Genomic DNA, 55,875 nt, shown 5'->3' with positions numbered 1-55,875 from the left:
TCTTGCTGCTGCTGCCACGATGAGAATAGTGGCGGCGCTGCTTGCCGGACTTGTCCGTTTCCGCTTGCTTGGTCGCGCCATCCGTCTTCGAATTGGCGGCCGAGCTTGGCGCCGCCTGCGCAGCGCCCCCGAACAGCACGAATACCGCGGCCAGAAGAAGCAATGCCGCACGCCTGCTGGCTTTCAACATGTTGACGATCTCCCCGATTGCGCCATCCCGGGAGCGAACAGAGACCCCGGTGCATGACGACAGCGGGGCAAAAAAGGGGAATCTTCGGGCAAGACCGGGCAAAAGCGGGGCAAACCAGGGGCCGCGCCCGCAGCCACCGGATGCGAGTCGGACCGATCGATGTTATGAGCCTCCCGGGCTTTATGGCCGGACCGGAGTCTTCGGGCTGCGTTTTGATCACAACTTCGTGATCGCTGCGGCGCCGGCGTAACAAATTGAAAGAGCGGCCGAATTGCCGTGTAGGAGCGCGCGTGCGCGGACGTGAGGATGAGTGGACCGGCCTGATGCGGTCGGCCATGGCAGGCGATGATGCGGCCTATCATCGCCTGTTGAAGGCGGTCACGCCGGTGCTGCGCGCTGCCGCGAGGCGCGGCCTGGCGCGGGCCGGGCAGCCTCCCGATCAGGCCGAGGATATCGTGCAGGAGATACTGTTGGCGGTGCATCTGAAGCGGCACACATGGGACAGCGAAGCGCCCTTCGCGCCCTGGCTGTTTGCGATCGCCCGCAACAAGCTGATCGACGCGCTGAGGCGGCGGGGCCGGCGGGTGTTCGTCAACATCGACGACTTCGCCGAGACGCTGCCGGGTGAGGCGCCGCAGGAGACGGCTTCCGCGGCCGAGGTCGCCAGCCAGCTCGACGCCTTGCCGCAGCGCCAGCGCGACGTGCTGCAGTCGATCGCGGTCGAGGCCGCCTCGATCAAGGACACGGCGGCGAGATTTTCGATGAGCGAGGGCGCGGTGCGGGTCGCGCTGCATCGCGGACTTGCGGCGCTCACCGCCAAACTGCGGGACCATTGAACATGGATACCGATCAACTCATTCGCACGCTCGCGGCCGACAACGCCCACCGCGCCCCGCGCGTCGGCGCCATGCTGACCATGGCACTGCTGGTGGCCGCCCCCTTGTCGATCCTGATCTTCGCGACCTTCCTCGGCGTGCGGCCCGACGTGATGAGCGCCATGGGCAATCCGTTCTTCGACATGAAGTTTGCGGTCACCCTGTCGCTCGCGATCCCCGCGATCATCGTCAGCCTGCATCTGTCGCGGCCCGAGGCGCTTTTGCGCGGCTGGGGCTGGTTGCTGCTGCTTCCCGTCGGCTTGCTTGCGGTCGCGATCGGCGGCGAGATGATGATGGCTCCGGCGATGCCGATGACGATGCGGATGGTCGGCAGGAACTCCAGGGTGTGCCTGTTTGCGATCCCGGCGATGTCGCTGCCGCTGCTTGCGGGCGCGCTGTTCGGCCTGCGCCACGGCGCGCCGTCGCGCCCCGCGCTCGCCGGCGCGCTCGCCGGCCTGGTGTCGGCCGGGCTCGCCGCGACGCTCTATGCCTCGCACTGCACCGACGACTCGCCCTTGTTCGTCGCGACCTGGTACACGCTCGCGACCGCGCTAGTGACGGCGATCGGTGCGCTGTTGGGGTCGAAGGTCCTAAGATACTGACTGCGTCAACCACGCCGCTTCCTGCAGGACGTGACCGTGTTCAACGCCTGCACGAGCCGCGCAGCTTCCGGCGTCAAGCCCTCCTGCGATAGAGGATGAACCGGGTGGATTCTTCCGAGCGCTCGAACTGCTCCAGCAGAAGCCCCTCCACCATCTCCTTCAACCAGTCATATTGGTAGGTCGCGCCGCGGTCCAAAAAGAAATGGTCGGCCCCAGCAAAGCTCCTGCTCACCTGTTCGCGGCTGAACGTGTCCCGGAAAGGCATGAAGTAGCCTTTCGGGGCCCTCCCGAGAGCCGGGAGGACAAGCCAATCCTGGTCCGACAGCAGCAGCATGCGGCCACCGGGTGGCACGAATTTGTTGACCAGGTCGATGTCACTGGCGTCGAGTGCGACCTCGTGTGGCCCTGAAGTCTTTCTCCATTTGAAGCTGGCGATGCTCGGGAACTTCAAATACGACCGCAGCCCTATCATCGCGTCCTGGCGCCGGTCCTGGGCGTTCAGAAGCACGGCAACGGAGACTGCGGCGATCGCCGCCAACGACGTTGCCGGGACAAGCTGCGACGTCGTTCGGCCGAGTGCGGCACGGAATGCCGATCGGCCCCACCATGCGCCAACGGCAAGATAAGCAAAGGCGTTCTGCTGCCACACCGCATCCAGCGATCGGTTCACCCACTTCGTCATGAAGACCAGCGCGACGAGAGACAGAACCAGCAGATAAGCGCGCTCTATGGTGCGCGAGCCGGTCCACGCACCGGCGACGCTGACTGCCGTGCCGATGGCGATCGCGGGCATGACGATCTGGTAGAGCGTCCCGAATCCAGGGTTCCAGACCAGAATCACCGCCACCCAATTCGAGAGGCTGTGCAGGCTGAGCGGGGCGAGGAAGACGTACAGAAAGTCCGCCGAAAGGACGGCCGGGCCGAATGCGGCAACGAACAACGCCAGCAAAAACACGAGCGTCATGCAGGTCAAGGCCGCGACTTCCCAAAACCGACGCCCTTCCAGCACCCGTACCAACAAGGCGGCGCAGGCCACCGCCCAGGTATAAATTCCGGTCTCTGTGTTCCAAAAGATCGAGACAGCGCAGACGACAGACAGCGCCATCAACAGCCGGAAGGACGGTTGCACCATGAGGTGCGCCAGGATGCCGACCGCAATGAACACGAACGCGTAGCGGATCGCGAGAGCGGACGGCCCGCCAAAGGCGTCGCCGTCGGCGTATTGACACAGCGCGAGAAACACGGCCGTCAAGACAAACGGCATTGCCCTGCTCTGGAAAAAGTCCCGCAGCACCCAGTAGCTTGACAGGTGGAAGATCACGAGGCTTGCGGCAATGAGCCTGATGTAAAGCTCATACAGAGCGTTGACGTCCGCCGTCAGGAACCTGCTCAATAGGTAAGGCGGTCCGTATCCGTAGAACGCCAGGAAGTCGCGGCCCGGCACCATGCCATTTGCAAAGTGATAGAGCGCCGGTCCCGTCAGGTACGATACCGGATGATTGCCGGCCATGGCCCGTGTGGCCAGGCCCCGCACGTCCGCAGGCAGGATCAGGGCCAGCAGTGCTGCGATCAGCACCGCATCGACCCATCCAAATTCGGAGAGCTTGATCGGCCTGACGTCGGGATCGCCCTTGATGTGTACGAAGGTCGGGATGCGCTTCACGAACGGGATGACGGCGGCGGCGACAAGGGCGGCCAGCGCAACCTGTTGCAGTCTTGGCTCGAATGTAGCCCGCAGGAACGGATGCAGCTCCGTGACAATGATCGCCGACGAGAGGTAGAACAGAACGAGCGAGCGGCCTTCAAAAAACGTTCGGAGCCTGAGAGCTGCAAAAGCTGCGATAGCGCCGACCCCATAGAACAGGGCATAGAAGATCTTCTCGGCGCGTTTGATGGCGTCGCTGTTCGAGGCGTGAACGACCGGAAAATCCTGTGCCAGGTTTGCGCCCAGGTCCGGCTTGGCGGCATGCAGAACCAGATAGGCCGAGAGGCCAGCTGCTACGGCGCCAACGCACGCTCCCCACACTGCAAAGCTCTGAAAACGCCAAAGCTCAAGTTCTGATCGTGTTATGGGTTTGACTAGACGCAACAACACCCCCAAGGACGAATTCCAAGGCGAAGGTAAGGCAAAAATGTGCCGGCTTCCATAGGCGGGGGGCCAGAATTGCATGTCCCTGGGACGAAACCCGGAGATGGAGCGGAAAAAGCGGAGCCGTTTCTTTCCTTGTCACGACCGAGGGATCCGCATTCTTGGAGTTCATGCGCGAACGACGGCGGCGCCGAAGCGCGCCAACGCTTCACCTCGTCGCGCTTGAGACCTAGCTCGCGGCCTGCTGCATGCGATGGAAGCGCAGCACCTGCTGCGCGGTCGACGAGCGCAGGGCCTCGTAGGTATCGCGCAGCATCAGCATGTCCGTCTGCGAGCCGCCGGACAGTTTTTCGCGCATGGCGATGATGGCGCGCACGCTGGGCCACGACATGCCCGCGACCTTGGCGAGGAGCATCACGCCCTCGGTGCGGCTCTCGATCATCATGTTCTCGGCGGTCTCGACCGGGACGCCGGCGAGCGCGGCGAGCCCTGCGTTGGTCTCGTCGAACTTGCCCTGCTCGGCGAAAGCCGCGACCTGGAGTTCATTGAGACGGCCGTCGTCATGCAGCGACTTCACCAGCGCCCGCGCGGTCTCGGTCTGCCTTGTCATGGCGGCGGCGCGAACCCGCTGGGCGGCTTCCTGGATCACGCTCGCGACTTCGTCGGCCAGCTCCGGATGGGCGGCTTCGAGCTTCTTGCGCACGCTGAGCGAGGCCTTTGCGACCAGCTTCAGGAAGTGATGGCGCGGCAGGTCGGGCCGCAGGCCGATGCAGCCGGCGAGGTCGTCGTCGCGCTCGGCGCGCGTGACGAGGTCGGTCAAGCTTGTCTCGGAGAGCTGCGCACCCGGGTTCGCGACGGTCGATTGCACCACCTCCTCGTTGCCGCGCGTCACCAGCACGTCGGTGAGTGCCTCGGAAAGCACCCTGCGCAGCGAGATCGCCTTGAGATGCGCCTGGCCTCTGCTGCGCGCGATCTCCATCAGGGTCGCCTCGTCCAGCCGTTCCGACTTCGACAGCACGGGGCCGGCGACCTCGATGACCTCGTCGAGCGCGAGCGTGCGGATGATTTTGGGCGGCGCGGCCGCGATCGGCGCCAGCCGCTCGGCGAGCAGCACCCTGGCCGACGTTTCGATCTGGTCGATCAGGCACTGGAATACGTCGTCGAACAGCCCGACATGGTCGTCGGAATAGTCCACCGCGTTGTTGACGAAGAGGTCGGTGACACGTCGCAGCGTCTCGACGCGGCGCGCGACGGTGCCGTGCGAGAGCGCCGCCTGCAATTCGTCGAGCAGGTTTTCAGATGGCTTGGCGGATCTGGATCTCATAGCCCTGTCCTGGAGCGTTCGGTCCGGCGGCGGTTTCTGTGCAGCCGGGAAAAATGAATTGGTCAGTTCGTTGCAATGCGGTTGCGCCCTTGCGCCTTGGCGGAATAGAGCGCGCTGTCGGCGCGCACGAGAAATGTGTCGGCAGTATCGTTGTCGCGCAGCGTCACGACGCCGGCTGAAATTGTCACGCGCATGCCGGGGGAAAATGCGCTCCAGTCGAGATCGGCGACGATGCCGCGCAGCCGCTCGAGCATGCGCGCGGCGGCGTCGCCCTCTGCTCCCGGCAGCAGCAGCAGGAATTCCTCGCCGCCATAGCGGCCGAAGCGATCCGCCGGGCGGATGTTGGCGAAAATCGTGATCGCGAAGGTGCGCAGCACCTCGTCGCCCACCGGGTGGCCGTGGGCGTCGTTGATGCGCTTGAACCAGTCGAGGTCGATCAGCGCGATCGCGCAAGGCGTGGCGGCCAGCCGCGACTTTTCGATCTCTGCGTCCAGCAGCCGCATGATGCAGCGGCGGTTGTAGGAGCCGGTGAGCTCGTCGAGCTCGGCGAGCTCCTCGATGCGCTGATAGGCGGCCTTCAGCTCGATGCTGCGCCGGTACAGGATCTTGCGCAGCGTGGCGCCGAACAGGCCGAGGAAGGCGCACTGGCCGATCACCAGGACGAAGCAGAGCATCGAGGCGGCGCGTTCCAGCCGGGTCGTGACCGGAAGTCCGATCGGCAGGTCCGAGACCAGAAAGACGAGTGCGAGTCCGCAGGTGGCGAGACCCCAGGTCACCATCGCCTGGCTCGACGTCATGCGCAGCGTGCCGAACGCGAAGATCAGGAACAGCACGGCGATGAAGGCGATCCCGATCGTCGGCACCGACACCAGGAACACGAACTGCAGCGCCATGTGCGCCGAGATCTGGAACACGGTGAGATAGTGATCGTTGTGGCGGTCGCCGACGCCGGCTTCGGACAGCACGGTGAATGCGCCGATGATCAGGAGGCCGCCGAGCCAGAACAGCGAGGGAACGGCCATCGCGACCGCGCCGTCATGGGCGTACAGCAGCAGAACCGACGCGCCGAGCGAGTAGCTTACGACCTGGCCGGCATACATCTGGCGGCGCTGCCGCATGCGGCGGGCGCGCACCTCCGGCATCGTCGCGTCGGAGGTCAACGCGAGCTCCGCGGCTTCTGCGGCATTCCGGTCCGGAAGGGACGTCGCGGCCGTGGTCATGGTCTCGCCATTGGTGGATGTCGGTCCAAAAATCTACGTGGCAAGCCTTTAGGTTTGGTATCCTTGCCCTGCGAATCCGGGCTTGCTGCACCGGCAAACGGCCTTGATCCGACAGGGAAATTAGCGAGCGATTAGGGATCGCCGGCGATCGGGCCGCAGGGCCTGTCAGGATACGCTGCACAAGGCTGTGTTATGGACCGAGGCTTGGTAAGATCGCGCGAACTTGCGGGAACTTCCGCGGGAGAACGTTTCAGTATTATGTTACCAATATGGATGAGGGCGATCCGGCGCCCCGGATGGCTACAGGAAAGTGTACCGATGTGGGGTAGATCACACAGGCCCCCGTACGACTGCGGTAGGTTGAAGATTCTTGTGCCCGCCGTCGAACCCTCCACCGTTCCGACCCGACCAACCTTGCGAGACGGCCTTTGAGCGTGACACAGGCGGCTTCGGACGAGGTCCTGATCGCCCGGATCGCTCAAGGCGACCGGCTTGCCATGCAGGTGCTGTACGGGCGGCACCATGTCAGGGTGTATCGTTTCGGCCTGAGGCTCGTTCGGGACGAGCAGACGGCCGAAGACCTCATCAGCGAGGTGTTCCTCGACGTCTGGCGTCAGGCCGGCAAGTTCGAGGGCAGATCCGCCGTTTCAACCTGGCTACTGGCAATCACCCGATTCAAGGCCCTGTCTGCGCTCCGGCGCAGGAAGGATTTCGAGTTGGACGACGAAGCCGCCAACGCGATCGAGGATACGTCCGACGATCCGGAAACGGTGGTGCAGAAGAAGGATACCAGTGAAGCGTTGCGGGAGTGTTTGACGGGCCTCTCGCCGGACCATCGGGAAATCGTCGATCTCGTCTACTACCACGAGAAGTCCGTGGAAGAAGTGGCCGAGATCGTCGGGATACCCGAGAACACTGTGAAGACGCGCCTCTTCTATGCGCGCAAGAAATTGGCCGAACTGCTGAAGGCAGCCGGCATTGAGCGAGGCTGGCCATGATGGCTTTGAGCAAGAAGATGCTGGAGCAAGAGCCCAGTGAGATCGAAATGCTGCTGCCGTGGCACGCCGCCGGCACGCTGAACGCGCGCGACGCCCGCCGCGTCGAGGAGGCGCTCGCCCGCGATCCGGCGCTTGCCAGGCAGTATGCGGCGATCCGCGGCGAGTACGAAGAGACCATCCATCTGAACGAGAGCTTAGGGGCTCCGTCGGCGCGCGCGATGCAAAAGCTGTTCACCGCGATCGATGGCGAGCCCGCGCGGGCGACCGGTTCGCTGCCGCTGTCGGCGCGCATCTCGACATTCCTCGCGAGCCTGTCGCCGCGTGCGCTGGCCTGGTCGGCGAGCCTCGGCGCGATCGCGCTCTTGCTCCAGGCCGGTGTCATCGGCGCCGTGCTGATGAAGAACCAGACCGCCACCTTCCAGACTGCGTCGCTCTCCACCAGCGCCCCGATCACGCGCGAGCTGGGAGCAGCCGCCGCGCCGGCGCGGGCGCTGGTGCGCTTCACGCCCGAGGCGCGGGTGGCCGACATCACCTCGCTGCTCGACAGCTACCAGGCCTCGATCATCGACGGAGCCAAGGGCGGCATGTTCCGCCTCCAGTTCGACAAGGCGATGAGCCAGGACGAACTCGCCTCGCTGCTCGGCAAGATGCAGCGCGAAAAGTTCGTCAACCTCGCCGTCGCGTCGCCGTAAGGCGCCTCTGGGATCATGACGCGCAAGTCCGAGAGTAAGTTGCGGGCCGGGGCCTATGCTTCGTCGGTCGGAGCTGCGCTCCTGCTCGCCGCCTGTCTCGGCATCGAGGTCGCCCACGCGCAGGCGATCATGCGCACGCCCACGATCAGCGTCCCATCCCGCACCCCGACCATCTCTCCGAGCGTCGCCGCGCGCGTCAGCCCGGGCGTTGCCGCAAGGGTGGTGGCCGTCGACAGCGGTCCGCCCAGAATTGCCGCCACGACGCCTCGGATCTCGGCACGGATAAGGCCGACGCCGGTGCTGCCTTTTGCGCGCTATTCGCCGAACCTCTATCCGGCCTGCACCGCGCCCTATCGCGACGCCGACGGCGAATGCCTTGCGCAGCCGAACGCCGGCGGCGACGGCGCCGGCAAATCGGGCAAGAAGAGCGCCGGCAAGGGGCGCGGCAACGGCACGCCGGCCGCCGTGAACCTGCGCATTTTCGCCAACGAGTTCGTCGCCGAGATCGACAGCGCGCTGTCGTTGACCGAGGCCGACGAGCTGGCGCGCCGGCACGGCCTGACGCGCGTCGCCTCCGAGAGCTTCCCGCTGATCGGTGCCACGATCGGCCTGTTCCGCATCACCGACGGCCGGCCCTCCGAGACCGTGCGGCGCGAATTCGCCGCCGACGGCAGCGTGCGCTCGCTCCAGCCGAATTTCCGCTACGTGCTCCAGGACCAGAAATCGTCCGCGCCGACCGAGGGCGATCCGGCGCAATATGCGCTGGCAAAGCTGCGCCTGCCGCAGGCCCACACGCTGGCGCACGGCGCCAATGTCACGGTCGCGGTGATCGATTCCGGGATCGACGCCCGGCATCCCGAGCTCGCCAATTCCATCGCCGACAATTTCGATGCGCTGGTCAGCACCGAGGGCCCGCACATCCACGGCACCGGCATCGCGGGCGCCATCGTGGCGCATGCGCGGCTGATGGGCAGCGCACCGGAGGCGCGCATCATCGCCATTCGCGCCTTCGGCGGCACCACGGGCGGCGCCGAGAGTTCCTCCTACGTCATCCTGCGCTCGCTGAACTACGCCGCCGAGCACGGCGCGCAGATCGTCAATATGAGCTTTGCCGGACCGAAGGACGCGGTGATCGAGCGCGCGATCGCGGCGACCGCCGCGCGCGGCCTGGTGCTGATCGCGGCGGCCGGCAATGCCGGGGCGAAATCGCCGCCGCTCTATCCCGCCGCCAATCCCAACGTGATCGCGGTCAGCGCCACCGACCAGCAGGACAAGCTGTTCACCGCGTCCAACCGCGGCAATTACATCGCGCTGGCCGCGCCCGGCGTCGACATCTTCCTGCCGGCGCCCGACGGCAAATACCAGATGACGTCGGGAACCTCGTTCTCGGCGGCCTATGTCTCCGGCGTCGCGGCACTGCTGCTGGAGCGCAACTACGCGCTGAAGCCGGAAGCGCTGCGCATGACGCTCGCCAAGACCGCGCGCGACCTCGGCTCACCCGGCCGTGATGATCTCTTCGGCGACGGCGAGGCCGACGCTTTTGCCGCGGTCATGGCTGTTCCGGCCGACAGCGCGACGCCGGTTGCCGCGGCGTCCGGTACAACTAAACGTGAAGATGCCGAGAAGCGTCGCGACGAGCCAGGCATCCGCGCAATCGAACAACCCTCGCTGTCGAGCGCRGCCGATAAATCTGCGGTTTCTCAGGCAGATAGGCCGCCGACGCGATAGCGGCTGCGACAACTTTGCGCGCGGCGCGAAGCTCAAAAAATCGAACGCCGCGTTGAACGTTCAGCCCGCTGCCACGACCAAATTATGTGGGAGCGGTCATCCCTCCCCATCAGTCATATTAGGCGCGAGCGCCCATCCACCCCAAGCGCCCATATGGCTCGACCCGTCCGGTTGTCCCCCCGGACGGGTCTTTTCTTTTCGGGCATCCGATTCCTTGAAGCGCCGCGCGAGATCAGCTTCTGGTTGAGAGATCGCGGCTGCGCCGATCGCCACGCCCGGCCGGCGCACCGCAAGCGCGCCATGCTTGCGCGAAGCTTGACTCGAAAACCCGCTGAATCTCCGCGCGACTACGGTGTTTGACGACGAGTGCCGGGTCGTTGCTGGACAAGTCAAAACTTTTCCACAAAATATTCATGTCGCGTCTAAATTGATTCGTGTGCGTTGCGTCCCGCGTCCGTATTTTCTCCTGACGGGCTGGTTCATGACACATCGCCAAGAATCCTTTAGCGCGCCTTTTGGCGCCGCGGCTTGCAGCCGCGACATTGCGACACGCTGGTGCGCTCTCGCCGAGCAACGGCTGGAACATCTCTCCGAAATGTTCGAGACCGGACGCTGGCGCCGCTATCACTCAGAACTCGCGTTCCTCGAAAACATCCAGGAAGCCAAGCGCGCCGTTCAGACCTGGCGGGCCATCGCGACCGGCGAGGACGTTGCCGCGGCCGCCGCGAGCGTGACGGCCGCGTTCGGCTGGTCGCCGGCCACCTTGTCGCGCACGGCTCCCCGGGGGCATGCGCAGACCGTGCAGCCCAAGATGTTGCAGCCAAAGGCCGTGCATATCGCGCCCGAGACCGCCGTGCCGGTCGCGCTCGACCCCAAGCCAAATATGCTCGCCGAAGTCACCGAAGCCCCGCTCGCGCCGCTGGCCCCGACCGCACCGCTTGCGAGGCCTGCTGCGGTGGCATTGTTCACTGCGCCTGCTGCTGTCGCACCGCTCAAGGCTCCCGCTGCGCGGGCGCCGCTAACCGCCCCTGCCGTGAGGTCCCCGGTCGCCGCGCCCGCTGCAATGGCACCGTCCACCGCGCCTGCTGTAAGGCCACCGCTGACCACGCCTGCCGCGATGGCAGCGCTCCTGCCTCAGTTCGCCCCGCCGGCCGCCGAAATCGTCGCAGCCCCCGACCGCGTCGTCGAATTCACCTTCAGCCTCGACGGCCTCCAGGCCAAGTACCCGCTGCTGCGGAATAAGTTCTAGCTTCAGAGGTTCTGGCGCCGGCCAAACATTCCGCCGTCGTCCTGGCGAAGGCCAGGACCCATACCGCGGAGTTTCTCGATAGGACGATGCGGCCAGTACCACCCACATAACCCCATCCTGTGGTTATGCGACGAGCGAAAGCGCTCGCGCGGGGGGCCTGGATCTGCGCTTCGCTTGTCCAGGACACTGAGTGTGTCCTACCGCCGCACCGCATTCCCGCCGACCACCACCTGCGCAAAGCGCTGGGCGCCGTCCGCCGACAGGTCGGCCGTCACCGCGCGCGCGTGATCGAGGCCGACCACGGCGCCGCGCGGGGTTTCCGAGATCATGTTGTTGTTGACCAGTGCAGTGCCGGCGCCCGGCACCACGGAGACGCCGATGCCGGCCAGTGCCTTGCGGATCACGTTGCCCGTGATCGCGACGTCGCGCAGATATTTGCCCCAGCCGGCGACGATGCCGTAGGACGGCGCGTTCTCGATCACGTTGCCGGTCACGGAGCTGTCAGCCTCGATGTAGATGCCGACGCCGGCATCGTCGTCGGGCGCGGTGCCGATCGGCCGCTTCGGGATCAGATTGCGGATGATGTTGCCCTGGACCACGGCGATGCGGCCGCCCTCGTTGAAATTGCAGACGGAGACGCCGACCGCGGCGCCGTCCACAATGTTGTTGGCGATCACGGCGGCCTCGAACGCGAACTCGGAATAGAGCGCGACCTCGCGCACATCGCTGACGCTGTTGCCGGTGATGTGGATGTTCGAGGCCGAGTTGCCGCGCACCGCGGAATAGTCGCAATTCCTGATGCGATTGCCACGCACGATCACATTGCCGGCGCGGAACGCGTTGATGGCATTGCCGTACTGCCCGGAGCCGCCGGGGCCGGCCTTGATGTCCTCGATGCGGTTGTCGGCAACCAGCGTGCCGTCGTCGCCGATCGCGGTGCGCAGGATCTCGATGCCGTTGTCGTTGGTGCCGATGATGTTGTTGCGCGCGACGCTGAGCCCCCTCGCATCGAACGAGACCACCGCCGTCACCGCGATATTGGTGAAGATGTTGCCGGAGATGTCGCCGGAGACCTGCTCGAGCCAGATGCCGCTGCCGCCCGAGCTCGTGATCTCGCAATCGGTGATGCGGACGTTGCGTCCGCCGAGGACGTGGATCAGCCCGCGCCGCGTCGGCAGCGGAATGCCGCCGCCGTCGAAGGTGATGCCGGTGAGGCCGATCGCGTCGGAGCCGTCGCTCTGGATCGCCGAGGCTCCGCCGGTGAAGACCAGTTTCGTCGCGCCGCGCACGCCGATCAGCTGCGCGCCATTCGGCAATCGCAGCAGCCCGGTGCGGTAGATGCCGGGCGGGAGCGCCAGCGGCATCTGCGCCCGCGCGGCCTCGTCGATGGCGCGCTGGAGCGCACGGGTCTGGTCCTCGCTGCTGCCGGGCCGCACGCCGTATTGCGTGGCGTCGCGGCCGAGCAGCGATGTCAGCGGCGCAGCGCGCGCGGCGTCGACAGGCATGGCCAGCGCACCGGCAACGCCTGCGGCCGAGGCTCCGATGAGATGACGGCGATTGAGGGTCATGACGCGTCCTCCGGCGGACGCGGGGCGTGTCCGCGATGGTTAGGTAGCGCAGGGCCGCCGGTGGCGTGGGGATTGTTCGCGGTAGGGTTAAATGTTTACCGCAAGGACGGGGCCGTAGGGTGGGTTAGCCTTGCGGCTGCGCGAAGCGCAGTCCGCCAGACGTAACCCACCATGTCACCGCGAGCACGGAACTCGTTCAAGCCAATGAGGTGGATTACGCTACGCTAATCCACCCTACGAGACCGGCGTGTTCCGCGCCTTCCGCGCCAACTGCACCATCTCCATCAGCATCGCTTCCCCCGCATCCACCAGTTCCTCCAGCGTGATCCGCGGCGCACCCTTGCGCCGCATCGCGCCGCCACGGGCGAGCAGGGGAATATGGATGAACGCCGCCAGCTGCGGCCCGCCCGCCTTCACGTTCTCGATCGCGCGCCAGCTCAGATAGTTGCAGAGATAGGCGCCGGCATCGCGCGAGGGGCGGGCGTCGATGCCGGTGAGGCGCGCGGCGCGCAACAGCCTTGCGGTATGCGGGCCGAACAGCATCGCGTCCGCATTGGCGGCGATGCCGCGCTTGCTCGAGCGGGTATTGGCGGCGTCGGGCCAGAGCATGGTGACGGCGTTGCGCGCGCGGGTCTCGATTCGCAGATAGGGCGTGCGTGCGGCGAGGCCGAACATCAACAGCGCATCCGGGGTTTGTGCGGCCAGCACCTCCGGCAATTGCCGGTCGACCGCGGCATAGGTGACGGGGAAAATGTGGGTCGCGAGTTCGACATCGTCGAGCGACGGGCGGCGCAGCCGCGCCAGTCGCGCGACCAGCGGCTGTGTCGGATTATAGGGCGCGCCGGGAAACGGGCCGAAACCGGTGAGGAGAATGCGGAGTTTTCCGCTCATTGCAGCAACTCCATGATGTGCTCGGCGGCGAGCGCCGGCGTGACGCGGCCATCGGCCACCTCGGCCTCGATCTTCTTCACCTTGGCGCGCACGGCAGCCTCGGTGCGCAGCCGGGCCAGCATGCGCTGCTCCAGCATCGACCACATCCATTTCACCTGCTGCTCGCGCCGGCGCGCGGCGAAATCGCCGGACGCGTTCATGGCCTTGCGGTGATCGAGGATCTTTTGCCAGAGCTTTGCGATACCGTCGCCGGTCAGCGCCGAATAGGTCTCGACCGGCGGATGCCAATGCTCGGAGCGGGGGGTGAGGATATGCAGCGCGCCGCGATAGTCGGCGGCGGTGATGTTGGCGCGCTTGAGATTGTCGCCGTCGGCCTTGTTGATCGCGATCATGTCGGCGAGCTCGACCAGCCCCTTCTTGATGCCCTGGAGTTCGTCGCCGCCGCCCGGCAGCATCAAGGCCAGGAAGAAGTCGGTCATGTCGCAGACTGCGGTCTCGGACTGGCCGATGCCGACGGTCTCGACCAGCACGACGTCGAAGCCGGCCGCCTCGCACAGCAGCATCGCCTCGCGCGTCTTGGCGGCGACGCCGCCGAGCGTGCCCGAGGACGGCGAGGGGCGGATGAAGGCGTCGTCGGAGGCCGAGAGCCGCGCCATCCGGGTCTTGTCGCCGAGGATCGAGCCGCCGCTGCGCGCCGAGGACGGGTCGACCGCGAGCACCGCGATCTTGTGGCCCTGTTCGATGAGATAGGTCCCGAGCGCATCGATGGTGGTGGATTTTCCGACGCCGGGCGATCCGGTGATGCCGACGCGCACCGCCTTGCCGGTGTCGGGCAGCAGCATCTGCACCAGCTCGCGCGCCAGCGCCTGGTGGTCGCCGCGCCGGCTCTCCACCAGCGTGATGGCCCGGGCGAGGGCCGCGCGACTGCCGGCGCGCAAGTCGCGGGCGAGGGATTTGATGTCCAGCGAGGCCTTCTTCTCAGTCATGCCCTGCTTTACAACGCCCCGGCGGGGCAGGCGAGGGCCGCCCGCCCGCTATCACCGGGATGTTGCTGCCACCGCCTGCACCGGTTTCACCTTGCGCCAGACCCACACCATCACCGGCCACAGCAATGCGCCGATCGCCATGGCTGCGAGGATGGCGGCGACGGGACGTTCGAAGAACGGCAGGATGCTGCCGTCGGACTTGATCAGCGAGGTGACGAAGGCCTGCTCGACCATGGTGCCCATGACGATACCGAGCACCATCGCGGCCACGGGATAGCCGTTCGCCTCCATGACATAGCCGATCACGCCGAACGCGGCGACGGTGACCACGCCGAACATGTTGTTGCCGATCGCGAACGAGCCGACCGCGCAGCACAGCATGATGATCGGCATGATGGCGGAGCGCGGCGCCAGCAGGATGTAGGCGGCGATCCGGATCATGGCGATGCCGAGCGGGATCATCAGAATGTTCGCGATGATGAACATCAGGTAGATCGCGTACATGCTCGACGCTTTCTCGGTGAACAGCGTCGGGCCGGGATTGAGCCCCTTCATGTAGAGCACGCCGATCGCGATCGCGGCGATGGTGTCGCCGGGGATGCCGAACAGCAACGAGGGCACCCAGCCCGACGCGATGCTGGCATTGTTGCTGGCGCCGGCCTCGACCAGGCCCTCGACATGGCCGGTGCCGAATTTCTCCGGCTCCTTGGAGAAGCGCTTCGACATCGCATAGGAGACCCAGGCGGCCATGTCGGCGCCGGCGCCGGGCAGCACGCCGATGATGATGCCGACGATGTTCCCGCGCGTCATCTGCCAATGATACTTCTTGGTCAGCTTCCACTGRCCGGCCATGATGCTTCCGAATTTTCGCCGCGGCAGCGGTGGCGGCTCGGGCGTCAGCATCGCGCGCATCACCTGCGCCACCGCGAACACGCCGACCAGCGCCGGGATCGGCTCGATGCCGCCAAAGAGATCGGTGAGGCCGAAGGTGAAGCGCGGCACGCCGCCGGGATTTTCGATGCCGATGCAGGAGACCAGCAGGCCGAGGAACATGCCGGCGATCGCCTTCACCGGCGAGGAGCGCGCCACCAGCGTTGCGCACATCAGGCCGAGCAGCGCCAGCCAGAAATATTCGAAGGTCGAGAACGACAGCGCGACCTCGGCCAGCGGCGGCGCCAGGATCATCAGCGACAGCACGCCGGCGATGCCGCCGACCGCGGAGAACCAGACGCCCGCGCCTAACGCCAGCTCGGCCTGGCCCTTGCGCGTCATGGCGTAGGCCTCGTCCGCATAGGCCGCGGAAGCCGGCGTTCCGGGAATGCGCAACAGCGCGCCGGGGATGTCGCCGGAGAAGATCGCCATCGAGGACGCCGCGACGATGGTCGCGATTGCCGCGATCGGGGAGAGGTAGAAGGTGACGGGGACGAGCAGGGCGGTCGCCATCGTCGCCGACAGGCCCGGCAGCGAGCCGATGACGAGGCCGTACACGGAGGCAGCGAACATCGCGATGATCACCTCCCAGGTGGAGATCAGCGCGAAGGCTTCAATCAGGGTCTTGAGCATGGATCACCAGGGCGTCGGCAGCAGGCCGGCAGGAAGCGGCACGCGCAGCAGCTTGCCGAAGATGAGGTGGATGGCGAAGGGCGACAGCGCCGCGAGCGGCAGCGCCAGCTTCCACTTCGCCCCTAACGCGGTCGAAGTGACGTAGACCATGATCGCCGCGGTGATGATGAAGCCGAGCCGGTCGGCGGCGACCACGTAGAACAGCAGCAGCGCCGGCGGTAGCAGGGCGCGCAGGCTGTAGAGCTTGCCCTGCGGCGATGGCAGGCTTGCGGCCTGGCCATCCTCGAGCGGGATCAGCTCTTCCTCCTCCTCGAAGGAATGCCCGATGCCGAACACGATCGCGAGACCGCACAGGGCAAGCCCGGTGCCGATCACCAGCGGAAACACGTTGGGGCCGACCGGCTGCCCCGGCACCGGCGGCAGCAGCCAGCCGCCATAGGCCGACGCCGCGCCGAGTACGACGAGAAACGATCCCGTGACGGAGTCGGGAAGACGCATGGTGGAAATCCTATAACAGGTGCACTCCCTCTCCCCGCGCGCGGGGAGAGGCATAGGCGGCCTTCGGCCGCCGTTGTTGAAGAACGCCGATGCGTAGCATCGGCTTTGGTGAGGGGGGCTCTCCGCGCGGACGGTGAGAGTTGGTCTTGCGGAGACTCCCCCTCACCCGAATTCGAGCGGAGCTCGAATTCGACCTCTCCCCGCATCCGCCTTCGCTGAAGCTTCGGCGGACAAGAGCGCGGAGAGGTGAAACGTCACGCCTTGGCCAGGCCGGCGGCCTTCATCGCTTCGCCCATCTGGGCATCGCCCTTGTCCATGAAGCCGGCAAAGTGGCCGGCATCGCCCCACACCGTGCCGAAGCCGCGATTGCCCATAAAATCCTTGAACTCGGCGGAGTCGTAGACCTTCTTCAGCGCGGCGGTCAGCTTGGTTGCGATTTCCGGCGGCAGGTTCTTCGGCGCGCCGATGCCGCGCCAGGCGCCGGTCGCATACGCGATGCCCATCGCCTCCTTCAGCGTCGGCACGTCGGGGAAGATCGGGTTGCGCGCAGGCGCCATGATCGCGAGGCTCCTGGCCTTGCCGGCCTCGATGATGGCGCGCGCCTCCGGCACCGAGCAGGTGGTGAGATCGAGGCCGCCGGCGGCGAGATCCTGCATTGCAGGCGCCGCGCCGTTCGACGGCACCCAGGCGACCTGGTTGGCGGGCAGGCCCATCGCCTGCATCCAGCCGACCAGCGCCAGATGCCAGATGCCGCCCTGGCCGGTGCCCGAAGCCTTGAACTTGCCGGGCGGCGCGGCCTTGATCGCCTCGGCGAGGTCCTTCACCGTCTTGTAGGGCGAGGAGGAGGACACCTGGATGCCCGGCGGGTCCTCGTTCATCAGCGCGAGCGGGGTGTAGCTCCTCGGCGTCAGCTCGGTCAGGCCCTGCCAGTGCATCATCGAGATTTCGACGGTGAGCATGCCGATGGTGTAGCCGTCGGGTTGTGCGGTCGCGATCGCGGTATGGCCGACCACGCCGGAGCCGCCGGTACGGTTGACCACGTTGAAGGGCTGGCCGAGATCCTTTTCCAGCAGCGCTGCGACAATGCGCGCGGTCGCATCGGTGCCGCCGCCGGCGCCCCAGGGCACGATCACGGTGACCGGCCGTGCCGGATAGGCTTGTGCGCGTGCCGGTGTGAGGCCGAATGCGGCGGATGCGGCAACAGCGGCGGTCGAGGCCGCAAAGCTGCGGCGCGTAATCTTGGACATGAATGCCTCCCAGCGGCGCCCGTGACACCGGGCGCTCTTGTCAATGGCGGCATTCTAGTCGGCTTTGCAGCGAGGCTGCAAGGTAGCGCTACCAAGGAGATCGCCATGTTGTGCGAAAACTGCATGCCCATCTGATGGAAGCCGGAAATCGGGTGGGATTTGCCCGCACGCTTCGCCAACCTGAGCGGGTAACGAAAGCCAAAGGCAAGCCACCGATGACCCAAGCCTATTACAGCGCCGTACTGGACCGCCCGCTGGACCAAGTCTGGTCGCTGATCCGCGATTTCAACAACTATCCCGCTTATATCGACGGCGTGAGCGAGAGCGTGATCGAAGACGACAAGCGCGGCGATGAAGTCGGCGCCATCAGACGCTTCTGCTATCTCGGAAACTGGATCCGCCAGCGTCTGGTTGATCACTCGGACCAGCAGCACACCCTGACCTATGCCGGTCTCGAAGCGTTGCCGTATCCGCAAGACGACGGAAGCCGGACGCCGGCACCGACGCGCTATCAGGGCACCATGCATCTGCTCCCGATCATCGAGGGTAACCGCACCCTCATCGAATGGTCGGTCGCCCTCGATACCGAGCCTGTGGACGCCGATCGCTGGCAGGCTCTGTTTGCGTCCTGGATTCCCGATTGGACGGATTCGCTTGCCCGGACATTGGCGCGGGCCCATCCGCGATCCTAGCGATCGCTCACGGCTCGTCCGCGTCGCCCTTTGGCCGCGCGCCGCCGAAGATGCGGATGCCTTCCGCGGTCAGGTAAGGCTTCAGCGTCTCCCACGGCACGAAGGCGACATACTCGCCCTCGGCGTAGGGGCCGACCGCGTAGGGCGGGTAGTGGAAGGTGAGGCCGGAGCTCTTGCCGGCTTCGCTCGAGGGCGCGAGCGTCACCGCGCCGATCTTGAGCAGGCGAGGCTCCACGCTTTTGAACCATTCGTCGGTCGCGGTCTCGCTGGTATCGCGCTTCTTCTTTTCGGTCTTGAGCGAGGCGATCACGGCCTTCACCATCGCCTTCATGGTGGGGCCGCCATCGGCGGTCTCGGTGAAGAACGGGCGGATCGAGATGCGCTTGTTCGAGGTCTTGTCCCAGAGGATCGTGTTCACGTCCGAATTCGGATGGGCGCCGTGGGTGTCCATGTAATCGTTGCGCAAGAGGCTGACATAGCGGTCGCCGACCACGGAGCGTATCGAATATTTGCGCTCAAAATCCCAGCCGCCGTCCTTGAAGAACTGCGGGTCCTCCTTGCGTGAGGCGGCGGCCTCGGCTGCGTTCTTGTCGAGCCATTTTTTGCCCTCGGCGAGGCAATCCGCCGCCAGCGGGGCATCCACCTTGATCTTGTCGTCGAGGAAGATTCGCGCTTCGATGCTCCTGGTCTTGACGATGGCGTCGGGCTTTGCGTCCGCGGCGAGGGTGGGGATCACGCATGCTGCGCTAAGCGCCATGGCGACGCTCAAACCGATCATCAACTTCAAGGGGGAGTGCTCCTTACGTGAGCGTCAGAATATTTCGAGGATGTAGTCTGCGATCTGCTGCGCAGAGTGGGGGGAGGCGGAGCGCCGGACGGTCGCCTGCGCCTGCAAGCCGGTCGCGTCCGCGATGATCTGCTCGACATCGATCAGGTTGAGTAGCGAAAAAGAGGCCTTCGGTTCGACCTCGACCAGGACATCGATGTCGCTGTCCGGGCGATAATCTCCACCCGCCCGCGTGCCGAGAATCGCAAGCTTCGCCACGCCCTTGCCTTTGATGGCATCCGCGTTCTTGCGTATCGCAGCGATGATTTCGTCACGTGTCATGGACACAGCCCGGCCGATCACGCGGCCAGCCTATCATCTACTCCGCCGCCTCGCTATGCCCGAGCCGGGCATTGAGCTTGCGGATCAGCTCCTCGGCCGCATCCGCGATCACCGTGCCCGGCGGGAAGATCGCTTCGGCGCCGGCGGCATAGAGCGCGTCGTAATCCTGCGGCGGCACCACGCCGCCGACGATGATCATGATGTCGTCGCGGCCCTGCTTCTTCAGCGCGGCCTTCAATTCCGGCACGGCGGTGAGATGGGCGGCGGCGAGCGAGGAGACGCCGAGGATGTGGACGTCGTTCTCGACGGCCTGCCGCGCGGCCTCGTCGGCGGTGGCAAACAGCGGCCCGATGTCGACGTCGAAGCCGATATCGGCGAACGCCGAGGCGATCACCTTCTGGCCACGGTCGTGGCCGTCCTGGCCGATCTTGGCGACCAGGATGCGCGGGCGGCGGCCCTCCGCCTCCTCGAAGGCGTCGATCAGCGCCTGAACCTTCTCGACCCGGTTACCCATGCTGGACGCCTCCCGCTTGTAGACGCCGGTGATCGACTTGATCTCGGCGCGGTGCCGGCCGAACACCTTTTCCATCGCGTCGGAAATCTCGCCGACGGTTGCCTTCGCTCGTGCCGCGTCGATGGCGAGCGCGAGCAGATTGCCGTTGCCTTCGCCGGCCGAGCGCGTCAGTGCGGCGAGCGCGGCATCGACGTCCTTCTGGTTGCGCTCGGACTTCAGCCGCGTCAGCTTGTCGATCTGGAGCCGGCGGACATTGGTGTTGTCGACCTTGAGGATGTCGATCGGGGCTTCATCCGTCGGCTTGTACTTGTTGACGCCGATCACCGCCTGCTTGCCGGCATCAATGCGGGCCTGGGTCTTGGCGGAGGCTTCCTCGATGCGCAGCTTGGGCACGCCGGCCTCGATGGCCTTGGCCATGCCGCCGAGCTCCTCGACCTCCTGGATGTGGCCCCAGGCTTTCGCCGCGAGATCGCGCGTGAGACGCTCGACGTAGTGCGAGCCGCCCCAGGGATCGATGATGCGGGTGGTGCCGCTCTCCTGCTGGAGGAAGAGCTGGGTGTTGCGGGCGATGCGCGCGGAAAAATCCGTCGGCAGCGCCAAGGCCTCGTCGAGCGCATTGGTGTGCAGCGACTGGGTGTGGCCTTGCGTTGCCGCCATCGCCTCCACCGTCGTGCGCATCACGTTGTTGAAGACGTCCTGCGCGGTCAGCGACCAGCCCGAGGTCTGGCAATGCGTGCGCAGCGACAGCGAGCGCGGGTCTTGCGGGTTGAACGGCTTGAGCAGCTTCGCCCACAACAGCCGCGCGGCGCGCATCTTGGCGACTTCCATGAAGAAGTTCATGCCGATCGCCCAGAAGAACGACAGCCGCGGCGCGAAGCGGTCGACGTCGAGCCCTGCGGCAAGGCCGGCGCGCAAATATTCGACGCCGTCGGCCAGCGTATAGGCGAGCTCGAGGTCCTGCGTCGCCCCGGCCTCCTGCATGTGATAGCCGGAGATCGAGATCGAATTGTATTTCGGCATCTTCGTGGAGGTGTAGGCGAAGATGTCGGAGATGATCCGCATCGACGGCGCCGGCGGATAGATGTAGGTGTTGCGCACCATGAACTCTTTCAGAATGTCGTTCTGAATGGTCCCTGAGAGCTTCTCCGGCGGCACGCCCTGTTCGCCCGCGGCCGCGACGAACAGCGCCAGGATCGGCAGCACCGCGCCGTTCATGGTCATGGACACGCTCATCTGGTCGAGCGGGATGCCCGCAAACAGCGTGCGCATGTCGTAGATGGAATCGATCGCGACGCCGGCCATGCCGACGTCGCCGCMGACGCGCGGATGATCAGAGTCATAGCCGCGGTGGGTGGCGAGGTCGAAGGCGACCGAAAGACCCTTCTGGCCCGCCGCGAGGTTGCGGCGGTAGAACGCGTTGGAATCCTCCGCCGTGGAGAAGCCGGCATATTGCCTGACGGTCCAGGGCTGGTTGACATACATGGTCGGGTAGGGGCCGCGCAAATAGGGCGCGATGCCCGGATAGGTCTCGAGGAAATCGAGCCCGGCGAGATCGGCCTCGCCATAGGCTGGCTTCACCAGAATGCCCTCGGGCGTCAGCCACGGCTCGGCGCTGCCGGTTGGCGCGGCGGTGGCGGTGCGCTCGAAGGCGACATCTGCAAAGTTCGGTATACGGCTCATGCGTGCAATCCTCGCCCGAAGAACGCTCCGGCGACCAGTCCAGATATCATGCCGATAGCAGAAAAAACTTCCCAGGAATGCGGTGCATAGGGCAATACGCCCAGCGCAAGCCAGAGCCATATGATGGCGCCGCCGCCGGCGATGCCGATCAGCGGAAACACGAGTTGCGCCAGCATCGGCCGGCCCCTCAGGAACGGATAGGCCAGCGGAAACAGCACGAGCGTGACGGGCGCGGCCAGCATCGCTGCCAGCACGAGGCCGATCAGCAGGATCGGAAAGATGATCACGGCGATCAGCGAGAACGGGAAGCTCACGATGACGCCGAAAATGGTCCCGGTCAGCGCCGCGACTACCGTCGCGATCGCGCTGAGGCTCAGCATTCCAGAGGTCTCCGCCGCGCGCTGGATCATTCCTTCGCCGCCTTTGCTTGACTGACTTTGGCTGTGCCTCTCGACTCCTCAAACCTGCGGTTTCGTTCGATCAGTTTCTGAACATTCTTCTTGTAGACCGGGTCGTCGAAATGACTCTTGGTCATCGCACCGGTCCCGCTCCACAGCAGCCGCGCGAACAGCTTTCCGACGTTCGCCTTCCACTCTATCAAGCCCAGCAGTATTTCTCCGAGCGACTGAAGCATGGCATAGCCTATCACGGTTGCGGCCTCGACATGTCGCCCTCAATCATGGTCCGGATGCTGATGGCTGACGATGGTCGCCATCTTCTCCGGCCCGTAATTCTGCTGCGTGGTCTGGCTCGGCAAATTGGCGATGCCGACCACCCAGCCAAGCCGCGACTCTGTTCCATATTGCCGAGTCGGCACCACGTGATCCGGCCGGTCGAACGCACCGGTCATGATCTCGATGCGCGGGCCGTCGATGCGGCGGAAGCTCAGCGGCGTGCCGCAGGCGGCGCAGAAATCGCGCATTGCGATGGACGAGGAGCGGAACGCAGAGGGCGTGCCCTTGGTCCAGGCGAAATCACCCTTCTCGATATCGGCATAGGAGGCGAACGGCGCACCGCTCGCCTTCTGGCACATCCGGCAATGACAGATGCTGATCTTCGCCGGCGCCGCCGAGACCGCAAAGCGGACCGCGCCGCATTGGCAGCCGCCGGTGAGAACGGGTTTGCCTGCTTCCGTCATGGCTGCTCCATCCGTCGATAGGCGTCCTGCAGCGTCGCAAGCGCATCGCCACCGGCAAAGACGAAGCCGGTGACGCCGGCTGCACGCAGCGCCGCCTCAGTCTTGGTCGGGCGGCCTGCCAGATAGATATGTCGCGCGCCGGCCTTTTGCAGGGCCCCGGCGGCGGCCTCGGCACGGTCCGCATAGACCTTGTCGCTGGAACAAAGGCAGGCGAGCGCGGCGCCGGAGGCCTTGAAGGCGGCCGCGAGCGGCGCCGGATCGGCAAAGCCCTCGCTATCGACGGCCTCGATGCCGCCGGCCTCGAAGAAGCTTTTTGCAAAGGTCGCGCGCGCCGTGAAGTCGGCGGGCGTGCCGAGATTGGCCAGAAACACCTTTGGCCGCGCGCCGCGCGCCTTCAACGTTGCGTCCGATTTGTCGCGGAGCGCCTCGAACGGTTCCGCAAGCCGGATCGGGAGCAGCGCGTCGAACTTGTATTTCTGCTCGCCGTAAGGTGCGAGCGCAATCGGCGTCGCCTTCAGCACCGCCGTCTCGCGCTCCTGCAGGTTCGGAAACTCGCTGGCACCGGTCAGCACGTCGCGGCGCTTTGCGATGTTGGCCTCGCGCGCTTTTCGCGTGGCCGCGACCTTGCTCTGGAACACGCCCTGCTGAAGCGCGGCGAAGGCGCCGCCGGCTGTCTCGCTCTCCTGGAACAGCGCCCAGGCCGCCTCGCACAGCTGCGAAGTCAGCGTCTCGATGCCGCCTGCGCCGGCCGCGGGATCGCTGACCTTGGCGAGGTTGCTCTCTTCCAGCAGCAGGGCTTGCGTGTTGCGCGCCACGCGCCGCGCGAACGGGTCGGGCAGTCCGAGCGCCAGCGTGTGCGGCAGCACGGTGATCGCATTGGCGCCGGCAAGTCCCGCCGCAAACGTCGCGATGGTCGCACGCAGCATGTTCACGTAAGGGTCGCGCTGCGTCAGCATGCGCCAGGCGGTATCGGCGGCGATGAACAGCGGTTTTGGCGTCAGTCCGCAGGCCGTTTCGACACGCGCCCACAAGAGCCGCAGCGCGCGGAACTTTGCCATCGTGAGGAACTGGTCGGCATCCGCGGCAAGCCGCGCATAGACCATGCCCTGCGCCTGTTCCAGCGGAACGCCGGCGCCTTCGATCGCGCGCAAATAGGCGACGGCGCAGGCGAGCACGAAGGCCAACTCCTGCACCTCCGATCCACCGGCATCGTGGATCACGCGCCCGTCGGCGGACGCGAACGGCCCCTTGAAGCCAAGCGCGGCGAGGCCCTTGATGCCGCCGGTGACGGCAGGAACGATCTCCTCCCAGGTATAAGGGCTGTGGCCCCACACCGCGCCGGCTGCGAGCGGATCGAGCCCGAAGCGGATGTCGCAGGCGGCGGGATCGATGCCGTTGCTCTTCACATATTCCGCGACATGGATCGCCGCCATCCGCGATTGCGGTCCGATCTGAAGCTCGATTCCGATACCGGCATCGAGATGAATATCCTTCAAGATTTTCGCGACCGCGTCGGCCGTCGGTTCCAGGCCGAAGCCGTGGCTGCCATTGCCGCCGGCGAACACCAGCGCAAGACCCGTTGCGCCATTCTCGAGATCGGCGAGCGCCTGCGCATTCGCGGCGGCCGCATCGGGATGGTCGATCCGCTGCATGACCTGCCAGGGTGCTGCCGCTGGCCGTCCCGCCACCGGCGCGACGCCCTTGGCGCGCGGATAGAGCGGGTCGATCCTCACCCCGTCATAGGTTTTGCCGACCAGCTTCTCGAACGGCGCGCCCTTGAGCACGCCATCGACCAGCTTGCGCCAGTCGTCGACCGTTGCCTTGGGAAAATCGGCCGCCAGCGGCAGGTCGTCGGTCACGGAGGTCATGCGGCGAGGGGCTCCCAAAATCTTGTCGTTCGCAGGCGAAATTGCCACGGCCGGCCGCCCCTGCAAACGGTTGTTTTTGGTTAACCGGTATCCGGAAGCCGCTCAATGCCTTGCGTCGAGACGCTGGCGAGCCCGTCACGAACGCGGATGCCGCCGATGACGCGGTCGGGCGCGATCTCGGCCAGCGGCACCAGCACGAAGGCGCGCTCGAACAGGTGCGGATGCGGCAGCGTCAAATCGGGCTTCTGGAACGACACATCGTCATAGGCGATCATGTCGAGATCGAGCGTGCGCGGTCCCCAGCGCCGCTCCTTGGTCCGCGTGCGGCCGAATTTCTGCTCGACCTTCTGCATCACGAACAGCAGCGCGTGCGGGTCGAGGCTGGTCTCGATCTCGACGCAGGCATTGATGAAGGGATCCTGGTTCTCGTCGCCCCAGGGCGGCGTCGCATAGTCCGACGAGCGCGCGATCAGCGCGGCCTGCGCCATGCCGCAGATATGGGCGATCGCTTTCCCGAACGTCGCGCGGACATCGCCGACATTGCCGCCGAGCGCAATGAGGACGCTCGCCATCAGGGATGCCGCGAGCGCGTCAGCATGATGCCGACGTCGTCGAAGATCGCCGCGATCGGCGCATGCGGCTTGTGCACGGTGATCTTCACCGCGCGGATGCGCGGGAAGTGCGACAGGATGGCGTCGGCCACCGCGCCGGCCGCGCGCTCCAAGAGCTTGTAGTTGGTGTTCTTGAACGCCGCCGTCGTGGTCGCCACGACTTCGGCGTATGACACCGTGTCGGCGAGCCGGTCGGTGCGCGAAGGCTCCGACAGGTCGGTATAGAGTTCGAGGTCAATGACAAAACGCTGGCCGACTTCGGTTTCGTGATCCATCACGCCGTGGCGGGCATGAATCGACAGGCCGGTCACGAAGATCGTATCGGTCATTGCTTGCTCTCGATTGCGTGCGCCACCCGCAAGGCCTGCAAGGTCTCGGCGACGTCATGGGTCCGGATGATCCTGGCGCCGCGCTGTGCGGCGATGAGGTGCGCGGCGATCGAGCCGGCGAGCCGGCCCGACGGCTCCGACGGCGACACCGAGGCGATGAAGCGTTTTCGCGAGGCACCGACCAGGATTGGCAGGCCGAATACGTCGAATTCACGCAGCCGCGCCAGCGCGATCATGCTCTGCTCGGCGGTCTTGCCGAAGCCGATGCCGGGATCGAGCACGATTTTTTCGCGCGCAATGCCGACCTGTGCGGCGATCTGCAGCGAGCGCTGAAAGAACACCTTCATCTCCGCGATGATGTCGATGGCGGGATCGACGCTGTCGCGGTTGTGCATGACGATGACCGGGACGCCTCTCGCGGCCACCAGCGGCGCCATGCCGGCATCGCGTTGCAGGCCCCAGACGTCGTTGGCGATCATGGCGCCCTGGTCGAGCGCGAAGGCGACCACCTCCGCCTTCATGCTGTCGATCGACACCGGCACGCCGAGCGCCACCACATCAGCCAGGACCGGCTTCAGCCGGGCAAGCTCGTCATCCACCGTGACCGGCCGGGCACCCGTGTAGGGCCGGGTGGATTCGGCGCCGATGTCGATGATGTCGACGCCGGCCTCGATCATCGCCCGCGCCTGCACCAGCGCCTGGTCGGGTGCGATGAACCGCCCGCCATCGGAAAATGAATCCGGGGTGATGTTGAGCACGCCCATCACCGCCGGAACGGATTGCCGCGCAAAATTCTCGGTGTCGTCCCGGCGAAGGCCGGGACCCATAACCACAGGGAGGAGTTTGGCGAAGATTCGGCGTTCGGTACGCCTACCGCCTACAATCGATAGATTCCGCGGTATGGGTCCCGGCCTTCGCCGGGACGACACCGAGAATTTTGCGCGGCAATCCGTACGTGGAGAGAAGCAGCCCTAATACGTGATCTTCGGCGGCAGCTTCTTGGCCTTGGCGATGATATCGCCGACCGACTTTTCCGAGGGCAGGATGCGGACGAGCTTCTTCTTCTCGTTGGCTTCCCGCATGCTCTGGGCGAGCCTTGCCGGATTCCGATAGGAGAGCTCGCGCACGGTGGTGACGCCGGCGGCGCGGACCAGGCCGACCTTGGCCCTGCCCATGCCGGGGATGCGCATGTAGTCGGAGACGTTGGCCCATTCCAGCAGCAGCTGCTCGCTGATGCCGGTCTTGGCGGAGAGCGCCTTGCGGCCCTTCACGGTTGAGGCCGCCTCGAGCAACGCATCGGTGGTGCGAATGCCCTGTGCCTTCAGTTTGCCAGCGGCAAAGGCGGACAGGCCCTCAATCTCGGAGATCGGATATGTCATGATACTCGGTATGAAATGCGCGCTTCAGGCGAACTGGCCGAGGCCCGGCGTCCCCGCGATGATCTTGCCCATTCGATCCGCTCCGATTTTGTCTCGGCCGAAGCGAAAAAGTTCACGGGCGACGTTCTGAATGTCGGACATGCCGAGTCCCAGGCCCATCAGGCGCGTGCCGACGGCCATCAGGCCGCCGCCCATCAGCCGCGACAGTCCGCCGCCGCTCGTGGACGCCTCGATCGCCGCTTCTGCACCTGGAATCTGGTCGATGAGGGCCTGGACGCTGTCGGAAGGACCCTCGCTGCGGAGGAAGCCCAGGATAATGCCGACGGTCTTTTCAGCGACAGCACTATCTATGCTGGCGTTTGTCGCCAGCCGCCCGATCAGCTCGTCCATTAGCCCCGCCCCTCAGCCGGYCTGCGTCCGGAAATTTACTTTCGAAGAACGATCTTGAGCCGGTGCGGTGTGAAATACAAGCGATGAACGCACGCGACGTCGCGATTCATCTTCGATCGCGCGAAAAGTGTTGCAGCGATGCAAGAGTGGAGATGAAATCAGCAACAAATTGCCGCGGTGCGAACGCACCGTTCCGACTTTCGGCGGACGTCATCCATGCGGCCTCCGACAATGTCGCATGTTCGGATCGCGTTGAACGGTTTTAATCGGGACGCGACATGCGTTAAACTACGGGACTGGAGCGCGTGAGTTTCGATACGCGAAACACCCGCAGAAACATCAGAGAAAATAAATGACGGCACAGGACAGCAAGCTCGGCGACACCGACGACAAGATATTCGTCGGCAAGGGAGACCAGCAGGCCTGGCTGACACTGGCGCTCGCCAATCGCCACGGCCTCGTCACCGGTGCAACCGGAACCGGCAAGACAGTATCGCTGCAGGTGATGGCGGAAGGTTTTGCGCGCGCCGGTGTTCCGGTGTTCGCCGCCGACATCAAGGGCGACCTGTCCGGCATCTCCGAGGTCGGCGTGCCCGCGGACTTCATCGTCAAGCGCGCCACCGCGATGGGGTTGACGTTCCAGCCCGACCAGTTCTCGACGGTGTTCTGGGATGTGTTCGGCGAGCAGGGCCACCCGGTACGGGCTACCGTCACCGAGATGGGACCGCTTCTGCTCGCGCRCATGCTCGATCTCAACGACGTGCAGGAAGGCGTGCTCAACGTCGCCTTCCGCGTCGCCGACGACAACGGCCTTGTCCTGATCGACATGAAGGATCTGCGCGCGCTGCTCGATGCCATCGTGCCCGACAGCGGCAAGAAGGGGCCGGACGCGGCCGCTGATCCGCTTGCCGACATCCGGAAAGCCGCCCAGGGGTTCGGCAACGTCACCAAGGCCACCGTCGGCACCATCCAGCGCCAGCTCCTCGTATTGGAGAACCAGGGCGGCACCAAATTCTTCGGTGAGCCGGCGCTGACGCTGAAGGACTTCATGAGGACCGACCGCGACGGCCGCGGCATGGTCAACATCCTCGTCGCCGACAAGCTGATGCAGAGCCCACGGCTTTACGCGACATTCCTGCTGTGGATGCTGTCGGAATTGTTCGAAGAACTGCCCGAGGCCGGCGATCCGCCCAAGCCGAAGCTGGTGTTCTTCTTCGATGAGGCGCATCTGCTGTTCAACGACGCGCCGAAGGCGCTGATGGACAAGATCGAGCAGGTGGTGCGCCTGATCCGCTCCAAGGGCGTCGGCGTCTATTTCGTGACGCAGAACCCCATCGACGTGCCCGACCGCGTGCTCGGGCAATTGGGCAATCGGGTGCAGCACGCGCTGCGCGCCTTCACCCCGCGCGACCAGAAGGCGGTCGCGGCCGCAGCCCAGACCTTCCGGCCCAACCCGAAGCTCGACACCACCAAGGTGATCATGGAGCTCGGCAAGGGCGAGGCGCTGGTGTCCTTCCTCGAAGGCAACGGCACACCGGCGATGGTCGAGCGGGTGATGATCCGTCCGCCCTCGGCCCGGATCGGGCCGATCACGCCGGAAGAGCGCAAGGCGATCATGGATGCGAGCCCGGTGAAGGGCAAATACGACACCGCCGTCGATGAAGAGTCCGCCTACGAGATGATCCAGAAGCGCATTGCCGGCACGGCTGCGACTGCCGATGCCGGCGCGGCCGGCGGAGGTGGCGGCATCCTCGGCCAGATCGGCTCGATCGTCGGCACCATCTTCGGCACCAATGTCAAGCGCGGCCGCTTGTCGGCCGGCCAGGTCATTGCGCGCGACGTGACGCGATCGGTCACCAATCAGGTGATCGGCGGGATGGCGGCCAATATCGGCAAATCGGTCGGTGGTCAGATCGGCGGCTCGATCGGCCGCACGCTGGTCCGCGGCGCGCTCGGCGGATTGCTGCGTCGGTAGGCAGAGAAGCCGCGTTTGAGGCACTCAAGCCTCCACAGCGTCATGGCCGGGCATAGCCGTCCGAAGGACGGCGTCGCTTCCGCTCGACTATGTCCCGGCCATCCACGCCCTACTTGCACTCGAAGAACGTAGATGCGATTGCCCAGCACGCCGGGCGAGGCCGAACACCACAAATTCAGGAGAGGGGGACTCTCCAAGCGTCCGTCGGTCTGCTACGTGCTATTTGTTGCCCACGGGACATAATGTGACACCACCGAATCTATCAGACAAACTCGGCCCGCACAGAGCCTTGTCGCTGCGCGCGCCGCTCGATCTGCTCTTCCTGTTCTGCTGCGTCCTCCTGACCGCCGACGTGCTCGTTCCCGAGATCTTCGGCCACGGCAAGACCAAGGATTATGGGCTGTGGTACTGGGCCGGACAGCAGGTCCTCCACGGCGGGTCGCTCTATCCCGACAAGATCGGCGAGTATTTCGAATTCATCTATCCACCGCTGCCGGCGATCCTGCTGGCGATCCCGAGCTGGTTCGGCAAGATCCCGCTCTATATCGTGCTGTCGATCCTGAACGTGGCGGCATGGTGGTACACGGGCATATTCTCCAATGCCATGACGGGATCGGGCCGCAGGCCCGGCCCGTGGCTCGAAGCGCTGCCGGCCATCGTCACCGTGACCTTCGTGTTCGACATGTTCGACCTCGGCCAGCCGAACCTCGTGCTGCTGGCGATGATGCTCTGGGGCTTCTGGTTGTTGCAGCGTGGGCGCTCCTGGCTCGCGGGCTTCATGTTCGCGCTCGCCACCGCCATCAAGGTGTTTCCGATCGCGGTGCTGCCTTATCTGGTCTGGCGGCGGAAATGGGCGGCCGTCGTCGCGACGGTCGCCTTCACCGGCATCCTTCTCTATGTCGTGCCGGCGCCAATTCGCGGCTTCGAGCGCAACGCGGCCGAGCTCAAGACCTGGTACCAGGGCATGGTCGGCTCGAGCTCGGAAAAGGGCTTTGGCCAGCGCGACGAGCAGAACTGGTCGTGGGTCAACCAGTCCCTCATTGCCGTCACGCACCGCCTGGTCCGGCCGATCAACTACAATCAGGAGGATCCCAACAAGCCGCCGCGCACGATGAATGTCATCGACGTCGATTACCGGACGGCGAACTGGATCGTGCTCGCGGTGTCGGCGTTGCTCGGGCTCGGCTTCGTCGCGGTGATGCCACGGCAATCGCGGCGAACGGCGCGCTCGGATGCCGAGGAGCTCGGCATCCTGTTCTGCCTGATGACGGTGGCCTCGCCCCTGGCGCGGCAATACTACTTCATGTGGCTGTTCTTCCCGATGACGGTGCTGATGCATCGCGCCGCCTTCGACGAGCGGGCGAATGTGCGCCTGGGAACCTGGCTTGCCCTGGGTGCGGCCGGCATCCTCATGCTGCTGGCGCTGCCGTGGTTACCCAACGAGATCCAGGCCTGGGGCAATAATCTCATCGCCACGGCCGTCCTCGCCGGTTGCCTCGCCTGGCACATCCGGCATCCGCCGGTTGTGGCTAGCTCCGACGCCGCGGCAGGGCTAAAACCCAACACGTCCTAAGAAGACATATCGAGATCCACAGTCAGGAACACGACCATGGCCAATGCGCAGCTTCAATCCGTGCTCGACCACATCGACAAGGATTTCGACAACAGCCTGGAGCGCCTGTTCTCGCTGTTGCGGATCAAGTCGATCTCGGCGGATCCGGCCTTCGCGGCCGATTGCAAGGCTGCGGCCGAGCATCTCGCCAAGGACATCGCGAGCCTCGGTGTCGCGACCGAGGTGAGGCCGACTGCCGGCCATCCCGCCGTCGTCGGCAAGGCCAAGGCGGGCGGGCGGCCGCACGTGCTGTTCTACGGCCATTACGACGTCCAGCCGGTCGACCCGCTCGATCTCTGGCACCGTCCGCCGTTCGAGCCTGCGGTCACCGACCATGCCGACGGCCGCAAGATCATCGTCGCGCGCGGCGCCGAGGACGACAAGGGGCAGGTGATGACCTTCGTCGAGGCCTGCCGCGCCTGGAAGAAAGTGACGGGCTCGCTGCCGATCGACATCACCTTCCTGATCGAAGGCGAGGAGGAGGTCGGCTCGAAGAATTTCGTGCCCTTCATCGAGGCCAACAAGGACGAGTTCAAGGCCGACTATGTACTGGTCTGCGACACCGGGATGTGGGACCGCAACACGCCGGCGATCACGACGTCGCTGCGCGGCCTGCTCTATGAAGAGGTGAAGATCACCGCCGCCAATCGCGACCTGCATTCCGGCGTGTTCGGCGGCAGCGCGATGAACCCGATCCGGGTGTTGACCAAAATTCTGGGCAGCCTGTTCGACGACGACAACCGCATCACCATTCCCGGCTTCTATGACGGCGTGAAGGATACGCCGGCGGACATCCTGGCGCAGTGGAAGAAGCTCGACTTCACGCCCAAGACGTTCCTCGAGCCGATCGGGCTGTCGATCCCGGCCGGCGAGAAGGGCCGGCTCCTGATCGAGCAGGCCTCGACGCGTCCAACCTGCGACGTCAACGGCATCTGGGGCGGCTATATCGGCGAGGGGTCCAAGACGGTGATCCCGTCGCATGCCTCGGCCAAGGTCTCGTTCCGCCTGGTCGAGGGACAGGACCCCGCCAGGATACGCAAGCTGTTTCGCGACTACGTGTCGGCGCGGATTCCCGGCGACTGCAAGGTCGAGTTCGGCGACCATTCGGCCGGCGCCGCCATCGCGCTCGACTGGAACATGAAGCCGCTCGCCRCCGCCAAGACGGCGCTGACCGAGGAATGGGGCAAGGAGACCGTGCTGATGGGCTCGGGCGCCTCGATCCCGATCGTCGCCGACTTCAAGCGCACGCTTGGGCTCGACTCGCTGCTCGTCGGCTTCGGGCTCGATGACGACAACATCCACTCGCCGAACGAGAAGTACGACCTGCGGAGCTTCCAGAAGGGCATCCGCTCCTGGGCCCGCATCCTCGCCGCGCTGGCGGAGGTGAAGTGACCGCGCAACGGTCATTCCGGGGCGCCTCGAAGAGGCGAACCCGGAATCCGGAGATTGTTGTACGAGTGCCGTAGGGTGGGCAAAGGCGCGAAGCGCCGTGCCCACCATCCGTCCCGGATCGCGATAGAAAAGGTGGGCACGCTTCGCTTTGCCCACCCTACAAGAGCTTCATCCTCGGTGCCGTAGGGTGGATTAGCCGCAGGCGTAATCCACCAACTTCGTTCCGCACGCGCGGATACATGGTGGATTACGCTTCGCTAACCCACCCTACGAGGTTGGCAATGCCCCAATTGCGCCTCCCGTCATCCTGAGGTGCGAGCCGTGGAGCGCAACGCGCTTCACGGTGAGCCTCGAAGGATGCACGGCCCCGATGCAGCCGGGCCGTCGCCCTTCGAGGCTCGCCGAAGAGGCGAGCACCTCAGGGTGACGGTGGTGATTGCGCCCGCAGCCCGCCAAATAAAAACGCCGCCCGGAATTGGGCGGCGTTTCATTCCGAAACGTGCAGAGGGTGTTGAGAACTACTCTACACCAAACCGCAAAAATCTCAAGACCGGTAGCCCGGAAGCTCGCGGTCCAGCTTGCGCAGCAGCGGCGGCCACACCAGGTTGGTGGCGCGCAACTCGGCGCGGTCGCGGTTGGCGAGCAGCTCGGTGTTCTTGTCGATCGCGACGTCGTCGACGGGGTAGACCGGCGTGCCCAGCGCGCGCGTGCGCACCTGCATCGAGCAGGCGCGCTCGAGGTGATACATGCGCTCGAAGGCGGAGGCGACCGAGCGGCCGACCGTCAGCGTGCCATGGTTGCGCAGCAGCATGTGATTGTGGTCGCCGAGGTCCTTCTGGAGCCGCGGCCGCTCGTCATGGTCGAGCGCGATGCCTTCATAGTCGTGATAGGCGAGGTCGTGGGTGACGAGCTGGGCGGTCTGGTTCAGCGGCAACAGGCCTTCGGCGCTGCTCGACACCGCGGTGCCGTCGAGGGTGTGGAGATGCAGCACGCAGATCGCGTCCTCGCGCACCTCGTGGATCGCCGAATGGATGGTGAAGCCGGCCGGGTTGATGCTGTACTCGCTCTCGGAGAGCTGGTTGCCGTGCAAATCGACCTTGACGAGGCTCGACGCCGTGATCTCGTCGAACATCAGCCCGTAGGGGTTGATGAGGAAGTGATGGTCCGGTCCGGGCACGCGCGCGGAGATGTGGGTGTCGACCAGATCGTCCCAGCCGTACAGCGCGACCAGACGATAGCAGGCGGCGAGATTGACCCGTTGCTGCCACTCCGCCTCCGTCATGTTCGACGGCACTTCTTTCAGGCGCGCTTCCGCTGGCGACATGGCAAATCTCTCCGAACATCGTTGTTGCGGGGAGGGAGCCTAGTCTTGCCGCGGGCTGGCGGCAAGGCGCACAAAGCGCGGCAGTCAAGCGTAGCCCGCATGAGCGAGACGATATGCGGAGGGCGAGGTTCCGGATTTCAGAACCATCCGACGGTGGCCGGAGTGATGTTTCGTCTCCGCGGCCGCCCGATCGGATAACGATATTACGGCGCCGGGATCGACAGCAGGCTGGAAATGCTGCGGCCGCGGATGTCGTAGACGCGGGCGAACACCACGTCGTCGCGCTTGATCTCGACCATGACCGGCGCGGTGAGGCCCTTGCAGTAGAACTCGCCGAGCGTCATCGCGAAATCGGCCGCATTGGAATCCCAGCCGATGGTGAAGTCGGGCCCGAGCGCGACCTGGGCAGGTCGCTGCGGGCCGCACACCGCGACCTTCCATTTGCGGTTGCCCGGCGCCACTTCCTGCCGCTCGACGATCTGCTCGCGCAGTTCGTCCGAGGCCTGCTTCAGCGCAAGGCCCCAATAGTCCAGCATGAAGCGGTCGTCGGCGCCGCGCACGGTGCCGGCGATGTGGTTGAAATGCGTGTACTGATAGGGATGCAGCCGGATCATCTCGGCGAGCGACAGCGCCAGCCCGAAGCAGAAGGTGGCGAGCACGACGGGCTGCCAGGTGCGGTGGTTGGTGCGCAGGCGCTCCATGGCCCAGCCGAAGGCGACGCCACCGAGCACCGCCATCGGCGGGATCACGAAGACGAAATGGCGGATGCCGTTGTACAGCGCCGGCCGCTTCACCATCGCGATCGCGAGCGGCAGGGTCGCCGCCAGCGTCAGCATCAACAGGACGGTCTTGCGGCGGGCCGGAACCTCGCGGCGCGGCAGCATGGCGAAGGTGCTGACGACGGCGCCGCCCATCAGCACCAGCATCACCTCGGGCAGTTGCAGCGCGAACAGCGTCGGCAGATAGGACCAGGGCATGTCGGGCACGGACACGATCGCGCCGTCGAACATTTCCTTCCAGGGTTTTTCGAAGAAGTGCGAGAAGTAGGTCAGCGCCTCGAAGGGATTGCCGGGCTCCATGATCGACCACGGCCAGATCAGGCCCATCACGAGATAGCCGAACACGAGGCCGGGGAGCAGGATGTAGACGACATGGGCGAAGCGGCGGGCTGCCTCGCGGACGCCTTCGGTGCGCAGCTCCTCCAGGAACAACGGCATGAAGCCGATCATGGCGTAGACCAGCGCGAGGCCGCCGAGGACGCGGCAGCCGAGCGAGAGGCCGGCACCCAGGCCGACGATCAGGATCGTGCGCGGCGACGGCTGCGGATATTCTTCGGCCAGACGTACGAGGCCCAGCATCAGGATGATCATGGCCACCGCGAAGGGCGCGTCCTTCGGGTTCATGAACATGTGGCCGTAGAAGATCGGGCAGAGCGCGAGCAGCAGGAGTGAGGCAAGACCGGCAAGCGGTCCGCCAATGCGGCGGCCGAGCCGCCACGTCACCGCAAGCCCGATCACACCGACGATGGCGCCGAGCAGACGCCGCGTCTCGAACAGCTCGAGCGGAATGACCTTGTGCAGGAGGGCCGCGACCATGTCGAAGCCGCCGCCGTACATATAGAGGTTGGCGAAGGAGAGCGCCGCGGTGTCCTTGAAGCCGGAACCGAACATGCGCAGCAGCAGGTCGGCATATTCAGCGTGCGTGTAATCGTCCCAGCCGAGCCCGTAGTCGCGGAAGGTCAGGCCGGCGGTGACGGCGACCGCGGCCAGCACCAGCATGGCGAGATCGTCGCAAGTCCGTTCAACCGAGCGCCGGAGAGGCGTGTCGATCGCCGAAGTCGTGATGGATGTCATGGCTATTGGTGACCCGGAATCCCCTCTCGGCCCTGCCGGTGCGCGCGGGCCTCTACCCCGGACTCCCTATAGCGCAGTTCCATTACCAAGTAATTGGGCATTATGGCTAAATTCCTGATGCGACGCAGCAAATCCAGGCAACTCGAAGCCTGTTAAGAGTAACGAGCCGTAGCTGAAGGGAATGTGAATAAGTCTCTGATTTCCTTCCCTTTAGGAACGGCGTGGGCAATTGGTCGTTGGCGAGGAACGCAGGAAGACGGTATCTTGGCGTGACGGTGTCGCGCATGGGTGCGCGGCCGGGGGTGAGTTCGATGACCTTGGCATTGCTGATCGCTGGGATAGTCGCCGTTGTGGCGGGCCTCCTTGCGGTCTTATTCGGCTACACCGTCAGGGATTTCAGCCTCGGCAGTACCCTCATAATCGCCGGCACGATCGGCGTCTGCTCCGGAATGTTACTGGTCGGCCTCCACGTGGTGGTGCTGGAGCTGAGGGGCATTGCGCGCCGGCTGGCCGGTTCAACCGCTCCATCGGACGTTCGGGTCAGGCCGGTGCTGCCGGGTCTGGCGATGCCTGGCGCGGCCGCGCCCGACTTGGCGGTGCCTGCTCCTGCGGTGAAGGCCGAGCCGCCGGCTGCGCCAGCGTCCGCCGCGCCACCGCCGTGGCTGGGTGAGGCGGCCGCTCGCGAGCGCCCGCGGCTCGAGGAGCCGCCGGAAGCGCCTCCGCCGGCAGCGGAAGCCCCGCGCCGGCGCAACCTGCTGTTCGCCTCGACCTCCCGCAAGGAGCGCGAGCGTGCACAGGCGAAGGCCCCCGATGGCCCGCCGCCGCACGACGAGCCTGCCGCGCCGGACGTCCCGCCGGCGAGCTTCGATGATGCCTGGCCGAAGCCGGACCGTGCGCGGCCATCGGAGCCGCCGGCCGCGCCGCGGCGTCCGCCGCCGCGCACGCCGTCGACCTTCGAGACCGCCGCGCCTCAGCCTGAGCCTGAGCCGCCGCCGGCCGAGCAGCCGCAGGTCACCGTGCTCAAATCCGGTATCGTCGACGGCATGGCCTATTCGCTCTATTCCGACGGCTCGATCGAGGCGCAGATGCCGGAGGGCATGATGCGCTTCGCCTCGATCGACGAGCTGCGCGCCCACCTCGACCAGCGGTCCTGAGCGGCCCGCGGGTCAAGTAAATCGCCGTCTTCCCGTCACCCCGTCAGTAATCAGTCCATATTGGTCAGTCGTCACATTTCAGCCGAACGTATTGTTGACACGGAATACTTTGGCGTCGTCAATCCCGTGCGAGAGACGCAGGGCGGAGAAAGGTCGGGTCCATGTCGGATGCCGGGGCTAAGAATTTCATCGAGCTGACCGCGAACATCGTGTCGGCCTATCTCAGCAGCAATCCGACGCCGGCCGCCGAGATCCCGAACCTGATCAGCCAGGTGCACGGCGCATTGGTGCGGGTCTCGTCGGGCCGCAACGAGACGGCGCCGCTCGAGCCCGCGAAACCGGCGGTGTCGCTGAAGAAGTCGATCGCGCCGGACTATCTGGTGTGTCTGGAGGACGGCAAGCGCTTCAAGTCGCTGAAGCGCCATCTGCGCACCCAGTACAACATGACCCCGGAGCAATATCGCGAGAAATGGGGCCTGCCGGCCGACTATCCCATGGTCGCGCCGAACTATGCGGTGGCGCGCTCGCAACTGGCGAAGAAGATGGGGCTGGGACAGCAGCAGCGGAAGCGGAAGTAGAGCCGGGTCCCGGATTTCGTAGGGTGGGCAAAGGCGCGCAGCGCCGTGCCCACCAGCTTTCGTCGATCTCGCTCGGAATGGTGGGCACGCTCCGCTTTGCCCACCCTACGAAGCTCCTTACGAGGCGTCCGCGAGCGCCTCTTTCGCATCGGCCTTGATGCGGTTGACCATCGAGCGCAGCCCGTTGGAGCGCTGCGGCGTCAGATGGTCGCGAAAGCCGAACTCGTTGAACACGGCGATGGCGTCGGTCGCGAGAATCTCCTGCGGCGTACGGCCCGAATAGAGCGAGAGCACGATCGCGACCAGCCCGCGCACGATATGCGCGTCGCTGTCGCCAAGATATTTCAGGCGCGGTGCGCCGCCGCTGCGGTCGACGTGCTTGGCGAGCCAGACCTGGCTGACGCAGCCCTGCACCTTGTTGGCGGCGGAGTGCTCCGCCTCGGGCAGCGGTTCCAGGGTGCGGCCGAGCTCGATGACGTACCGGTAGCGGTCGTCCCACTCGTCCAGAAGCTCGAAATTGTCTCTGATTTCGTCGATCGTCGTCATGCTGGCCTGTGTTCCCGTTCAGGCCAATATAGGGATGCATGCGCGTGAAATCGATAGGGTTTGAGCCCTAATTCGCTGGGCTCGGCCCGCGCCATTCCAGCGCGAGGTCGTCCTGGGACAGGGTATCGCGCGGCATCTCGCTCGATGCGGCATCGCCTTCGCCGGCCAGCGCGATCGAACCGGTATGGTCGGGCGCCTTCTTGTCGTTCTTGTCGCTCTTGTCGATCTTGTCGTTGGTGATGTGCTCTTTCTTGTCGTTGATGATCTGGTAGATCTTCCGCGCTCCGTCCTGCGCGCGCTGGCCGATGATGGTCGCGGCCTGTCCGCCGACCTCGCAGGCCGCCGGCTGGCGCTTGCAGAACTGGGTCATGTCGGAGACGGCCGCGGTCGCAGCCTGCACCGCATCGGCAGCGCCGATCTGCGGCAACTTCTCCGATTCGGGTGTCTTGTCCCGCGGCAGGAGCACCAGCACCAGCCCGAGCCAGAATGTGATGCGGAGCAGAAAGCGCATCTTGCGACCTGTGTGTTAGATCCCGCCACGGCGATGCCCGCGAGGCGTCCGACCTAGCAACTCTGGATAAATCGCAAGTGATTGCCTTGAGCTTAATTCGCGGAAAATTTGCGCGAAATTGTTTGCTGCTGACGGCCTGGTAAATTTTCGATTGACGCGCGCGCCCGTGATCTTCCGGCTTGCAAAATCCACCAATTCGAAACCATGAGGCCGGCCGCGAAACCCTGTGTTCACCATCCCCGCGGAAGACGTCGCAAAATCGTCTAAAAATCTCCGCGATGACACGGTGTGCGGCGGCAGGCGGGGCCGCCTTAGCACTCGTTTAAGGTCGCTCTGACACGGTGGCTCAACGATAAGGAGGCGTTCCGGCGCGTCTTCTCGACGATTGAGCCGAAGCGCGAGACCCGTGACAGTTTTGAGTATCATCCGCGATTGTCTCGATGCGCTGCTGCATCCCTCCGCGCGTTACGATGCGCTGACGCGGGCGCGCCATCGTGCCTTCATGGCGCCGAGGCTGCTGGGCAGCCTGGCCGCCTTCGCTGCATTTCCCGTCTATCTCGCCATGCGCGGCGCGCCGAGCGCGATCGAGGTCGCCGCCTTCGCGTGGCTGATCGCGCCAATTCTGCTGTCCTGGTTCCTGTCGCGCACCGGCCGCTACGAAGGCGCTCACGTGCTGTCGTCGCTGGCGCTCGCCGGCCTGATCATGTCGATCGCGGCCACGACCGGCGGCATCGAATCATTTGCCGCGATCTGGCTGGTGGTGGTTCCCCTCGAAGCCGCGCTGTCGGCCTCGCGCCGCGTCGCGGCCTTCGCCTCGCTGCTGGCGCTGTCCTGCGCGGGGATCCTGATTCTCGTCAGTCAGTTCGGCTGGCTGCCGCCCGCAGATGCGAGCGCCGCGGAACGCGGCGTGCTGATGGCGTTTGGCGTCGCCTCGGCAACGCTCTACGCCGCGGGTCTCGCCTTCGGCGCGGAATCGCTCGCGCGCACCAGCGTCGCGCTGCTGTCGCGCGAGGAGGACCGCTACCGCCTGCTGGCGCGCAACATGAGCGACGTCATTTCACGGCATCAGCGCAACGGCGCGGTGCAATTCATCTCGCCCGCGGTCGAGGCCTTGCTCGGCATGCCCGTTGCGCGGCTGCTCGGCCACGGCCTGTTCGACCGCGTCCATGTCGCCGATCGCCCGGCCTATCTCACGGCGCTCTCGGATGCCGCGCGCGGCGACGTCCGCAGCGTCGAGTTCCGGCTGCGGCGGGAGAGGGCCGGCCTCGAGCGCGGCCAAGCCGATATTCACGTCGACTTCATCTGGGTCGAGATGCGCTGCCGGCCGCTCGAGCTGGATCCGGGTCGCAAGAATCCTGACCGCAATCTTGACCGCCAGAATCTTGACCGTCACGATCTTGACCGTCCTGTCGCGCGCGAGGTCGACGTCGTCGCCGTGATGCGCGACGTCACCGATCGCAAGCTTGGGGAGCAGGCGCTGGATCAGGCGCGCAGCGCCGCGGAAGCGGCCGACGCCGCCAAGACCCGGTTCCTCGCCACCATGAGCCACGAGCTGCGCACGCCGCTCAACGCCATCATCGGCTTCTCCGAGATGATCGCACAGGAGCAGACGCTGATGCTGGGCGCGGCCCAGCGCAAGGAATACGCCCAGCTCATCAACGATTCCGGCCAGCATCTGCTGTCGGTGGTCAACGGCATCCTCGACATGTCCAAGATGGAATCGGGCAATTTCGAGATTGCGTCGGAGCCGTTCGCGCCCCGCTCATCGCTCTTGCACTGCTGCAACCTGCTTGCGCTGAAGGCGCGGGAGAACGGCATCGATCTGGTCACCGATGCGCCGCAGGATTTGCCGGTGATGACCGGCGATCCGCGCGCCTTCAAGCAGATCGTGCTCAATCTCGTCGCCAACGCCATCAAGTTCACCGAGCGCGGCGGTCAAGTCTCCGTTGCCGCCGTGGCGTCGGGATCGCAGCTCACGCTGCACGTCAGCGACACCGGCGTCGGCATCGCGCCCGACGATCTCAAGCGCATCGGCGCGCCGTTCTTCCAGGCCGGCAAGACCTATCAGCGTCGTCACGAAGGCACCGGCCTCGGACTTTCGATCGTGAAGAGCCTGGTGGCATTGCATCTCGGTGAATTGACGGTACAAAGCAGGCTCGGCGAGGGCACCGCCGTCACCGTCAAGCTGCCGCTCGTCTACACGCCGCCGCAGGCCAAGACGCTCGATAAAAAGGCGCCCGAGAGCAATATCGCGACGCTGACGCCGGTGCTGCGCCAGGACACTCAGGATCAACTTCAAGGTCAACCTCAGGACCAACCTGCTTTGGTGAAGAAAAGTGCCTAGAAAGTCTGCAAAGAACGACGCTGCTCCGCGCCGCCGTGGCGCCAAGGCCGCGGTCGTGGACATCGAGACCGAACGCAATCTGGCGATGCGCGTTCTGCTTTACAGTCCCAAGGACACGCTGGCCGGGCTGGTCGCGGTCGCCGCCATCGGTGCCATCGTCGCCAATGCGCTGTTCCTCCAGACCGGCCGGCATCCGGCGCCGATGTTCGGCACCGTGATCAATCTTCCGATGCCGTCGTCCGTTCCGCAGGCCAATCCCTTGCCGCGCGCGCGCCCCGTCGGTGCCGATACGTCGCCGCTCGAGCCGAAGGCGACCGAGTTCCGCGTCGAGCCCAAGCCTGCCGAGAGAGCGGCCGAGAAGCCGCCCGAGAAGCCCGTCGAGGCCACCGCGTCGACGTCGCGCGCGGGCGATCCCATGACCAATTTGGTCAAGGCCACGACGTCGCCCTCCGTTGCCGTCGCGCGTCCGCCGGCGCCGATTCCGGTGCCGCAGAGCCCGGCCGCGCGGCGCATCGCCGGCGTGCAGCGCGCGCTGTCCGAATATGGCTATGGCCAGCTGAAGGTCACGGGCACGATGAGCGGCGAGACCCAGTCCGCGATCCAGAAGTTCGAGCGCGAGCACAAGATGCAGGTCACCGGCCAGGTGTCCGATCGCCTGCTGCGCGAGCTCGGCGCCGCGATCGGCCATCCCGTCGAATAATCGCTGGGCTTGCGCCAAGGCTGGTGCTCGAAGGCTGGTGCTGATTGCGGCACTGGCCTATCGTGCGATTCATGCGGTTGAAATCAAACATATGGGTCGCGGCTTACTTGCGCCGGTGCCAGACCGAGGGCGTGTTCGGCGCGGTGCGCCGTCGCGGCGCCGAGGAGGCAGGTGCGGTGTTCGTGAAAGTCGCCCTCCTCGACGGCAATGCGATGCTGTATGTGCCGGCGCCGCAGACCGTCTATGACGACGGCCGGCCGGTCGATCGCTTCTTCGTGCCGGCCGCGCTGCAACCGATGCCGGAGCCTGCGGTCGAGGAGCGCCTGACCAAGGAAATTCGCTTCGATCCCGATGCCTGGATCGTCGAGACCGAGGACCGCGCGGGCCGGCATTTTCTCGAACTGGCGAAGACCTGACCAGGGGGTGGCTCGTTGCGGAAGTTTCTTGAGAATTCGCTTCCGCCGGCACCATTCGCTTTGGTTTAGACATCCATTCGGGGCGCTCTTTCTCAGGCTTATCCGCAAGGGGCCGCACGACCTGGTAGTTGCGGAAGGTCCGCAGGTTGGCTAAGTTCTACTTTACGAAGAGTCTCCGTGCTCATTCGTCCTATCGCGCGACTGGCGAGCTAACGTGGAATCGACCACGGTGAAGCGCGAAGGGTTCCAACGCCGATCGCCTGGGCAACCAAACTGCTGGAAAACAGCGTGTTGAGGAGCCCGAGCATGCCGTCATTTCGCAATGAGCTGTCCGCCAACGATCAAGAGATCGCCGCCGCCCTTGTGGGGGAGGAGCGCCGTCAACAGGACGGCGTCGAACTGATTCCGTCCGAGAATTACACCTACCCGGAGGTGCTTGAACTGCTCGGATCTGTCTTCACCAATAAATATTCCGAGGGATATCCGGGACGCAGATACTACGGCGGCCAGCAGTATACGGACGAAATTGAGAACCTCGCGCGCCGGCGGGCCTGCTCGCTTTTTCGTGCCGAGCACGCCAACGTTCAGCCTCTTTCCGGATCACCGATGAACCAGGCCGTCTATCTCGGCCTATTAAATCCCGGCGACACCATTCTCGCGATGGACCTGTCCCACGGCGGTCATCTCACCCACGGCGCGCCGGTGTCCCACATGGGGCGCTTGTTCAACTTCATTCGCTACAAGACCGCCCCGTCAAGCGGCGGCGCGATAGACTTCAACGAATTGCGCGCGATTGCGCGTGAAGCGCGTCCGAAGATGGTGTTGTGCGGCTACAGCTCCTATCCGCGCGACCTGGACTATGCGGCATTCAAGAGTATTGCCGATGAAGTTGGCGCGCTCACGATGGCTGACGTGAGCCACTATGGCGGATTGGTTGCCGCCAATGTCATGCGCAATCCGCTTGATGCCGGCTTCGACGTCATGACGACGACATCTCACAAGACACTGCGCGGCCCCCGTGGGGGGATCATCCTGTGCCGGAAGGAAAATGCCGGTCGGATCGATGCTTCCGTCTTTCCCGGTTTACAGGGCGGACCTCACATGAACGTGGTGGCCGGGATCGCCGTGACGCTCAAGCAGGCGGCGACCGCGGATTTCCAGGTTTACGCGCGGCAGGTCTTGCGCAACGCGAAGGTTCTTGCCGGTGCGCTGATGGAGCGAGGGATGAAGCTGGTCACGGACGGGACGGACAATCACATGATGGTCGTCGATACGGTGGCATCCGTCGGACTGGACGGGCGAGCAGCCGAGGACGTGCTCGATGCCATAGCCATCACCACCAACAAGCAAGTTATTCCGGACGATCCGCGCCCGCCGCTGAGGCCGAGCGGTATTCGCCTTGGGACACCGGCGGCGACCACGCGTGGCATGGGAGAATCCGAAATGCGTCGTATCGGCGAGCTCATTGCGGCGGCTCTGCAGGCGAACGGAGACGATATGGTCGTCGCGCGCCTCAGGTCAGAGTGCGTCGAGATGTGCCGGGCTTTTCCTGTTCCAGGCGTGGTGCCTGGCTCCGGGCCGAACTGATCGGCTGCACGCCAGCAACCGCAACTTCAGTCCGCGTCCTAGCGGTCCGATCCGTCGGTGCCCGTCCGCACCGCAGGCGCGGAGCCGGGCTGCACGCCTGGCCGCGTCTGGCTTGCACTGGAACGCGCGCGCTGACGTTCGCTGTCATGCAGCGTCGGCTGGTACTTCGCGCGTGTGACGGCGAGCGTCGAGCCGCGCCAGGCCGCCAGCATCACCAGTGCGGAGCGGTCGGCGAGGCGGTCATAGAGCCGCGACAGCCGGTAGACCGCGTCCACGGACGTGCCGATCTCCGGCTTGAAGAACAACAGGATGCGCTGGAAGTTCGGACTCGGCATGTCGAGCGCGCGCGCGGCAACCGCCAGCGCTTCGCCGCCGGGATCGTCGACGATCTCGGCTGCGACGCGCGAGGACAGGATCAGGCTGTCGCCGAGCTCGAAGGTGAAATTCTCGGCGTCGCCCGCGATCGCCGCCATCTCCAGGATCTGGATCGCGCGCTTGGCGCGCACGGTCGGAATCCGCGGCGCGGCCTTCAGCGGGGTCTCCGCCAGATTGTGCAGGATCAGCGCGCGCTGGGACGCATCGGCGCCGAAGAACATGTCGTGGATCTCGGCCGCGTCCTTCGGCTGCATCGCCATGCTCGCGGCCATGCGCAATTCCGCGTCGGTCGGCGTGCGAGCCGGCGAGGGGGCGGACGCGCGTGCGGGTATTTCGCGTGCGAGCGGAACCCTGCGGCCATCCTGGGTCGCGACCAACCCGAGTTTCTGCAGGACCGGGACCGGCGTCTGCGGGTAAATCGCCAGCTTCGCCTTGACGGAGGCGCGCGTCGCATCGTCGACCTGGTCGATCAGCCGCGTCGCAAGCTCGATAAACTGACGTTGTTCGTCATCGCTATGGACGCGCGTCTGGACATAGAGGTCGGTCAGCACGCGCAGCAGCGTCGGACGAACATCGACGCCCTCGCGACGGGAGAGGGTCATCAGCCCGTCGAATCCGGGAAACAGCGACTTGGTCATTGAGGCGTACGCAACTCGGAAGAGACTGGTGCCGCAGCCTATCGCAGGTTCGTTTAAAGCCTCGTTAAGGAAAACGAGACGTGAAGCCCAACGCGTCATTTCAGCCGTTGTCGTGCCGCAACGGGACGGCCCGCGCACGCCCCGTGCGGTTACGGTCCGCCCCGCCTGTTTACACCCCGTTAACCATGAACTGATCTTAATGATCCCATGTTGCACGAGCGCGTTTGGTCGCGCGGCAATAGAAGAGAGCTGACATGGGGACCATCATTGAATTTCCGGCCGGTCGCCGGGTGGGCTCGTCGGGGGACGTCGCTCCGCGCGCGGGAATGGGAACGATCCTGATCCTTCCCGTGATCCGTATCGAACGCGAGGCGGACGAAACCAGCGGCGATCGTGGGCCGGAAGCGGGCACAGCGCCGGGGCGCCGTCGTCGCCGCCGCTGACGTCCGGCTTCTTGCAATGCCGGACCCCATCCGCCAGATCCGACCTTTCGTATCGGCCATCGTGCTCGCGCTGCTAGGCGCGACACTCGCTGCCTGTAGCGGCGGCGATTTCGGCCGCACCCGCGCCGACATGCGCAGCGACGACATGCATCGCTGGCTGGGCGCTGAAGTCACCTCCAGCGTCGGCCTGAAACCGTCGCAATTCCAGCTCACCGACGAAGAGCGTCAGCTTCGCGACCTCGCTTATCCCCTGATCGAGCCGCCGCTGTCGCGCCCCGCATGGAAGAGCGTGTTCGGCGACTACAAGGCGCTGCCGTCGCCCTGGCGCCAGACAATCGTGTTCGACCGCACCATGTACGGACGCACGCTGATCGACGAGCCGCATCGCTCGCATTCCTCGCGCTATGCGCAGCTGATCGAGGACGTGCGCAACGACATCACCCGCTTCGAGCCGTTCTTTGCCTCCGCGATCCGCGTCATCGACCTCGACAGGAAGCGCAATGCCAGCATGGCGCGCGTCTCCGAGCTCTCGCCGAGGGAGAAGGCCGATGCGATCGAGCGCATGCAGGAGAACTCGCTGATCGTGCAGTGGGTGCAGCAATGCCTGGAGCAGCGCGTCTCGTCCTATCGCTGGGCGCTGGAGCGGCTGGTGATCCAGGCGCCCGACGGCATGGCCGCCGACGCCGACCGCCTGATCGGCGAGCTCGCGGCCCAGACCGCCAACCCGCCAGTTCAAGCGCAGCCGCCCTACGGCCGCGCGGTCATCTCGAAGGGCTGACGCATGCCCTTGGCTTCCATCACCTACGTGCCCTTGTAGCCGAGCCGCCTTCGCAACCGTGGAATCGCGAAGTCCAGGAAGGCGCGCAACTTCAACGGCACCTGGCGCTGGCTCGGATAGATCAGGCTGACGGGCATGGGAGGCGGGTCGTAAGCGCTCAACAGCTTCACCAGAGTTCGTGCCTTCAACTCATCATCGATGAGGTACGACAGGACCCGCGCAATTCCGGCACCGGCGATCGCAGCGGCCACCGCTGCCTCGCCAAGGTTGACTGCGAGCCGACACGGGGCCTGGATCGTCTGTACGGCTTCTCCGGTCAAGAACTTCCAATCGGACGACGTGGCGTGCGCCGACTGAACCACGCAATCATGCGCAACGAGATCGGCGGGCCGTTTCGGCGTGCCACGTTTCTTCAGATAGGCGGGACTGGCGCACAGGACGAGGCTGATTGCCCCGACCCGCGTGCTGATCGTGCTGCTGTCCGGTAGCTCCCCGATGCGCACGGCAAGGTCGACATGCTCCTCGACAAGGTTGACGTATCGATCGGTGAGCTGCATCCGCATCCGGATGTCCGGGAAGACGCGTTGAAACTCCACGACAATCGGCAAGAGATGGCTGCGGCCAAGCACCGAGGGCGCGGTGATGATCAGCTCGCCCTGAGGCGCGTGGTATTCCCCAGACGCCGTACGTTCGGCTTCCGCGATCTCCTCCACGATCCGCCGGCATGAGGCGACATAGCTGCGCCCAATGTCGGTCAGCACGAGCTTGCGGCCGCCCCGGTGGAGCAGGCGAACGTTCAGGTGCTCCTCCAGGTCCGAGACCCTTCGGCTGACCGTCGCAAGAGGGATGCGCAGGTGACGGCTCGCGGCCGAAAGGCTGCCGGTGTCAGCCGCGGCCACCAGGATCGCCATGGCTTCCAGTCGATCCATAAGCCTTCCATATTTGAAAGTTGTGTTCCCATCTTAGTCGGTATCACTCAGATCTGGAAGGCATTAGATCAACGCAAGCGCAACGTGCAGGCAGAGAGCAAAGCCATGAAAGCGATCCAGTATCAGTCCTACGGAGACTACAGCCAAAATCGCCTGGTCGAGCTCCCGCGCCCCGAAGCTCGCGCCGGCGAGGTCATCGTCCAGATGCATACGGTCGGCATCAACCCTTTGGACAACACATTCCGCTCGGGTCACTACTATGCGGCGACGCCGCAAAACCTGCCCCGAATCGGCGGTCAGACGGGCGTGGGCACGGTTGTCCAGGGCAAGAGCGACGGCTTCAATGTCGGCGATCGCGTGTTCGTCAGAGGGCCCGGCTTCGGCATCACGGCCGACGGCACCTGGCGTGAGTTCGTGGCCGCGCCCGCTGCGGGCCTCTCACACATTCCCGACAATGTCGATGACGATCACGCCGCGGCCTATCTGGCGGGGGCGGGATATCTGACGGGCTATCTGGCGCTGACGGAACTCGCAAAATTCAGGCCGGGGCAAACGGTGCTGGCGCCCGCCATTGGCGGCGCGGTCGGGATGGAAACGGTGCAGGTCGCGCGCCGCCTCGGCGCGTCCCTGACGATCTCTACCGCCGGCAATACGCAAAAAGCCGAACGGGCGCGCGCGGCTGGCTACGAGCATGTCATTGATCTCTCCAGGGAGAGCCTCAAGGAAGGCGTGCTTCGCATGACGGAGGGCAAGGGCGTGGACGTTGTCGTGGATGGGGTGAGCGGCAACCTGACCGCCGACGCGCTATCCTCGCTTGCCTTTGGCGGCACGGTCGTGATCGCCGGTTACGCCGGAGGACGCGAGGCGAAGGTCGACGTGACGGACGTGATCTGGAAGGCCGCGACCATCCGTGGATTCACGTTCAGACTTTTCACTTCGCAAACGGTCGCTGCCGCCAGCGCCGAGCTTCTGCAATACCTGAAGGAGGGGACGCTGCAGCCCACGATCGGCAAGGTATTCCCCATGTCCGAGGCGGCCGAAGCCGTCCGCTTCCTGATTGAGGATCGGCCGTTCGGTCGCGTGCTCATGCACGCGCAGCGCTGACACGCGCGCCGCGTCCGCGCCGGGACGTTTTACGGGCATCAGGGCGCGATCGGCTTCCGCTACGCCGCTGCTTCTGCAGCTTCCCGACGAAATCCTTCAGCGCGTCCGCCAGCGGCACTGATGCGCGATAGGCGAGGCCGACCTCGCGCCTGACTTTGACCTCGATCTCGCGCACGGCGACGTCCGGATTGCCGCGCGCCWCGCCTTCCGGGACGATGGCGATGCCGATTCCGGCCGCGACCAGCGCCATCGCCCAATCCTCCGATTGCGCGATCGCGGCGGGCTGGCGGCGTTGCGCATTGCGGCCGAAGAACTCGCTTTGCTCGCAATGGCAGCGGTCGATCAGGGCCGCGCCGGCGAGATCGGCGGCGCGAAGCTTGTCCTTGAGCGTCAGCGGATGCGACGGCGGCAGCGCCGCGACATAGCGCTCGCTCCACAGCGCGACGAAATGCTCGTCGCTGCGCAGCATGGTCTTGGAGATGATCCGCGCATCGGCGCGCTCGTCGTGGCCGACCAGGCGGAGCGCGATGTCCGCGCGCGCCGTCAGCGGCTTCAGCAGCGCGATCGTTCTGGGCACGTCGAGCGTGCGCATCAGGCCGAGCGTCAGCGTGGCCTTCGTGCTCGGCTTCCTGAACAGGCTGCGCGCGGCATCGGCCTCGTCGATGATGCGGCGGGCAACGGCGTGAAACTGCTCGGCCGAGGCGGTCGGCGCGACGCCCTTCTTGTGGCGGATGAACAGCGTGGTGCCGAGCTCGGCCTCCAGATGGGTGATCGCGGTGGAGATCGACGGCTGCGACACGAAGCATGCGCGCGCCGCCGCGGTCAAATTGCGCGCGCGGTAGACGGCGGAGAAGTAGCGAAGCTCGCGGATGTCCATAGGATCGGCCTAGAGATATCATCAATATTCGATATTTTACCTATGGATTGAAGGATGACAAGAACGCCCTGGTCACAAACGGCGAGGTCTTCCGTGAAAATCCATCATCTCAACACCGGCACGATGTGCCCGATCGGCCGCCGCCTGGTGAACGGCACCGGCGGCCTGTTCCAGCGGGCCCGCATGGTCTGCCATTGCCTGCTGATCGAGACCAATGACGGGCTCGCCCTGGTCGATACCGGCATCGGGCTTGGCGATATCGCAGCGCCCGAACGACTGGGACGGCGATGGCTGCGGCAGACCGCGCCAAGGCTCGATCCGTCGGAGACGGCGGTGCAGCAGGTGAAGGCGCTCGGCTATTCGCCCACGGATGTGCGCCACGTGCTGCTGACCCATCTCGACCGCGACCACGCCGGTGGCGTGCCTGACTTTCCCCACGCCGCGATCCACGTGCACCGCGTCGAATACGACATGGCGGTGCTGCGCAAGCCCGCGCCGCCCGAAGGGCGCTACGTCACCGGGCAGTGGAGCCACGGACCGGGCTGGACGTTCTATGATGAGGCCGGCGAGGACTGGTTCGGCTTCAAGGGCGTACGCGCGCTGGGCGACCGGGAAGGCGACATCCTGATGATCCCGCTCGCGGGCCACACGCTCGGCCATTGCGGCATTGCGGTGCGCATCGGCGACACATGGCTGCTGCATGCCGGCGACAGCTATTTCCATCATGCCCAGCTCGATCCGTCCCCGCGCATGCCGCTGGTGCTCGGCTATTTCCAGCGCCGGGCCGACATGGACCGGAAGCTACGGATCGCCAACCAGGCGCGGCTGCGCGCGCTGAAGCTCGGCCATGGCGACCGCGTCACCATCTTCAACAGCCATGATCCCGTCGATTACGAGAACTGCCGGTGCGGCCGGCATTAGGATGTGATGATTGGGTTCGACCAGGCGCCTCGGTCTTGCCCAAGCGGCCTATCGGGCGCTCGCCGGTGACGTACGCGACGGCAGCCGAAGCCGACGCGGCCGGTGAATACCGCATTTCGACAACAGCCGCTTGGTTTTCGTCCCGCTTCGCCGCACACTGGCGCAGGAGATCGAAGTCTCTTGCGGATATCGAATGGTCCAGATCAGACGTCGCGCCGGGCGAATGGGAGCCCGCCAAATCTACGACACGCTGAAGGACCAGATCATGGCGCGGGTGTACGGCGTCGACGGCCTGCTGCCGTCGTCCCGCGCCCTCGCCGGCGAACTGGGCGTCTCGCGCACGACCGTGACGGTGGCCTACGAGCAGCTCGCGGCGGAAGGTTTTATCGAGATCCGCCATGGCGCGCGGCCGCGCGTTGCCCGTGCCGTCGTCGAGAGAGGACGCGTCCGCGCCGCATCCAGGCCCTCGGCGCGCAATCTGCGGCTTTCGAAATTCGGCGAGCGACTGCGACAAGACCCGCCTCGCTGGATCGAACCGGCGCGCGGCCTGCTTGCAAACTTCAGATACGGCGACCTGTCGCCGTCGGACTTCCCGATACTCGCGTGGAAGAAGGCCATGGTCGCCGCGTTGAACCGTCGGACCGAGCGCATGGCCTATGAGGATCCTTGCGGATCGCCGAGGCTCCGCAGGGCGCTCCAGGGCTATCTCTGGCGCTCGAGGAGCGTGCGATGCGATGTCGACCAGATCGTCGTCGTGAACGGATCGCAGCAAGGGCTCGATATTTGCGCGCGGCTGCTGCTCAGCGCCGGCGACCGCTTCGTCATGGAGGATCCGGGCTACCTGATGGCGAGGTTCGCCTTCTCGGCCACCGGTGCCGTCGCGGTGCCGATTGCGGTCGACAGAGACGGTCTGGAAACGGCGCGCCTTGCGACGGTCGAAGCCCGGCTCGCTTACGTGACGCCGTCGCATCAATATCCGCTGGGTGGCGTCTTGCCGATAGGACGCCGGCAACAGCTGCTGGCATGGGCGGCCCGGGCCGACGCCGTCGTGATCGAAGACGATTACGACAGTGAGTATCGATACGACACCAAGCCGGTCCCGCCTCTTCATGCGCTGGAAGGCAGCGGCAACGTCATCTATCTCGGCACGGTATCCAAGACGTTGTCGCCGACGTTGAGGATCGGCTATTTGGTGGTGCCCCCCGGGCTGCGACCCTTGTTCAGCGCGGCCAAGCAGATCATGGATCGGCACACGCCCCGGGCTGAACAGGAGGCGCTCGCCACGATGCTGGAGAGCGGCGCCTACGACAGCCATGTCAGGCGGGTCCGCAGGCGCAATGCTGAACGCCGGCAGGCGCTGCTCGATGCCTTGCGCCACTGGTTCGGCGATCGGATCCGGATCGACGGCGCGGATGCCGGCTTGCACGTCGTGGCGTGGTTTCGCGATCTGGCCTTGGAATACGAAGCAGCGCTGATGGAGGCAGCCCGGTCGAAAGGCGTGGGCGTCTACCCCGTCTCGGCGCTGTTCGACCGGCGCGGGCAGGGGCGCCGCCGCCGTCCGGAGGTCGTCGGTTTCGTCATGGGCTTCGCGGCGCTGGACGTGCGGCAGATCGAGCGGGGCTGCAAGCTTCTCGCTCAAGCCGTCGACGAAATCGCCCCCCGGCGACATCGGAAACTGGACCAGAATAAAGTTTGAGAACTGGCAGTTTTGTGTATGCCAGATTCCAGCTATCTCCGAACCAGGAACGGAGAGAAGCGATGTATATACCCCCCGCCTTCAAGGACGACGACGTCGATAGCATCCGGGCGATCATCCGCGACGCCCGGCTCGCCAATCTCGTGACGGCCACCGCCGAAGGCCCCGTGGCGACGCCATTGCCGCTCTTCCTCGACGAGACGGAGGGCGAGCACGGAACGCTGTATGGGCATCTGGCAAAGGCCAACCCGCAATGGCGTCTGCCCCCGGTCGGAGAAGCTCTGGCGATTTTCGCGGGGCCGGAGGCCTACGTGACGCCGTCCTGGTATGCGACCAAGCAGGAAACCGGAAAGGTGGTGCCGACCTGGAATTACATCGCCGTACACGCCTACGGTCCGGTCGAGTTCTTTCAGGAGCCCGAGCGGCTGCTCGACGCGGTAACGCGCCTCACCAACAAGCACGAAGGATCGCGCGCGAAGCCATGGGCCGTCACTGATGCTCCCGCTGATTTCATCGCAGCGCAGTTGCGGGGAATCGTGGGCATCCGCATTCCGGTCGTGCGGTTCGAGGGCAAACGCAAGATGAGCCAGAACCGTCCCGAAGCCGATCGCGTCGGCGTCGCGGCGGGGCTTGCGGCAAGTGAAAATCCGCAGGACCGGCAAGTCGCTCCTTTGATCCAGGTCCCGGTGTGAAGCGTCTTTGGGCCTGAGGACTTGGGGGCGCGGGCGATGCGAGCTATCGGGCTTCGACCACCTCGCCGTCCTCCTTCACGAACCGGCCGACGGGATCGTTCAGGAGATCGATGACGGCCTCGGAGGGCCGGCACAATCGCGTGCCCTTTGGGGTGACCACGATCGGACGGTTGATGAGGATGGGATGCGCCATCATGAAGTCGAGCAATTCATCGTCCGTCCATTTGGGGTCGTCCAGCCCGAGCTCCTTGTACGGCGTACCCTTCTCGCGCAGCAAGGCGCGGACCGGGATTCCCATCGCCGCGGTCAGTTGCTTGAGCGTTTCGCGCGACGGCGGCGTCTTGAGGTATTCAATGACGACAGGCTCAGCGCCGCTCTGCCGGATCATGGCGAGCGTGTTGCGCGAGGTTCCGCAAGCTGGATTGTGGTAGATCGTGACGGTCATCTCTGTGTCTCCGCGATTGGAACGGGGCCACGCATATCGGTGCGCCCGAGCAGCCAGTTCATCAGCAGCATGCCGGCGATGGCCCCGCAGAGCTCGGCGAGAATGAATCCGGGCAGGTCACCAGGACGAATGCCCGCAAAGGTGTTTGTCAGGGACCTTGCGATTGCGACCGCCGGATTGGCGAACGATGTCGAGGCGGTGAACCAGTAGGCCGCCGTAATGTAAAGGCCGACCAGCCATGGGACGGCCGTCCTCTGAAAGCGGATGCCGGCGAGGATCGTCGCAACCAGCCCGAAGGCAGCGACGGCTTCGGCGAACCATTGTGGTCCTCCGGTCCGGACCTTCGTCGAGAGGTCGAGCAGCGGCAGCCCGAACATCAGATGCGCGGCCATTGTTCCCGCGATGCCGCCGGCGATCTGGGCGATGATGTAAAGCGCGGCCTCATTCGACGGCAGCTCGCGCTTGCCGGCGAAGACCAGCGTGACCGCCGGATTGAAATGCGCGCCGGAGATCGGACCGAGCACGGTGATCAGGACAACCAGAATGGCCCCGGTCGGCAAGGTGTTGCAGAGCAGCGCAAGCGCCACGTCCCTGGTCAGCGTTTCGGCCATGATGCCGGAGCCTACAACGGTGGCGACGAGAAGACCTGTGCCGAGCGCTTCGGCGGCCAGGCGCCGCGAGAGGTCGAAATTGTCCATCAGCGGCTTCGCTCCTTTCGCTTTGGAGAGCAGCAGGCTTGAAGACTTTCGACGACCGGCTCGCAGACCTCCGGTCGCCCGCCACAGCAATCCCGCAGCAGGAAAACCGCGACGTCCCGGAATTCGGCGAGGTTGGCGCGGTAGACGATCGAACGGCTGTGCCGCTCCGAGGTCACCAGCTGCGCGCGCGTCAGGATCGACAGATGGGCCGAAAGCGTATTCTGCGGGACTTCCAGCTGGCGTGCGAGGTCGCCGGCGGCAAGGCCATCGGGCTCGTGCCTGACCAGCGTCCGGAACGCCTCCAGACGGGTCGATTGGGACAGCGCGGCGAGCGCCAGGACGGCTTCTTCAGCTTCCATATATCCAGATTTATAGAAATGAAAGCCGGGCGTCAATCGGATTTCCGAACTTGGCCGCGTTGCGCGAATGACTAGAATGCGCGTGTCTTGCGATCGCGGAAGCCGGCCAATGCAAACGCAGTCGATTATTACCTGTCCAGCCTGTCGGTACACGTCAGCCGAAACCATGCCGACTGATGCCTGCCAGTTCTTCTACGATTGCAGGGGGTGCGGGACCAGGCTCAAGCCCAAAAGCGGCGACTGCTGCGTCTATTGTTCGTACGGATCGGTCCCTTGTCCGCCGATCCAGCAGAACGGCAGGTGTTGCTAGAGCCAGCGTCAGCCGGCGGTGGCTCGCTCCCCGTATTTCCAATATTCTAGAAATACGGTTGACAGAGAGATCCGAACGGGAGCATCCTGGTGTCATGAAGATCGGCGACGCAGCAGCACGCCTGGAAGCCTTAGGCAATCGGACACGGCTTCAGATCTACCGGGCCCTGGTTCGCGCCGGCCGATCGGGCATGCCCGTCGGCCGCCTGCAGGACAAGCTGAAGATCCCGCCATCGACGCTGTCGCACCACATCAAGTCTCTGGTCGCTGTCGGGCTCGTCAGTCAGGTCCGCGAATCCACGACCCTGGTCTGCCATGCGAACTACGATTCGATGCAGGGCCTGGTCGATTTCCTGGTGTCGGAGTGCTGCGCGGACGAAGCCGAGTGCAAGGATGCCAAGACGGCAGCCTGATTTTTTCGGCCGAATTATTCGATGATTCTAGAATGATGGGAGTAACGAGATGAGCGACGGCAAGACAGTTGCCATCATCGGGGCGGGGCCTGTCGGCCTGGCTGCAGCCGCGCATGTGCTCGAACGCGGCATGTCGCCCGTTGTGCTGGAGGCCGGGCGAGAGGCCGGGCACGCGGTGCGCCGGTGGCAGCACGTCCAACTGTTCTCGCCCTGGGAGTACAATGTCGACAAGGCCGCGGTGCGCCTGCTCGCGCCGACGGGATGGAATTCGCCGGACCCTCAATCCTATCCGACCGGCGGCGAACTGCTCGAGCGATACCTGACGCCGCTCGCGACGCGAACGCCGCTGCGCGAGGCGATCTGGACGTCGAGCCGGGTCTCGGCGATCAGTCGCGTCGGCTTCGACAAGGCGAAGACCAAGGGGCGGGAGCAGGCGCCTTTCGAAATCCGTTATCAGAACGGCAAGGGCCCCGAAGTGCTGCGCGCCGACGCCGTGATCGATACGTCCGGCACATGGTTCTCGCCCAATCCGGCCGGCCGCAACGGCTTGCCGGCGATCGGCGAGCCCGAGTGCACCGAGCACATCGCATACGGCATGCCGGATGTGCGCGGTGGCGATCGTGCGAGATATGCCGGGAAGACCGTTGCTGTCCTCGGCGCCGGCCACTCCGCCGTGGGCACGCTGATCGATCTCGTGCATCTCGCCGACGAGGTGCCGGGTACGCAGCCCGTCTGGCTGTTGCGCGGCGCCGATCCCGCCAAGGCTTTTGGCGGCGGCCGTAATGATAAGCTCGCTGCACGCGGTGAACTCGGCAGCGCCTTCGCCGCGCTGGTTGCTTCCGGGAGGATCAGGGTAGAGACCGAATTCGGCGTCACGCATCTGTCGGAATTCGAAGGCCGCCTCAAGATCGCTTCCGGCTCCTGTTGCGGTGCGCGCAGCGTGGTCGCGGACGAACTGATCGTGTCGACAGGCTTTCGTCCCGACTTTTCGTTCCTGTCAGAACTGCGCCTGCGGCTCGATCCGGCGATCGAGGCGCCATTGGCTCTCGCGCCGCTCATCGACCCCAACGAGCACAGCTGCGGGACGGTGCGCCCGCACGGCGCGCGCGAGCTCGCGCATGATGAGGCAGGTTTTTACATGGCCGGCATGAAGTCGTACGGCCGCGCTCCGACCTTCCTCATGATGACGGGTTATGAGCAGGTCCGCTCGATTGCGGCTGATATCGCCGGCGACAAGGAGGCCGCGGCAAGAGTCGAGCTGGTGCTGCCGGAGACCGGCGTCTGCACGCGCGGTGGCGTCGAGAGCGCCGAAGCCGCATCGGGATGTTGCGGGGGGCCGGCGAAGGAAGATGTGTCGGCCTGCTGCGCTGCCGATGAAACGGCCAAGAAGGCTGGCGCTGCGGGGTGCGGTTGTTCATGACGCGAGTCCCTGCGGGCCACGCTGGAGGTCCGCTCGCCGTTGTATTGGCGCTCGGCACCGCACAGACCGTTGCGTGGGCGTCGAGCTCCTATCTCCCCGCCATTCTCGCCGCACCGATCGCGCGCGATCTTGATCTTGCGCCGGAGCGTGGGGCACCGGCGCCGCGCTCGACATGGCTGCTCGGGGCGCGGGCGACGTGGAGCAACTCGGGCTTGGGCGTGTAACTCATAAACGTCAGCTTACCAACGCAAAACGGAAGTCTCCCACCTTGAACATGTTCGGCGGCTTGTGACCCGCAGCGGAAGTGCATTGATCTAGATCAACCCAGAGCTGTTCCGTTCCGCCCATCTGTGCCTC

56 protein-coding genes, 2 pseudogenes and 1 riboswitch (1 of these 59 only partly in view) are annotated in these 55,875 nt (G+C 65.3%); of the genes and pseudogenes, 26 read left to right on the top strand and 32 right to left on the bottom strand.

What is annotated here, in order from left to right; genetic code table 11:
• Positions 1–190: the 5' portion of a hypothetical protein gene (locus ACXJMY_RS09890; RefSeq protein ID WP_456619132.1), read on the bottom strand. The gene continues 476 nt to the left of window position 1, outside the view; the window shows 190 of its 666 coding nt (coding positions 1–190); the start codon lies at positions 188–190; its stop codon lies beyond the left edge, outside the window.
• A 290-nt stretch (positions 191–480) separates the two neighbouring features.
• Between ACXJMY_RS09890 and ACXJMY_RS09885 the strand changes: the two genes are divergently transcribed.
• Both ACXJMY_RS09885 and ACXJMY_RS09880 read left to right on the top strand, forming a co-directional pair.
• Positions 481–1,026, top strand: a complete 546-nt coding sequence (locus ACXJMY_RS09885; RefSeq protein WP_456619131.1) for a sigma-70 family RNA polymerase sigma factor — start codon at positions 481–483, stop codon at positions 1,024–1,026.
• Between the two features lie 2 nt (positions 1,027–1,028).
• The gene (locus ACXJMY_RS09880) at positions 1,029–1,667 is read left to right on the top strand and encodes an NrsF family protein (protein ID WP_456619130.1); all 639 of its coding nucleotides are present in this window, start codon (positions 1,029–1,031) and stop codon (positions 1,665–1,667) included.
• A gap of 73 nt (positions 1,668–1,740) precedes the next feature.
• Here ACXJMY_RS09880 and ACXJMY_RS09875 read toward each other — a convergent pair whose 3' ends face one another.
• The 3 genes from ACXJMY_RS09875 to ACXJMY_RS09865 form a co-directional block, all read right to left on the bottom strand.
• Entirely contained in the window at positions 1,741–3,768 is a 2,028-nt protein-coding gene (locus tag ACXJMY_RS09875; protein WP_456619129.1) for a hypothetical protein, read from the bottom strand.
• Positions 3,769–3,985: 217 nt separating this feature from the next.
• Entirely contained in the window at positions 3,986–5,080 is a 1,095-nt protein-coding gene (locus ACXJMY_RS09870) for a DUF2336 domain-containing protein (protein WP_456619128.1), read from the bottom strand.
• 62 nt (positions 5,081–5,142) lie between these two features.
• Entirely contained in the window at positions 5,143–6,300 is a 1,158-nt protein-coding gene (locus tag ACXJMY_RS09865; RefSeq protein ID WP_456619127.1) for a GGDEF domain-containing protein, read from the bottom strand.
• Positions 6,301–6,728: 428 nt separating this feature from the next.
• On the opposite strand from ACXJMY_RS09865, the gene ACXJMY_RS09860 reads away from it, so the two are divergent.
• The 4 genes from ACXJMY_RS09860 (at position 6,729) to ACXJMY_RS09845 (ending at position 10,967) form a co-directional block, all read left to right on the top strand.
• Entirely contained in the window at positions 6,729–7,298 is a 570-nt protein-coding gene (locus ACXJMY_RS09860) for a sigma-70 family RNA polymerase sigma factor (protein ID WP_456619126.1), read from the top strand.
• On the top strand, positions 7,295–7,990 hold the full coding sequence (locus tag ACXJMY_RS09855) for a hypothetical protein (protein WP_456619125.1): 696 nt from the start codon (positions 7,295–7,297) through the stop codon (positions 7,988–7,990). Before ACXJMY_RS09860 ends, ACXJMY_RS09855 begins: the two co-directional genes overlap by 4 nt.
• Before the next feature lie 15 nt (positions 7,991–8,005).
• Positions 8,006–9,718, top strand: a complete 1,713-nt coding sequence (locus ACXJMY_RS09850; RefSeq protein WP_456619124.1) for a S8 family serine peptidase — start codon at positions 8,006–8,008, stop codon at positions 9,716–9,718.
• 481 nt (positions 9,719–10,199) lie between these two features.
• Entirely contained in the window at positions 10,200–10,967 is a 768-nt protein-coding gene (locus ACXJMY_RS09845) for a TIGR03809 family protein (protein ID WP_456619297.1), read from the top strand.
• 197 nt (positions 10,968–11,164) lie between these two features.
• On the opposite strand, the gene ACXJMY_RS09840 is transcribed toward ACXJMY_RS09845, so the two are convergent.
• The 6 genes from ACXJMY_RS09840 to ACXJMY_RS09815 form a co-directional block, all read right to left on the bottom strand.
• Complete coding sequence (locus ACXJMY_RS09840; protein ID WP_456619123.1) at positions 11,165–12,535, bottom strand: TIGR03808 family TAT-translocated repetitive protein; 1,371 nt, start codon at positions 12,533–12,535, stop codon at positions 11,165–11,167.
• Positions 12,536–12,769: 234 nt separating this feature from the next.
• A complete protein-coding gene (locus ACXJMY_RS09835; RefSeq protein WP_456619122.1) occupies positions 12,770–13,426 on the bottom strand; it encodes a pyroglutamyl-peptidase I family protein in 657 nt (218 codons plus the stop codon).
• A complete protein-coding gene (meaB, locus tag ACXJMY_RS09830) occupies positions 13,423–14,412 on the bottom strand; it encodes a methylmalonyl Co-A mutase-associated GTPase MeaB (RefSeq protein WP_456619121.1) in 990 nt (329 codons plus the stop codon). The genes ACXJMY_RS09835 and meaB overlap by 4 nt, the downstream gene beginning before the upstream one ends.
• A 51-nt stretch (positions 14,413–14,463) precedes the next feature.
• Positions 14,464–15,975: a tripartite tricarboxylate transporter permease gene (locus ACXJMY_RS09825; RefSeq protein WP_456619120.1), complete on the bottom strand. Its 1,512-nt coding sequence runs from the start codon at positions 15,973–15,975 to the stop codon at positions 14,464–14,466.
• A gap of 3 nt (positions 15,976–15,978) precedes the next feature.
• Positions 15,979–16,473, bottom strand: a complete 495-nt coding sequence (locus ACXJMY_RS09820) for a tripartite tricarboxylate transporter TctB family protein (RefSeq protein ID WP_456619119.1) — start codon at positions 16,471–16,473, stop codon at positions 15,979–15,981.
• 254 nt (positions 16,474–16,727) lie between these two features.
• Complete coding sequence (locus ACXJMY_RS09815) at positions 16,728–17,720, bottom strand: tripartite tricarboxylate transporter substrate binding protein (RefSeq protein ID WP_456619118.1); 993 nt, start codon at positions 17,718–17,720, stop codon at positions 16,728–16,730.
• Positions 17,721–17,830: 110 nt separating this feature from the next.
• Here ACXJMY_RS09815 and ACXJMY_RS09810 point away from each other — a divergent pair, with 110 nt between their 5' ends.
• A complete protein-coding gene (locus ACXJMY_RS09810; protein ID WP_456619117.1) occupies positions 17,831–18,412 on the top strand; it encodes an SRPBCC family protein in 582 nt (193 codons plus the stop codon).
• Between the two features lie 7 nt (positions 18,413–18,419).
• Here ACXJMY_RS09810 and ACXJMY_RS09805 read toward each other — a convergent pair whose 3' ends face one another.
• The 12 genes and pseudogenes from ACXJMY_RS09805 to ACXJMY_RS09750 form a co-directional block, all read right to left on the bottom strand.
• A complete protein-coding gene (locus tag ACXJMY_RS09805) occupies positions 18,420–19,190 on the bottom strand; it encodes an RsiV family protein (RefSeq protein WP_456619296.1) in 771 nt (256 codons plus the stop codon).
• Between the two features lie 33 nt (positions 19,191–19,223).
• Entirely contained in the window at positions 19,224–19,541 is a 318-nt protein-coding gene (locus tag ACXJMY_RS09800; protein WP_456619116.1) for a nucleotidyltransferase family protein, read from the bottom strand.
• Between the two features lie 16 nt (positions 19,542–19,557).
• Positions 19,558–21,714, bottom strand: coding sequence for a methylmalonyl-CoA mutase (gene scpA, locus ACXJMY_RS09795; protein ID WP_456619115.1), 2,157 nt, complete (start codon positions 21,712–21,714; stop codon positions 19,558–19,560).
• Positions 21,711–22,094, bottom strand: a complete 384-nt coding sequence (locus tag ACXJMY_RS09790; RefSeq protein ID WP_456619114.1) for a hypothetical protein — start codon at positions 22,092–22,094, stop codon at positions 21,711–21,713. Before ACXJMY_RS09790 ends, scpA begins: the two co-directional genes overlap by 4 nt.
• A 26-nt stretch (positions 22,095–22,120) precedes the next feature.
• Positions 22,121–22,348: a hypothetical protein gene (locus ACXJMY_RS09785; RefSeq protein WP_456619113.1), complete on the bottom strand. Its 228-nt coding sequence runs from the start codon at positions 22,346–22,348 to the stop codon at positions 22,121–22,123.
• A gap of 39 nt (positions 22,349–22,387) precedes the next feature.
• Positions 22,388–22,852, bottom strand: coding sequence for a GFA family protein (locus ACXJMY_RS09780; RefSeq protein ID WP_456619112.1), 465 nt, complete (start codon positions 22,850–22,852; stop codon positions 22,388–22,390).
• Positions 22,849–24,720: a methylmalonyl-CoA mutase family protein gene (locus ACXJMY_RS09775; RefSeq protein WP_456619111.1), complete on the bottom strand. Its 1,872-nt coding sequence runs from the start codon at positions 24,718–24,720 to the stop codon at positions 22,849–22,851. Before ACXJMY_RS09775 ends, ACXJMY_RS09780 begins: the two co-directional genes overlap by 4 nt.
• An 80-nt stretch (positions 24,721–24,800) precedes the next feature.
• Complete coding sequence (gene folK, locus ACXJMY_RS09770) at positions 24,801–25,292, bottom strand: 2-amino-4-hydroxy-6-hydroxymethyldihydropteridine diphosphokinase (protein WP_456619110.1); 492 nt, start codon at positions 25,290–25,292, stop codon at positions 24,801–24,803.
• A complete protein-coding gene (gene folB / locus ACXJMY_RS09765) occupies positions 25,292–25,660 on the bottom strand; it encodes a dihydroneopterin aldolase (RefSeq protein ID WP_027544155.1) in 369 nt (122 codons plus the stop codon). Before folB ends, folK begins: the two co-directional genes overlap by 1 nt.
• Positions 25,657–26,436: pseudogene (folP, locus tag ACXJMY_RS09760) on the bottom strand (dihydropteroate synthase); the annotation flags it as partial. The pseudogene folP and the gene folB, both read right to left, overlap by 4 nt.
• 195 nt (positions 26,437–26,631) lie before the next feature.
• Positions 26,632–27,039, bottom strand: coding sequence for a DUF4332 domain-containing protein (locus tag ACXJMY_RS09755; protein WP_456619109.1), 408 nt, complete (start codon positions 27,037–27,039; stop codon positions 26,632–26,634).
• A 24-nt stretch (positions 27,040–27,063) separates the two neighbouring features.
• The gene (locus tag ACXJMY_RS09750; protein ID WP_456619108.1) at positions 27,064–27,429 is read right to left on the bottom strand and encodes a DUF2267 domain-containing protein; all 366 of its coding nucleotides are present in this window, start codon (positions 27,427–27,429) and stop codon (positions 27,064–27,066) included.
• A 352-nt stretch (positions 27,430–27,781) separates the two neighbouring features.
• Here ACXJMY_RS09750 and ACXJMY_RS09745 point away from each other — a divergent pair, with 352 nt between their 5' ends.
• The 3 genes from ACXJMY_RS09745 (at position 27,782) to ACXJMY_RS09735 (ending at position 32,408) form a co-directional block, all read left to right on the top strand.
• Positions 27,782–29,404, top strand: coding sequence for a helicase HerA-like domain-containing protein (locus ACXJMY_RS09745; protein ID WP_456619107.1), 1,623 nt, complete (start codon positions 27,782–27,784; stop codon positions 29,402–29,404).
• Between the two features lie 289 nt (positions 29,405–29,693).
• Complete coding sequence (locus ACXJMY_RS09740; protein WP_456619106.1) at positions 29,694–30,977, top strand: glycosyltransferase family 87 protein; 1,284 nt, start codon at positions 29,694–29,696, stop codon at positions 30,975–30,977.
• A gap of 36 nt (positions 30,978–31,013) precedes the next feature.
• Complete coding sequence (locus ACXJMY_RS09735) at positions 31,014–32,408, top strand: M20/M25/M40 family metallo-hydrolase (RefSeq protein ID WP_456619105.1); 1,395 nt, start codon at positions 31,014–31,016, stop codon at positions 32,406–32,408.
• A gap of 544 nt (positions 32,409–32,952) precedes the next feature.
• Here ACXJMY_RS09735 and ACXJMY_RS09730 read toward each other — a convergent pair.
• Entirely contained in the window at positions 32,953–33,732 is a 780-nt protein-coding gene (locus ACXJMY_RS09730) for a class II aldolase/adducin family protein (RefSeq protein WP_211382902.1), read from the bottom strand.
• 203 nt (positions 33,733–33,935) lie between these two features.
• Entirely contained in the window at positions 33,936–35,585 is a 1,650-nt protein-coding gene (locus ACXJMY_RS09725) for a glycosyltransferase family 39 protein (RefSeq protein ID WP_456619104.1), read from the bottom strand.
• A 311-nt stretch (positions 35,586–35,896) separates the two neighbouring features.
• Between ACXJMY_RS09725 and ACXJMY_RS09720 the strand changes: the two genes are divergently transcribed.
• Both ACXJMY_RS09720 and ACXJMY_RS09715 read left to right on the top strand, forming a co-directional pair.
• Positions 35,897–36,739, top strand: coding sequence for a DUF308 domain-containing protein (locus tag ACXJMY_RS09720; protein WP_456619103.1), 843 nt, complete (start codon positions 35,897–35,899; stop codon positions 36,737–36,739).
• Between the two features lie 161 nt (positions 36,740–36,900).
• Entirely contained in the window at positions 36,901–37,317 is a 417-nt protein-coding gene (locus ACXJMY_RS09715) for a MucR family transcriptional regulator (RefSeq protein ID WP_456619102.1), read from the top strand.
• Positions 37,318–37,434: 117 nt separating this feature from the next.
• On the opposite strand, the gene ACXJMY_RS09710 is transcribed toward ACXJMY_RS09715, so the two are convergent.
• Positions 37,435–37,863: a SufE family protein gene (locus ACXJMY_RS09710; protein WP_456619101.1), complete on the bottom strand. Its 429-nt coding sequence runs from the start codon at positions 37,861–37,863 to the stop codon at positions 37,435–37,437.
• A gap of 67 nt (positions 37,864–37,930) precedes the next feature.
• A complete protein-coding gene (locus ACXJMY_RS09705; RefSeq protein ID WP_456619100.1) occupies positions 37,931–38,374 on the bottom strand; it encodes a DUF5330 domain-containing protein in 444 nt (147 codons plus the stop codon).
• Between the two features lie 406 nt (positions 38,375–38,780).
• Here ACXJMY_RS09705 and ACXJMY_RS09700 point away from each other — a divergent pair, with 406 nt between their 5' ends.
• The 4 genes from ACXJMY_RS09700 to ACXJMY_RS09685 all read left to right on the top strand — a co-directional run bounded on the left by ACXJMY_RS09700 (position 38,781) and on the right by ACXJMY_RS09685 (position 43,421).
• Entirely contained in the window at positions 38,781–40,718 is a 1,938-nt protein-coding gene (locus ACXJMY_RS09700; protein ID WP_456619099.1) for a PAS domain-containing sensor histidine kinase, read from the top strand.
• On the top strand, positions 40,711–41,418 hold the full coding sequence (locus ACXJMY_RS09695) for a peptidoglycan-binding protein (protein ID WP_456619098.1): 708 nt from the start codon (positions 40,711–40,713) through the stop codon (positions 41,416–41,418). Before ACXJMY_RS09700 ends, ACXJMY_RS09695 begins: the two co-directional genes overlap by 8 nt.
• Before the next feature lie 71 nt (positions 41,419–41,489).
• Entirely contained in the window at positions 41,490–41,834 is a 345-nt protein-coding gene (locus ACXJMY_RS09690; RefSeq protein ID WP_456619097.1) for a DUF1491 family protein, read from the top strand.
• A 187-nt stretch (positions 41,835–42,021) separates the two neighbouring features.
• Positions 42,022–42,107: riboswitch (ZMP/ZTP riboswitch) on the top strand.
• Between the two features lie 33 nt (positions 42,108–42,140).
• Positions 42,141–43,421 (top strand): serine hydroxymethyltransferase, encoded by a 1,281-nt coding sequence (locus ACXJMY_RS09685; protein WP_456619096.1) that lies wholly within the window; start codon positions 42,141–42,143, stop codon positions 43,419–43,421.
• 38 nt (positions 43,422–43,459) lie between these two features.
• Here ACXJMY_RS09685 and ACXJMY_RS09680 read toward each other — a convergent pair whose 3' ends face one another.
• A complete protein-coding gene (locus ACXJMY_RS09680; protein WP_456619095.1) occupies positions 43,460–44,434 on the bottom strand; it encodes a DUF2336 domain-containing protein in 975 nt (324 codons plus the stop codon).
• 254 nt (positions 44,435–44,688) lie between these two features.
• Between ACXJMY_RS09680 and ACXJMY_RS09675 the strand changes: the two genes are divergently transcribed.
• Together ACXJMY_RS09675 and ACXJMY_RS09670 are read left to right on the top strand one after the other, a co-directional pair.
• The gene (locus ACXJMY_RS09675; RefSeq protein WP_456619094.1) at positions 44,689–44,877 is read left to right on the top strand and encodes a hypothetical protein; all 189 of its coding nucleotides are present in this window, start codon (positions 44,689–44,691) and stop codon (positions 44,875–44,877) included.
• Positions 44,878–44,893: 16 nt separating this feature from the next.
• The gene (locus ACXJMY_RS09670; protein ID WP_456619093.1) at positions 44,894–45,655 is read left to right on the top strand and encodes a hypothetical protein; all 762 of its coding nucleotides are present in this window, start codon (positions 44,894–44,896) and stop codon (positions 45,653–45,655) included.
• A gap of 23 nt (positions 45,656–45,678) precedes the next feature.
• On the opposite strand, the gene ACXJMY_RS09665 is transcribed toward ACXJMY_RS09670, so the two are convergent.
• Positions 45,679–46,584, bottom strand: coding sequence for a LysR family transcriptional regulator (locus ACXJMY_RS09665; protein WP_456619092.1), 906 nt, complete (start codon positions 46,582–46,584; stop codon positions 45,679–45,681).
• A gap of 105 nt (positions 46,585–46,689) precedes the next feature.
• On the opposite strand from ACXJMY_RS09665, the gene ACXJMY_RS09660 reads away from it, so the two are divergent.
• On the top strand, positions 46,690–47,688 hold the full coding sequence (locus tag ACXJMY_RS09660) for a quinone oxidoreductase family protein (RefSeq protein WP_456619091.1): 999 nt from the start codon (positions 46,690–46,692) through the stop codon (positions 47,686–47,688).
• Here ACXJMY_RS09660 and ACXJMY_RS09655 read toward each other — a convergent pair.
• On the bottom strand, positions 47,669–48,565 hold the full coding sequence (locus ACXJMY_RS09655; RefSeq protein WP_456619090.1) for a LysR family transcriptional regulator: 897 nt from the start codon (positions 48,563–48,565) through the stop codon (positions 47,669–47,671). The two genes, ACXJMY_RS09660 and ACXJMY_RS09655, sit on opposite strands and share 20 nt — an antisense overlap.
• Positions 48,566–48,658: 93 nt before the next feature.
• Between ACXJMY_RS09655 and ACXJMY_RS09650 the strand changes: the two genes are divergently transcribed.
• From ACXJMY_RS09650 to ACXJMY_RS09640, 3 genes are all read left to right on the top strand, one after another.
• A complete protein-coding gene (locus ACXJMY_RS09650; RefSeq protein WP_456619089.1) occupies positions 48,659–49,486 on the top strand; it encodes an MBL fold metallo-hydrolase in 828 nt (275 codons plus the stop codon).
• Between the two features lie 193 nt (positions 49,487–49,679).
• Complete coding sequence (gene pdxR / locus ACXJMY_RS09645; RefSeq protein ID WP_456619088.1) at positions 49,680–51,182, top strand: MocR-like pyridoxine biosynthesis transcription factor PdxR; 1,503 nt, start codon at positions 49,680–49,682, stop codon at positions 51,180–51,182.
• 62 nt (positions 51,183–51,244) lie between these two features.
• Positions 51,245–51,874, top strand: coding sequence for an FMN-binding negative transcriptional regulator (locus tag ACXJMY_RS09640; protein WP_456619295.1), 630 nt, complete (start codon positions 51,245–51,247; stop codon positions 51,872–51,874).
• A 43-nt stretch (positions 51,875–51,917) separates the two neighbouring features.
• Here the strand turns inward: ACXJMY_RS09640 and arsC are convergent, their stop codons facing one another.
• Genes arsC through ACXJMY_RS09625 form a run of 3 tightly spaced genes read right to left on the bottom strand, consistent with a single transcriptional unit; the run spans position 51,918 to position 53,376 of the window.
• Complete coding sequence (gene arsC, locus ACXJMY_RS09635) at positions 51,918–52,319, bottom strand: arsenate reductase (glutaredoxin) (RefSeq protein ID WP_456619087.1); 402 nt, start codon at positions 52,317–52,319, stop codon at positions 51,918–51,920.
• A complete protein-coding gene (locus ACXJMY_RS09630) occupies positions 52,316–53,017 on the bottom strand; it encodes an aquaporin (RefSeq protein ID WP_456619086.1) in 702 nt (233 codons plus the stop codon). Before ACXJMY_RS09630 ends, arsC begins: the two co-directional genes overlap by 4 nt.
• On the bottom strand, positions 53,017–53,376 hold the full coding sequence (locus ACXJMY_RS09625) for an ArsR/SmtB family transcription factor (RefSeq protein WP_456619294.1): 360 nt from the start codon (positions 53,374–53,376) through the stop codon (positions 53,017–53,019). Before ACXJMY_RS09625 ends, ACXJMY_RS09630 begins: the two co-directional genes overlap by 1 nt.
• Before the next feature lie 109 nt (positions 53,377–53,485).
• On the opposite strand from ACXJMY_RS09625, the gene ACXJMY_RS09620 reads away from it, so the two are divergent.
• The 4 genes and pseudogenes from ACXJMY_RS09620 to ACXJMY_RS09605 form a co-directional block, all read left to right on the top strand.
• Entirely contained in the window at positions 53,486–53,686 is a 201-nt protein-coding gene (locus ACXJMY_RS09620; protein WP_456619085.1) for a GDCCVxC domain-containing (seleno)protein, read from the top strand.
• Between the two features lie 94 nt (positions 53,687–53,780).
• On the top strand, positions 53,781–54,098 hold the full coding sequence (locus ACXJMY_RS09615) for an ArsR/SmtB family transcription factor (RefSeq protein ID WP_456619084.1): 318 nt from the start codon (positions 53,781–53,783) through the stop codon (positions 54,096–54,098).
• Positions 54,099–54,147: 49 nt separating this feature from the next.
• Complete coding sequence (locus tag ACXJMY_RS09610) at positions 54,148–55,518, top strand: NAD(P)-binding domain-containing protein (RefSeq protein ID WP_456619083.1); 1,371 nt, start codon at positions 54,148–54,150, stop codon at positions 55,516–55,518.
• A pseudogene (locus ACXJMY_RS09605) lies at positions 55,515–55,658 on the top strand (MFS transporter); the annotation flags it as partial. The gene ACXJMY_RS09610 and the pseudogene ACXJMY_RS09605, both read left to right, overlap by 4 nt.
• Positions 55,659–55,875: the final 217 nt, after the last annotated feature.

It is taken from the genome of Bradyrhizobium sp. P5_C12, from assembly GCF_054049735.1.
The sequence above is the reverse complement of the archived record's forward strand: the minus strand, read 5'-3'. Positions and strand labels throughout refer to the sequence as shown.

Coding starts and splice junctions, on each gene's coding strand:
- ACXJMY_RS09675 (WP_456619094.1), top strand. CDS start 44,689: ATGGGGACCATCATTGAATTTCCGGCCGGTCGCCGGGTGGGCTCGTCG.
- ACXJMY_RS09855 (WP_456619125.1), top strand. CDS start 7,295: ATGATGGCTTTGAGCAAGAAGATGCTGGAGCAAGAGCCCAGTGAGATC.
- ACXJMY_RS09865 (WP_456619127.1), bottom strand. CDS start 6,300: ATGACCACGGCCGCGACGTCCCTTCCGGACCGGAATGCCGCAGAAGCC.
- ACXJMY_RS09705 (WP_456619100.1), bottom strand. CDS start 38,374: ATGCGCTTTCTGCTCCGCATCACATTCTGGCTCGGGCTGGTGCTGGTG.
- ACXJMY_RS09775 (WP_456619111.1), bottom strand. CDS start 24,720: ATGACCTCCGTGACCGACGACCTGCCGCTGGCGGCCGATTTTCCCAAG.
- ACXJMY_RS09730 (WP_211382902.1), bottom strand. CDS start 33,732: ATGTCGCCAGCGGAAGCGCGCCTGAAAGAAGTGCCGTCGAACATGACG.
- ACXJMY_RS09710 (WP_456619101.1), bottom strand. CDS start 37,863: ATGACGACGATCGACGAAATCAGAGACAATTTCGAGCTTCTGGACGAG.
- ACXJMY_RS09610 (WP_456619083.1), top strand. CDS start 54,148: ATGAGCGACGGCAAGACAGTTGCCATCATCGGGGCGGGGCCTGTCGGC.
- ACXJMY_RS09680 (WP_456619095.1), bottom strand. CDS start 44,434: ATGACCAAGTCGCTGTTTCCCGGATTCGACGGGCTGATGACCCTCTCC.
- ACXJMY_RS09670 (WP_456619093.1), top strand. CDS start 44,894: ATGCCGGACCCCATCCGCCAGATCCGACCTTTCGTATCGGCCATCGTG.
- ACXJMY_RS09845 (WP_456619297.1), top strand. CDS start 10,200: ATGACACATCGCCAAGAATCCTTTAGCGCGCCTTTTGGCGCCGCGGCT.
- ACXJMY_RS09820 (WP_456619119.1), bottom strand. CDS start 16,473: ATGCGTCTTCCCGACTCCGTCACGGGATCGTTTCTCGTCGTACTCGGC.
- ACXJMY_RS09870 (WP_456619128.1), bottom strand. CDS start 5,080: ATGAGATCCAGATCCGCCAAGCCATCTGAAAACCTGCTCGACGAATTG.
- ACXJMY_RS09630 (WP_456619086.1), bottom strand. CDS start 53,017: ATGGACAATTTCGACCTCTCGCGGCGCCTGGCCGCCGAAGCGCTCGGC.
- ACXJMY_RS09685 (WP_456619096.1), top strand. CDS start 42,141: ATGCCGTCATTTCGCAATGAGCTGTCCGCCAACGATCAAGAGATCGCC.
- ACXJMY_RS09720 (WP_456619103.1), top strand. CDS start 35,897: ATGACCTTGGCATTGCTGATCGCTGGGATAGTCGCCGTTGTGGCGGGC.
- ACXJMY_RS09805 (WP_456619296.1), bottom strand. CDS start 19,190: ATGATCGGTTTGAGCGTCGCCATGGCGCTTAGCGCAGCATGCGTGATC.
- ACXJMY_RS09665 (WP_456619092.1), bottom strand. CDS start 46,584: ATGGATCGACTGGAAGCCATGGCGATCCTGGTGGCCGCGGCTGACACC.
- ACXJMY_RS09750 (WP_456619108.1), bottom strand. CDS start 27,429: ATGGACGAGCTGATCGGGCGGCTGGCGACAAACGCCAGCATAGATAGT.
- ACXJMY_RS09790 (WP_456619114.1), bottom strand. CDS start 22,094: ATGCTGAGCCTCAGCGCGATCGCGACGGTAGTCGCGGCGCTGACCGGG.
- ACXJMY_RS09625 (WP_456619294.1), bottom strand. CDS start 53,376: ATGGAAGCTGAAGAAGCCGTCCTGGCGCTCGCCGCGCTGTCCCAATCG.
- ACXJMY_RS09815 (WP_456619118.1), bottom strand. CDS start 17,720: ATGTCCAAGATTACGCGCCGCAGCTTTGCGGCCTCGACCGCCGCTGTT.
- ACXJMY_RS09615 (WP_456619084.1), top strand. CDS start 53,781: ATGAAGATCGGCGACGCAGCAGCACGCCTGGAAGCCTTAGGCAATCGG.
- ACXJMY_RS09840 (WP_456619123.1), bottom strand. CDS start 12,535: ATGACCCTCAATCGCCGTCATCTCATCGGAGCCTCGGCCGCAGGCGTT.
- ACXJMY_RS09715 (WP_456619102.1), top strand. CDS start 36,901: ATGTCGGATGCCGGGGCTAAGAATTTCATCGAGCTGACCGCGAACATC.
- ACXJMY_RS09755 (WP_456619109.1), bottom strand. CDS start 27,039: ATGACATATCCGATCTCCGAGATTGAGGGCCTGTCCGCCTTTGCCGCT.
- ACXJMY_RS09640 (WP_456619295.1), top strand. CDS start 51,245: ATGTATATACCCCCCGCCTTCAAGGACGACGACGTCGATAGCATCCGG.
- ACXJMY_RS09780 (WP_456619112.1), bottom strand. CDS start 22,852: ATGACGGAAGCAGGCAAACCCGTTCTCACCGGCGGCTGCCAATGCGGC.
- folK (WP_456619110.1), bottom strand. CDS start 25,292: ATGGCGAGCGTCCTCATTGCGCTCGGCGGCAATGTCGGCGATGTCCGC.
- folB (WP_027544155.1), bottom strand. CDS start 25,660: ATGACCGATACGATCTTCGTGACCGGCCTGTCGATTCATGCCCGCCAC.
- meaB (WP_456619121.1), bottom strand. CDS start 14,412: ATGACTGAGAAGAAGGCCTCGCTGGACATCAAATCCCTCGCCCGCGAC.
- ACXJMY_RS09660 (WP_456619091.1), top strand. CDS start 46,690: ATGAAAGCGATCCAGTATCAGTCCTACGGAGACTACAGCCAAAATCGC.
- ACXJMY_RS09785 (WP_456619113.1), bottom strand. CDS start 22,348: ATGCTTCAGTCGCTCGGAGAAATACTGCTGGGCTTGATAGAGTGGAAG.
- ACXJMY_RS09690 (WP_456619097.1), top strand. CDS start 41,490: ATGCGGTTGAAATCAAACATATGGGTCGCGGCTTACTTGCGCCGGTGC.
- ACXJMY_RS09620 (WP_456619085.1), top strand. CDS start 53,486: ATGCAAACGCAGTCGATTATTACCTGTCCAGCCTGTCGGTACACGTCA.
- ACXJMY_RS09725 (WP_456619104.1), bottom strand. CDS start 35,585: ATGACATCCATCACGACTTCGGCGATCGACACGCCTCTCCGGCGCTCG.
- ACXJMY_RS09880 (WP_456619130.1), top strand. CDS start 1,029: ATGGATACCGATCAACTCATTCGCACGCTCGCGGCCGACAACGCCCAC.
- pdxR (WP_456619088.1), top strand. CDS start 49,680: ATGGTCCAGATCAGACGTCGCGCCGGGCGAATGGGAGCCCGCCAAATC.
- arsC (WP_456619087.1), bottom strand. CDS start 52,319: ATGACCGTCACGATCTACCACAATCCAGCTTGCGGAACCTCGCGCAAC.
- ACXJMY_RS09835 (WP_456619122.1), bottom strand. CDS start 13,426: ATGAGCGGAAAACTCCGCATTCTCCTCACCGGTTTCGGCCCGTTTCCC.